The organism is Acinetobacter sp. YH12239 (genome assembly GCF_013417635.1).
GTDB lineage: Bacteria > Pseudomonadota > Gammaproteobacteria > Pseudomonadales > Moraxellaceae > Acinetobacter.
The window spans coordinates 1-49,461 of record NZ_VPDP01000018.1 but is presented as its reverse complement, the minus strand read 5'-3'; the positions used below and the strand labels follow the sequence as shown (position 1 = coordinate 49,461).

General features: G+C 37.8%; 48 protein-coding genes and 1 pseudogene. 27 read left to right on the top strand and 22 right to left on the bottom strand.

All coding sequences use genetic code 11. The features are described from left to right. Nucleotides 1-252 precede the first annotated feature (252 nt). The gene (locus tag FTV17_RS12985) at nucleotides 253-1,170 is read left to right on the top strand and encodes a matrixin family metalloprotease (protein ID WP_180000128.1); all 918 of its coding nucleotides are present in this window, start codon (nucleotides 253-255) and stop codon (nucleotides 1,168-1,170) included. 100 nt (nucleotides 1,171-1,270) lie between these two features. Continuing rightward, a complete protein-coding gene (locus FTV17_RS12980) occupies nucleotides 1,271-1,645 on the top strand; it encodes a hypothetical protein (protein ID WP_035270344.1) in 375 nt (124 codons plus the stop codon). Between the two features lie 58 nt (nucleotides 1,646-1,703). Here FTV17_RS12980 and FTV17_RS12975 read toward each other — a convergent pair whose 3' ends face one another. The 3 genes from FTV17_RS12975 to purE form a co-directional block, all read right to left on the bottom strand. Further along, nucleotides 1,704-2,984: a lytic murein transglycosylase gene (locus FTV17_RS12975; RefSeq protein ID WP_180000125.1), complete on the bottom strand. Its 1,281-nt coding sequence runs from the start codon at nucleotides 2,982-2,984 to the stop codon at nucleotides 1,704-1,706. Between the two features lie 654 nt (nucleotides 2,985-3,638). After that, a complete protein-coding gene (locus FTV17_RS12970) occupies nucleotides 3,639-4,760 on the bottom strand; it encodes a 5-(carboxyamino)imidazole ribonucleotide synthase (protein ID WP_180000123.1) in 1,122 nt (373 codons plus the stop codon). Nucleotides 4,761-4,775: 15 nt separating this feature from the next. Then, nucleotides 4,776-5,288, bottom strand: a complete 513-nt coding sequence (purE, locus tag FTV17_RS12965; protein WP_035270333.1) for a 5-(carboxyamino)imidazole ribonucleotide mutase — start codon at nucleotides 5,286-5,288, stop codon at nucleotides 4,776-4,778. A 318-nt stretch (nucleotides 5,289-5,606) separates the two neighbouring features. On the opposite strand from purE, the gene FTV17_RS12960 reads away from it, so the two are divergent. Then, nucleotides 5,607-6,755: a DUF2254 domain-containing protein gene (locus tag FTV17_RS12960; protein ID WP_257219950.1), complete on the top strand. Its 1,149-nt coding sequence runs from the start codon at nucleotides 5,607-5,609 to the stop codon at nucleotides 6,753-6,755. An 81-nt stretch (nucleotides 6,756-6,836) separates the two neighbouring features. Here the strand turns inward: FTV17_RS12960 and FTV17_RS12955 are convergent, their stop codons facing one another. Next, on the bottom strand, nucleotides 6,837-7,181 hold the full coding sequence (locus FTV17_RS12955; protein WP_180000120.1) for a DMT family protein: 345 nt from the start codon (nucleotides 7,179-7,181) through the stop codon (nucleotides 6,837-6,839). Between the two features lie 252 nt (nucleotides 7,182-7,433). Between FTV17_RS12955 and mpl the strand changes: the two genes are divergently transcribed. Further along, nucleotides 7,434-8,804, top strand: a complete 1,371-nt coding sequence (gene mpl / locus FTV17_RS12950; RefSeq protein WP_180000117.1) for a UDP-N-acetylmuramate:L-alanyl-gamma-D-glutamyl-meso-diaminopimelate ligase — start codon at nucleotides 7,434-7,436, stop codon at nucleotides 8,802-8,804. A 33-nt stretch (nucleotides 8,805-8,837) separates the two neighbouring features. Here the strand turns inward: mpl and FTV17_RS12945 are convergent, their stop codons facing one another. Together FTV17_RS12945 and FTV17_RS12940 are read right to left on the bottom strand one after the other, a co-directional pair. Next, a complete protein-coding gene (locus FTV17_RS12945; RefSeq protein WP_180000115.1) occupies nucleotides 8,838-9,125 on the bottom strand; it encodes a GNAT family N-acetyltransferase in 288 nt (95 codons plus the stop codon). A 21-nt stretch (nucleotides 9,126-9,146) separates the two neighbouring features. Further along, nucleotides 9,147-9,434, bottom strand: coding sequence for a GNAT family N-acetyltransferase (locus FTV17_RS12940; RefSeq protein WP_035268578.1), 288 nt, complete (start codon nucleotides 9,432-9,434; stop codon nucleotides 9,147-9,149). 631 nt (nucleotides 9,435-10,065) lie between these two features. Here FTV17_RS12940 and FTV17_RS12935 point away from each other — a divergent pair. Then, nucleotides 10,066-11,028, top strand: coding sequence for a TerC family protein (locus FTV17_RS12935; RefSeq protein ID WP_180000112.1), 963 nt, complete (start codon nucleotides 10,066-10,068; stop codon nucleotides 11,026-11,028). Between the two features lie 68 nt (nucleotides 11,029-11,096). Here the strand turns inward: FTV17_RS12935 and FTV17_RS12930 are convergent, their stop codons facing one another. Beyond that, nucleotides 11,097-11,660, bottom strand: a complete 564-nt coding sequence (locus FTV17_RS12930) for a nucleotidyltransferase family protein (protein WP_180000133.1) — start codon at nucleotides 11,658-11,660, stop codon at nucleotides 11,097-11,099. A gap of 164 nt (nucleotides 11,661-11,824) precedes the next feature. Here FTV17_RS12930 and FTV17_RS12925 point away from each other — a divergent pair, with 164 nt between their 5' ends. The 5 genes from FTV17_RS12925 (at nucleotide 11,825) to FTV17_RS12910 (ending at nucleotide 15,429) form a co-directional block, all read left to right on the top strand. Further along, the gene (locus FTV17_RS12925) at nucleotides 11,825-12,880 is read left to right on the top strand and encodes a Rieske 2Fe-2S domain-containing protein (RefSeq protein WP_180000110.1); all 1,056 of its coding nucleotides are present in this window, start codon (nucleotides 11,825-11,827) and stop codon (nucleotides 12,878-12,880) included. 52 nt (nucleotides 12,881-12,932) lie between these two features. Next, nucleotides 12,933-14,264 carry a guanine deaminase gene (gene guaD, locus FTV17_RS12920; protein WP_180000107.1) on the top strand — a complete coding sequence of 444 codons (1,332 nt, stop codon included), beginning with the start codon at nucleotides 12,933-12,935 and terminating at the stop codon, nucleotides 14,262-14,264. Further along, complete coding sequence (locus tag FTV17_RS15565) at nucleotides 14,230-14,361, top strand: hypothetical protein (RefSeq protein ID WP_257219949.1); 132 nt, start codon at nucleotides 14,230-14,232, stop codon at nucleotides 14,359-14,361. Before guaD ends, FTV17_RS15565 begins: the two co-directional genes overlap by 35 nt. A gap of 136 nt (nucleotides 14,362-14,497) precedes the next feature. Further along, complete coding sequence (gene hpt / locus FTV17_RS12915; RefSeq protein ID WP_035268589.1) at nucleotides 14,498-15,025, top strand: hypoxanthine phosphoribosyltransferase; 528 nt, start codon at nucleotides 14,498-14,500, stop codon at nucleotides 15,023-15,025. 152 nt (nucleotides 15,026-15,177) lie between these two features. Further along, the gene (locus FTV17_RS12910) at nucleotides 15,178-15,429 is read left to right on the top strand and encodes a GlsB/YeaQ/YmgE family stress response membrane protein (protein WP_035268591.1); all 252 of its coding nucleotides are present in this window, start codon (nucleotides 15,178-15,180) and stop codon (nucleotides 15,427-15,429) included. 52 nt (nucleotides 15,430-15,481) lie between these two features. Here FTV17_RS12910 and FTV17_RS12905 read toward each other — a convergent pair whose 3' ends face one another. Next, entirely contained in the window at nucleotides 15,482-16,183 is a 702-nt protein-coding gene (locus tag FTV17_RS12905) for a DsbC family protein (RefSeq protein WP_180000104.1), read from the bottom strand. 217 nt (nucleotides 16,184-16,400) lie between these two features. Between FTV17_RS12905 and FTV17_RS12900 the strand changes: the two genes are divergently transcribed. Then, nucleotides 16,401-17,591 (top strand): MFS transporter, encoded by a 1,191-nt coding sequence (locus FTV17_RS12900; RefSeq protein ID WP_180000102.1) that lies wholly within the window; start codon nucleotides 16,401-16,403, stop codon nucleotides 17,589-17,591. 152 nt (nucleotides 17,592-17,743) lie between these two features. On the opposite strand, the gene FTV17_RS12895 is transcribed toward FTV17_RS12900, so the two are convergent. Genes FTV17_RS12895 through FTV17_RS12885 form a run of 3 tightly spaced genes read right to left on the bottom strand, consistent with a single transcriptional unit; the run spans nucleotide 17,744 to nucleotide 19,736 of the window. Then, complete coding sequence (locus FTV17_RS12895) at nucleotides 17,744-18,391, bottom strand: PP2C family serine/threonine-protein phosphatase (RefSeq protein WP_180000100.1); 648 nt, start codon at nucleotides 18,389-18,391, stop codon at nucleotides 17,744-17,746. Then, the gene (locus FTV17_RS12890) at nucleotides 18,391-19,095 is read right to left on the bottom strand and encodes a hypothetical protein (RefSeq protein ID WP_180000099.1); all 705 of its coding nucleotides are present in this window, start codon (nucleotides 19,093-19,095) and stop codon (nucleotides 18,391-18,393) included. Before FTV17_RS12890 ends, FTV17_RS12895 begins: the two co-directional genes overlap by 1 nt. Next, on the bottom strand, nucleotides 19,095-19,736 hold the full coding sequence (locus FTV17_RS12885) for a hypothetical protein (protein WP_180000097.1): 642 nt from the start codon (nucleotides 19,734-19,736) through the stop codon (nucleotides 19,095-19,097). The genes FTV17_RS12890 and FTV17_RS12885 overlap by 1 nt, the downstream gene beginning before the upstream one ends. Nucleotides 19,737-19,968: 232 nt before the next feature. Between FTV17_RS12885 and FTV17_RS12880 the strand changes: the two genes are divergently transcribed. Next, the gene (locus tag FTV17_RS12880; protein ID WP_180000095.1) at nucleotides 19,969-20,169 is read left to right on the top strand and encodes a hypothetical protein; all 201 of its coding nucleotides are present in this window, start codon (nucleotides 19,969-19,971) and stop codon (nucleotides 20,167-20,169) included. Between the two features lie 152 nt (nucleotides 20,170-20,321). On the opposite strand, the gene mnmE is transcribed toward FTV17_RS12880, so the two are convergent. The 5 genes and pseudogenes from mnmE to rpmH form a co-directional block, all read right to left on the bottom strand. Beyond that, on the bottom strand, nucleotides 20,322-21,686 hold the full coding sequence (gene mnmE / locus FTV17_RS12875; RefSeq protein ID WP_180000093.1) for a tRNA uridine-5-carboxymethylaminomethyl(34) synthesis GTPase MnmE: 1,365 nt from the start codon (nucleotides 21,684-21,686) through the stop codon (nucleotides 20,322-20,324). An 80-nt stretch (nucleotides 21,687-21,766) separates the two neighbouring features. Continuing rightward, nucleotides 21,767-23,521 (bottom strand): membrane protein insertase YidC, encoded by a 1,755-nt coding sequence (gene yidC / locus FTV17_RS12870; protein WP_180000091.1) that lies wholly within the window; start codon nucleotides 23,519-23,521, stop codon nucleotides 21,767-21,769. Between the two features lie 5 nt (nucleotides 23,522-23,526). Continuing rightward, nucleotides 23,527-23,848, bottom strand: a pseudogene (yidD, locus tag FTV17_RS12865) (membrane protein insertion efficiency factor YidD). A gap of 9 nt (nucleotides 23,849-23,857) precedes the next feature. Next, entirely contained in the window at nucleotides 23,858-24,250 is a 393-nt protein-coding gene (gene rnpA, locus FTV17_RS12860; RefSeq protein WP_035268604.1) for a ribonuclease P protein component, read from the bottom strand. A gap of 32 nt (nucleotides 24,251-24,282) precedes the next feature. Next, nucleotides 24,283-24,417 (bottom strand): 50S ribosomal protein L34, encoded by a 135-nt coding sequence (rpmH, locus tag FTV17_RS12855; RefSeq protein ID WP_000831329.1) that lies wholly within the window; start codon nucleotides 24,415-24,417, stop codon nucleotides 24,283-24,285. Between the two features lie 643 nt (nucleotides 24,418-25,060). Here rpmH and dnaA point away from each other — a divergent pair. The 7 genes from dnaA to erpA all read left to right on the top strand — a co-directional run bounded on the left by dnaA (nucleotide 25,061) and on the right by erpA (nucleotide 34,421). After that, the gene (dnaA, locus tag FTV17_RS12850) at nucleotides 25,061-26,446 is read left to right on the top strand and encodes a chromosomal replication initiator protein DnaA (protein ID WP_092768712.1); all 1,386 of its coding nucleotides are present in this window, start codon (nucleotides 25,061-25,063) and stop codon (nucleotides 26,444-26,446) included. A gap of 104 nt (nucleotides 26,447-26,550) precedes the next feature. Beyond that, complete coding sequence (dnaN, locus tag FTV17_RS12845) at nucleotides 26,551-27,699, top strand: DNA polymerase III subunit beta (protein WP_092768709.1); 1,149 nt, start codon at nucleotides 26,551-26,553, stop codon at nucleotides 27,697-27,699. A gap of 29 nt (nucleotides 27,700-27,728) precedes the next feature. Further along, the gene (gene recF, locus FTV17_RS12840) at nucleotides 27,729-28,811 is read left to right on the top strand and encodes a DNA replication/repair protein RecF (protein ID WP_180000089.1); all 1,083 of its coding nucleotides are present in this window, start codon (nucleotides 27,729-27,731) and stop codon (nucleotides 28,809-28,811) included. Nucleotides 28,812-28,866: 55 nt separating this feature from the next. Further along, complete coding sequence (gene gyrB / locus FTV17_RS12835) at nucleotides 28,867-31,335, top strand: DNA topoisomerase (ATP-hydrolyzing) subunit B (RefSeq protein ID WP_035268615.1); 2,469 nt, start codon at nucleotides 28,867-28,869, stop codon at nucleotides 31,333-31,335. 307 nt (nucleotides 31,336-31,642) lie between these two features. After that, a complete protein-coding gene (locus FTV17_RS12830; protein ID WP_180000087.1) occupies nucleotides 31,643-32,650 on the top strand; it encodes a putative solute-binding protein in 1,008 nt (335 codons plus the stop codon). Nucleotides 32,651-32,937: 287 nt separating this feature from the next. After that, nucleotides 32,938-33,942, top strand: coding sequence for a putative solute-binding protein (locus tag FTV17_RS12825; protein WP_180000085.1), 1,005 nt, complete (start codon nucleotides 32,938-32,940; stop codon nucleotides 33,940-33,942). Nucleotides 33,943-34,085: 143 nt separating this feature from the next. Continuing rightward, entirely contained in the window at nucleotides 34,086-34,421 is a 336-nt protein-coding gene (erpA, locus tag FTV17_RS12820; protein ID WP_035268624.1) for an iron-sulfur cluster insertion protein ErpA, read from the top strand. A 37-nt stretch (nucleotides 34,422-34,458) separates the two neighbouring features. On the opposite strand, the gene FTV17_RS12815 is transcribed toward erpA, so the two are convergent. Continuing rightward, nucleotides 34,459-35,304, bottom strand: coding sequence for an alpha/beta fold hydrolase (locus FTV17_RS12815; RefSeq protein ID WP_180000083.1), 846 nt, complete (start codon nucleotides 35,302-35,304; stop codon nucleotides 34,459-34,461). A gap of 107 nt (nucleotides 35,305-35,411) precedes the next feature. Next, nucleotides 35,412-36,326: a LysR family transcriptional regulator gene (locus FTV17_RS12810; protein WP_180000081.1), complete on the bottom strand. Its 915-nt coding sequence runs from the start codon at nucleotides 36,324-36,326 to the stop codon at nucleotides 35,412-35,414. Nucleotides 36,327-36,443: 117 nt separating this feature from the next. On the opposite strand from FTV17_RS12810, the gene FTV17_RS12805 reads away from it, so the two are divergent. After that, nucleotides 36,444-37,178: a DsbA family protein gene (locus FTV17_RS12805; protein WP_180000079.1), complete on the top strand. Its 735-nt coding sequence runs from the start codon at nucleotides 36,444-36,446 to the stop codon at nucleotides 37,176-37,178. An 11-nt stretch (nucleotides 37,179-37,189) separates the two neighbouring features. Further along, complete coding sequence (locus FTV17_RS12800) at nucleotides 37,190-37,492, top strand: monooxygenase (protein ID WP_180000077.1); 303 nt, start codon at nucleotides 37,190-37,192, stop codon at nucleotides 37,490-37,492. Between the two features lie 47 nt (nucleotides 37,493-37,539). Here the strand turns inward: FTV17_RS12800 and FTV17_RS12795 are convergent, their stop codons facing one another. Beyond that, the gene (locus FTV17_RS12795) at nucleotides 37,540-38,667 is read right to left on the bottom strand and encodes an anhydro-N-acetylmuramic acid kinase (protein WP_180000075.1); all 1,128 of its coding nucleotides are present in this window, start codon (nucleotides 38,665-38,667) and stop codon (nucleotides 37,540-37,542) included. 63 nt (nucleotides 38,668-38,730) lie between these two features. Here FTV17_RS12795 and tyrS point away from each other — a divergent pair, with 63 nt between their 5' ends. The 3 genes from tyrS to FTV17_RS12780 all read left to right on the top strand — a co-directional run bounded on the left by tyrS (nucleotide 38,731) and on the right by FTV17_RS12780 (nucleotide 42,959). Further along, nucleotides 38,731-39,963, top strand: coding sequence for a tyrosine--tRNA ligase (gene tyrS / locus FTV17_RS12790; RefSeq protein ID WP_171076798.1), 1,233 nt, complete (start codon nucleotides 38,731-38,733; stop codon nucleotides 39,961-39,963). A gap of 151 nt (nucleotides 39,964-40,114) precedes the next feature. Then, nucleotides 40,115-42,052: an ATP-binding cassette domain-containing protein gene (locus FTV17_RS12785; RefSeq protein ID WP_163143654.1), complete on the top strand. Its 1,938-nt coding sequence runs from the start codon at nucleotides 40,115-40,117 to the stop codon at nucleotides 42,050-42,052. Nucleotides 42,053-42,236: 184 nt separating this feature from the next. Then, a complete protein-coding gene (locus tag FTV17_RS12780) occupies nucleotides 42,237-42,959 on the top strand; it encodes an SDR family oxidoreductase (RefSeq protein ID WP_228722301.1) in 723 nt (240 codons plus the stop codon). A gap of 72 nt (nucleotides 42,960-43,031) precedes the next feature. On the opposite strand, the gene dnaK is transcribed toward FTV17_RS12780, so the two are convergent. Then, nucleotides 43,032-44,978, bottom strand: coding sequence for a molecular chaperone DnaK (gene dnaK, locus FTV17_RS12775; protein ID WP_180000073.1), 1,947 nt, complete (start codon nucleotides 44,976-44,978; stop codon nucleotides 43,032-43,034). 118 nt (nucleotides 44,979-45,096) lie between these two features. Next, a complete protein-coding gene (gene grpE, locus FTV17_RS12770) occupies nucleotides 45,097-45,669 on the bottom strand; it encodes a nucleotide exchange factor GrpE (RefSeq protein WP_257219952.1) in 573 nt (190 codons plus the stop codon). 709 nt (nucleotides 45,670-46,378) lie between these two features. On the opposite strand from grpE, the gene FTV17_RS12765 reads away from it, so the two are divergent. Next, a complete protein-coding gene (locus tag FTV17_RS12765) occupies nucleotides 46,379-46,639 on the top strand; it encodes a molybdenum ABC transporter substrate-binding protein (protein WP_180000071.1) in 261 nt (86 codons plus the stop codon). Nucleotides 46,640-46,834: 195 nt separating this feature from the next. On the opposite strand, the gene FTV17_RS12760 is transcribed toward FTV17_RS12765, so the two are convergent. Further along, nucleotides 46,835-47,278, bottom strand: coding sequence for a hypothetical protein (locus tag FTV17_RS12760; RefSeq protein WP_257219947.1), 444 nt, complete (start codon nucleotides 47,276-47,278; stop codon nucleotides 46,835-46,837). 227 nt (nucleotides 47,279-47,505) lie between these two features. Between FTV17_RS12760 and FTV17_RS12755 the strand changes: the two genes are divergently transcribed. After that, the gene (locus FTV17_RS12755; protein WP_180000131.1) at nucleotides 47,506-48,570 is read left to right on the top strand and encodes an alpha/beta hydrolase; all 1,065 of its coding nucleotides are present in this window, start codon (nucleotides 47,506-47,508) and stop codon (nucleotides 48,568-48,570) included. 165 nt (nucleotides 48,571-48,735) lie between these two features. Beyond that, on the top strand, nucleotides 48,736-49,302 hold the full coding sequence (locus FTV17_RS12750) for a peptidylprolyl isomerase (RefSeq protein WP_180000067.1): 567 nt from the start codon (nucleotides 48,736-48,738) through the stop codon (nucleotides 49,300-49,302). The last annotated feature ends 159 nt before the right edge of the window (nucleotides 49,303-49,461 follow it).

Here is a 49,461-nt window from a genome sequence, read left to right as displayed (position 1 = left end):
TAGATTTTTTCTTCCCTTGCAACCCCTTATTTCACTTATTTTCAACGGGTGTTGCTTTTTTCGACTAAAAAGATGAAAAACATGAATTTTCACTCATTTTTTAATCATTATTCATATTTATTTTCATCATTCATTTAAATTTTACGAATAATTTTCATTTTTATACACACTGGAGCTCATATATTTTGATGTTTTATTTTCCAAAATGTTTTTTTACGCTACATTGAATAAAAATTAAGTTGAATTGCTCGCATGATGCGCTCCATTATTTTGATCTTTTCCTTTTTATGCATTGCATATTTTGCTGTACAACGTTTTATTCATCCTCAATTAAATCACAATTCAACTTTAGATCGGCTTCAACACCCCATTGATCAACGCCTAAGATATCGTATTGGGTTTATTGACCCAAGATTTCAACTTGATGCAGAGGCATTACGCCAAATAACTCAAGAGGCAGCGAATATCTGGGAAAATCAAACTCAACAAAAATATTTTGTTTACGACCCCAATGCTCGTCTTACAATTAATCTCATTTTTGATGAACGTCAAAATGAATCAAATTATAGAAAACATACGCTAAAGCAATTTGAAAATAGCAAATCATTAGCCGACCAAATGAGATTACAGCTAGAGCAAGAATCACAACAACTTGAATTTTTAAAACAGCAAATTGAACAGCAGCAACACAACTATAGTAATGATCTAGATCAACATAATAATTTCGTCCACCACATTAATGGCTTAAACACATCTATTACAGATTCACAACTTCAGCAGATCAATAACTCTAAGACACGACTCACACAGCAGAAGCTTAGGATTGAAAGCAATATTGAAAGATTTAACATCTTACGAACAGAACTCAACGATAAAGTTGAAAAATTCAATCAATCCCAACACCAACAACGTAAAGCCATTGATGAATTCAACCAAGTTTTTCAAGCCAAAATGTTCCATAAAGGCGAGTTTAATGGTCGTGAAATCAATATTTATGAATTTCAATCTATAGATGAGCTTCGAATCACATTGGCTCACGAATTAGGTCATGCATTAGGTCTCCAGCATACTAACGACCCCAATGCCTTAATGTATCCAATTCTAGAAAAGCAGAATTTCTCCAATTTTAAATTGACTGCTGCCGACCTCGAACTGCTAAAAAGTCGATAAAATCAGCACCACAGCTCAATCCCATAATTAAATTACGGATTTAATTGAATAGTTTTGAATTCGTGTTAAGGTATTTTGAAATTAATCAGAGGAGAGAGACGTGAGTTATTATCATATTATTCTTGAGGTAAATGATCATATCAGCACGATCGAGGAAACTCGCGATATTGAAATATTTGATATTGTCGAGCTTCAACCTTATCTCTACTCAATTTTACTGCCATATTTCAATAAACAACTCATCGAACTCGATGATGAGAACATTAAATTCGAAGACGTCTTACATATTCAAATTAAGCAAACACTATTACCTATTCAAGATTTAATTGAAGAGGAACAACGCCAACTTCCAAGCGATACAGATGTCACCATTACAGCTTATGAAATTTTTAATGATCGAGAATTAAGTCAAGATGTAACCTTAGTCATTTTTGACTTACTCGATGCTGTTAAAATCGATCGCTCCATTATTTAGAAACATCATCACAAAAAAAGGTCAACCTATGTTGACCTTTTTTAATCCGAGAACCTATTTATTGCATCATCAGCTGAGCCTGCTCATTTCTAAACGCACTCAATATCTGCTGTCCCGCTCGACCTGTAGGATTTAAGCCCAATCGGGTTTGCTCTTGACGAATTGCCTGTCGAGTTTTATCCCCAATTAGACCATCAATCGCACCAATATCGTAACCGCGCTGGATTAAATAGCGTTGAATTTCTCGGCGTTCTGCTCTTGATGTACCAGGATCATCAGTCGGCCAAGCGTTTGCAATTTTGGCTTTTCCTTGCAATCGATCTGATAAATGTGCGATTGCCAACGCATAACTTTCTGCTGCGTTATAACTATATATAGCATCAAAATTTTTAAATACTAGAAATACTGGCCCAGCACTGCCAGCAGGCGCAAGCAACCCAGCTTGAGAAGAGGCAGAAAGATTACCCTGAATTAAAGGGGAGCCATCCACTCTATTCAATCCTTGATTGACCCAATAAGACAATGCTTTCTTATTACGTCGCCCCTCACCTACAACTGACATTCCTGCAGGAATCTGCACTTCAAATCCCCAAGGTTGACCAGTTTGCCATCCTCTTTTCTTCAAAAAATTTGCTGTTGAAGCCAAAGCATCTGGAATACTCGAGACTAGATCACGTCGTCCATCACCATCAAAATCTACAGCAAGCTCATCATAGGTTGAAGGCATAAACTGAGTATGCCCAAAAGCCCCTGCCCACGATCCTCTCAATTGTTCTTCCCGAACATCACCACGCTGTAAAAGTTTCATGGTGGTAAAAAATTCACCTCTAAAATACGATTGACGGCGTCCCTCACAACTTAAAGTCCCCAAAGCTTGGAGCAATGGATAGCGTCCAGAAATATCACCATAGTTACTCTCAACTCCCCAAACTGCAACCACCGTTTCAGCTGGAATGCCATAAGCCACACTCACACGGTCAAGTGTTTCTCGATGCTGTTGAAGTTTCTGTTGCCCCAATTGAACACGTTCATCATCAACTAAACCTGACAAATAATCCCAAATTGGCGTCGAAAATTCAGGCTGATAATTTAAACGTTCAATCACAGAATAGTCAGGAGTTAAATTCTGCGTGTAACGATCATACGTCGCCGAGCTAACCCCTCTAGTGATCGCTTGTGATTTTAAATTCGAGATGCATTGCTGAAAATTAGGAGCGGATGACACAGTTGCCGTCATGGATGGCGAGGCTGTCACAGACTGACCATTAATAATCAACTCAGCATGAGTTTGAGACATCGCTAAAAAAAATGAACTTATCGTGAGTGCAAGCCGTTGCATAAGACCCTGTAATTCTAAAATGTTGGAATTATGTCTTTACCTTAACAGCTCACTCTAAAAATTAAAGCATCAAATCGTAAATTTAAATTCATACTTTCTACTTTTTTAAATTTATTTTGAAAATTTAAATTTAAAAACTTATCCACAACCTGGTTTTAAATTCATGTGTTATTGAATTTAAATTTAAACCACCACACAACATTTAAATTCAAAAAACTTATCCACAGTCATCCAATACCACAAATCAACCTAAACTATTGAAAATTATAAGTATTAAAATAATTTACTCAATAGATAAGAATTTAGATATAAATCTTTAAATACATTTTTGAATTCAAACCTCAATAGCAACTTTAAATTCAAAATATCCTGCAAGCCTATTATTTTAAATTTAAAAACTGCGTATGCATTTTATTTGAATTTAAACCCACTTTGAATTCAAAGTTAAGATGGCCACATAAGCCATAATCAAACTTATACACAGTTCAAAATATGTGTTCTAATCAGAACTAATAGTATAATTATTATGCAATTTTTTAAAATTTCATCCGACCAATGGCAAGTGATTTTTAAAGAGGCGCAATCATGCCTTAAACAAGATAAATAAAAAAGCGACCACTCGTGTGATCGCTTTTTTTATCAGCAACCTAAAGTTTAGATGGTCATATCTTCACTTAATGCTAACGGGTTTGGTAAAATTTTCGACAACTGACGACAGAGTGTAGTCAATTCTGAGCTATTGATTGGCATTAAGGTAATATGACCAATTTTACGACCTTCACGTTCTGACTTATTATAAAGGTGCAAATGAGCACCCTCTAAAGCCAATACATCTTCAGTCTTTGGATGCTCACCAATAATGTTCACCAATACCGTTGGACGAATCATCTCAGTTGAACCCAAAGGTAAGCCTGCAACAGCACGGATATGGTTTTCAAACTGAGAGCACACAGCACCTTCAATCGACCAATGACCTGAGTTGTGTACACGTGGTGCCATCTCATTGGCATACAAGCCTTTGTCCGTGACAAATAGCTCAAGCGTCAGCACACCGACATAGTTCAAATGGTTAAGCAAGCGAGTAATGTAATCTTGTGCTACAGGTTGTAGATCTACACTGTTCGGTGCAGGGACAATCGAGTGCGATAAGATACCATTGTGATGGTGGTTCTCAGCCAATGGCCATGTTTTCACATCACCATTCTGACCACGTACTGCAATGATTGACACTTCACGCGAGAAAGTCACAAAACTTTCAGCAATCAATTCACCCGCAGGACCAAGTTCTGCCCATGCTTGATCAATTTGATCCGCTGTGCGTAAGACAAACTGACCTTTACCATCATAACCACCACGTGAAGTTTTTAGTACGATTGGAAGACCAAGTTCAGCAACTGCGTTTTGTAAACTTTCAAGTGATGTCACCACTTTGTAAGGTGCTACTGGAATGTCCAACTCATCAAATAACGCTTTTTCAGACAAGCGATGCTGAGCAATCGCTAAAGCCTGACGCGGGGGATGCAGTTGCTTAGTTTCAGTTAATACATCTACATCTGACAATGGCGTATTTTCAAATTCTAAAGAAAAGACTTCTGCACTATTAATGAAATCCTGTAAGCCATTTTTAGCTTGAGTTGAGATCACTGGACCCAAAGCAGCAGAAGGGCAGTCTGTACTTGCTTCAAAAAAAGTACATTGAATATTTAATGGAAGTGCCGCCTGCGCCATCATTCGACCCAATTGACCGCCACCAAAAATACCGATGGTTTTATCCATAAGATTTCTCTCGAATTAAGCTTGACCAGGAATATTTTTACTCGCAACTTTCTCAGTTTGCGCTAAACGAAAATCGGCTACATTCTTTGCAATATCTGGGCGAGTTAAACCTAAAATTTGTGCCGCCATAATCGCAGCATTGGTCGCACCTGCAGGACCAATTGCCAATGTACCGACAGCAATACCTGCTGGCATTTGTACAATTGAAAGCAATGAATCAACACCATTCAAGATCGAAGATTTAACCGGCACACCTAGAACAGGAAGATCAGTCTTCGCTGCGCACATACCCGGTAAATGCGCTGCACCACCAGCACCCGCAATAATCACTTGGATACCACGATCACGAGCTTGCTCAGCATATTCAAACAAACGATCTGGCGTACGATGTGCTGACACAACTTCCGCTTCAAAAGGTACACCAAGCTGATTCAACATATTGGCAGTGTGTTCGAGTGTCGCCCAGTCTGACTGAGAGCCCATGATAATTCCAACGAGAGGAGTGTCTTGTGAAGCGGCCGCATTCATTGCAATGTTTCCAGAGATTAAAGTAAGAGAGATAAATCTCGACGAGAGCCAAGCTTTAATAAGAACTCACTATTATAGACTGAAAATGAATAGGTCTAAAGTTAAGCTGATAAAATAAGGATTAAAAATATATACTTGTTAATAGACATAAAAATAAATTTTATGATTGGTCATTGTTCGGCCTTAAACGTCTGGCTCATTTAAGACAAATTGAATTTACATAGAACTGAACTAAGCCATTCAAATTAAAAAATAAAAAGGAGAATATAGCATGTGGTTTAAACTGAAACTATGGTGGAATAACCCTGCAGAAAATTTATGGTTTACACCAGCACTTGGGGCTTTATTAGCGATTTTTTCTCTCTATTTGCAACCGCAAGTCGTTATTTTATTCCATCACACGCGGTTCCAAATATCAGTATTGAAACACTAAGTAGCCTACTGGATATCATTGCTTCGAGTATGCTGGCGGTCACTACATTTTCACTTTCGATTATGGTCGCCGCATTTGCTTCAACTTCATCGAGTGGTACGCCACGTGCTTATAAGTTGATGATGAATGATGATAATACTCGTCTCGCAATTACCAGTTTTATTTCCGCATTTATCTATGCCGTCATCGCAAAAATCGCTTTAGGTTTACAATATTACGGAGTCTCGGGTCGTTTTGTCTTATTCGTAAGTACCATTTTGGTTCTCATTTATTTGATTGTGACATTAATTCGCTGGGTACAAAGATTGTCTCAGCTTGGCACACTAACCAATGCTATTTCTAAAATTGAAACAGCAGCATCGCAAGCTTTAAGTACATTTCGTGCACATCCCAACTTTGGCGCTTCTGGACAAAAACCATTGGGCGAAAGTCAACTCAAAATACACCCAAAACAGACAGGTTATTTTACTCATTTTGTTATTGAGTCCTTAAATCTTCTTGCTCAAACTCACAATGCACATATTCATCTTGCATTTCTTCCTGGGAAATTCGTGTACCCATCACTGGTTCTGATTGAAGTCTTTGCAGAAAATCTAATAGATGATGAAGAATTAAAAAATTTAGAACAACAAATTCATGAATACGTAATTATCGAAACGAACCGTAGCTTTTTACAAGACCCGAGATTTGGTTTATTGGTCATGAGCGAGGTTGGACAAAAAGCGATGTCAGCTGCAATTAATGATGTGGGTTCAGCAATTAGTGCGATCAATGCCTTAACTCGGATTATTATTGATAGTCAGCCAGATCCAGAACAGAAAACTTTTAATTTCTCGAATATCAGTGTCGATATGTTTGATATTCGTGAGTTTATTAACAGTAGCTTTGCACCGATGGCACGGGACTGTCTAAGTAATATCGAATTAAATCAAAGAATAATTAAATGCTTATCCATGATTGAAAAAATGTATCTGAACCGGAACTACGGGAAGCTGCTCATGAAATGGCACATGAAATCTTGGCACGCTGCTTAAAGCATTTTGAATTTGAGCCTGATCGTCAAAGATTAGTTCGGGAATATGAAAATAACTTTAGTTAATCTTTATCCTTTTGAATCATGGTGTTCTAAATATAAAATACACACAACCACATAAGCAAAGTGCAGCCCATACATAATCCAATTTGAAAGGCTGTTTAAACATGAAAATCATGAAAGGAACAAATACCAATAGCGTAACGACTTCCTGAGTGATTTTCATTTGTCCCACAGCCCAGCCATTTTGAGCCAGCATCTTGGTTGCAGGAATCATCAAACTGTATTCGAATAATGCAATGATCCAACTAAATAGAATGGCTTGCCATAAAGGGGCATCATGCGGCAAAAATTTTAAATGACCATACCACGCCAAAGTCATAAAGCAATTTGCTAAAATCAGAAGCAATAAAGGTAAATAAATCATTTAAATCTCAAGTTAAATCGTCCGCGTTATTCTACGATTAAATCATTTCGTTTCATCATACTAGATTAAAAATATTCATATATTTTAGTTCATAAATTTAAAAATTTATTTCTGCAAAATTTTACGGAAGGCCTTCTAATAATCACTATCTTTTCACCAAGAGCCTTGTTATCGTTGACATCAAATCAAATAACACATGACAAAAGCACCAAAAAGATGTTTGTGTCGAAAAGAGTAGTGGAGTAAATCATCATGCATCTGCATATTTTGGGAATCTGTGGCACCTTTATGGGATCTTTAGCACTGTTAGCTCGAGATCTAGGGCACACAGTGACAGGCTCGGACCAAAATGTGTATCCACCTATGTCGACACAACTCGAAAATGCGGGTATTACCTTAATGCAAGGTTATGACCGTAGTCATTTGCAACCACACCCAGATTTAGTGATCGTTGGTAATGCCATGAAACGTGGAATTGATGCCGTTGAATACATGCTAAATCAGGGGTTACCCTATATCTCTGGACCACAGTTCCTTGCCGACCATGTGTTACAAGGTAAACATGTATTAGGGGTTGCTGGTACGCACGGAAAAACAACCACTACCACGATGTTAGCTTGGGTATTAGATCAAGCGGGCTTGGAACCGGGCTTTTTAATTGGTGGTGTACCACTTGGATTTAAAGAAAGTGCTCGTCTAGGCGGAGGTCAATATTTCTGTGTAGAAGCAGATGAATACGACTCTGCATTCTTTGATAAACGATCTAAATTTGTTCATTACCATCCAAAGACAGCCATTCTGAATAATCTTGAATTTGATCATGCAGATATCTTTGATGATCTCGCTGCCATTCAAAAACAATTTCATCATTTGGTTCGTACTATTCCAAGTGAAGGCCGTATCATCGCACCAATCACTGAAACGAATATTGATGAAGTTTTGGCACAAGGCTGTTGGACACCGATCGTCCGCACATCCCTCGAATCTCATGATCAAGCAACTATCTCTGCAAACCAACTTTCTGCAGATGGTACTCATTTCCAAGTCTTAAAAGACGGCGAAGTAAAAAGTACAGTCCAATGGTCGATGACAGGTCAACACTCCGTTGCAAATGCTTTAGCAACCATTGCAGCTGCAGAGCATGTAGGTGTTTCCATTGAAACTGCATGCGAAGCATTATCGAATTTTGGTGGTGTAAAACGCCGTATGGAGCTCCTCGATACCATTCGAGGCATTGAAGTTTTTGATGATTTTGCTCATCACCCAACAGCAATTGACACAACACTGGATGGTGCTCGTAAACGACTAGGCGAACGTAAACTATGGGCGATTATTGAGCCTCGCTCAAATACGATGCGAATGGGAAGCCACAAAGATGGTTTAGCATATTCTGCTCGATTGGCAGATGAAGTGATTTGGTATCAACCTGAGGGTTTAGATTGGGATCTACAACCTGTTGTTGAAGCTGCTCCGAATAAAGCTGTGGTAGCTCGTACTTTAGAAGAGATCATTCGAAATGTCGTGAATGAAGCAGGCGAGGGGGATGCCGTTGTGATCATGTCAAATGGTGGATTTGGTGGTTTGCATCAAAAACTCATTCAAGCACTCAAAGCAAAAGAATAAATAAAAAAGCCCGCTCTGCGGGCTTTTTTATATTTAAGCGATAACGTCATGATATTCATTATGAAAACGCTTAAACATGACAACCACATAAGAGCAAGTTGGAACAATTTTTAATTTTTCTGTACGAGCAAATTCTACAAGTCGATCTAACAATAACTTTGCAGTTCCTTGTCCACGTAAACGATCATCGACCCAAGTGTGATCCGCTATAATGATCTGTGGAGTTTGGTAACGATAGCTGATTTCTGCAATTCTTGATTGATCTGCGTCCGTGAAATAAAACTCACCGCCTTTCACACTATCGATATGTTCAAACTGCATACAACTGCTCACTATATGATTTTATTTAAACAGAACATCGTGGATTGCTTCATCTTTGTTGAAAACAGATTTAGCAAATGGACAAAGCGGTAAGATTTTAACATTCTTTTGACGAGCTAATTCCACCGCACGGTCAACAAGTTGACGTCCTACGTTTTGCCCTCTTAATGAATCATCAACCCAAGTATGATCAATAATAAATTTATCTTCACCTGCCCATGAATAAGTCATTTCAGCTAAATGATGGCCATCTTCACCAATAAAAAACTCACCTTTTGATCCATTTTCTTGATGTTTAATTTCTAACATTATCATTATCCTATCATTCGTTATTAAATATAGATTAGAACGACATATTTACATAACACTACGAAAAAATGGGACAAACTTGTCTATCAATTACAAATTCAAAACTTTAATTTATTTAAAAAAAAGAAATATTATAAAAAACAAAAATATATATTGTCAGTCATAATAGTTAAATGTTATTTTTTTACCATATAAATGTATTATTATTGTTAAAAAGTAAATGAGTATGGATATCTATTTAATATCAATTGCAGTATTGATCATCATTGCAATAATCTTATTAATTTCAATTTTTAAAGACAAATTTAATAACCCATTTAAATAATTTGCACACAACTTATAAGTGTGTCATCCTTTGTGCACTCGAAATCAAATAGAACGATTTCAACGTAATTTATTATCAAATTTGAACAAGGGGAGTAGCCTCCTCCAACAGTACTTAAATACTGTGTCAGAATATCGTCATTACACTTTGAAAAAAGTCGGTATCTGAGCATCATTTCGATTATCTAAAAAATGCTTAATCAAAATGGTGTAGGCAAGACCTTGATCATGTTGTTTCAGAATTATTATCTGGCAACTGGTCGAGGTTTTTTTATGCCAAAATCAATTGCCAGTATTGGAGATTACTATGGAAACCATAGGCAATATTTGGCTGTATGTCATTTTTTTTGGCATCGTCACGATTATGCTCTTAATTGACTTTCTAGGTTTTAAACAAAAAGAAGGTCAAGAAGTTAAAGTTAAAACTGCTGCTTATTGGAGTATTGCATGGGTCACTGTCGCAACACTTTTTGGTGGTGGACTATGGCTATATCTAGAAAATACCGCTGGTATAAACGTAGCCAATACGAAAGTTATGGAATATTTTGCCGGCTATTTACTGGAAAAGTCACTCGCAATTGATAACGTCTTTGTGTGGTTAATGATTTTTGCTGCATTCGCTATACCTCCTGCACTTCAACGTCAATTACTCCTTTATGGCGTATTGGGCGCTATTATTCTCAGAACAATTTTTATTTTTATCGGTGCGTGGTTCGTTCAGGAATTTTCTTGGATCCTCTATATCTTCGGTGCTTTCCTTGTATACACCGGATTTAAATTCCTTAAAGGACAAGAGGATGATCCAAATATTGAAGATATGGCCATTCTGAAATGGCTACGTAAACATATGAGAATTACTCCTCAATTGGAAGGAAATAAATTTTTCGTAAGACAAAATGGCGTTCTATGGGCAACACCATTATTTTTAGTGCTGATTTTAGTCGAGGCATCTGATGTTATTTTTGCAGTCGATTCTATTCCAGCGATTTTTGCGGTGACCACTGATCCTTTTATCGTCCTTACAGCCAACTTGATGGCTATCCTCGGTCTACGGGCTATGTTTTTCTTACTGTCTGGAGCCGCTTCAAAAATGCATTATTTGCCTTATGGACTTGGGGCTATTTTAATTTTTATCGGTTTCAAAATGCTTATGCTTGACGTATTCCATATGCCAATTTGGATTTCATTAAGTTTTATCGTGATTGTCCTTTCAATTACTGCATGGCTTTCAATCCGTTATAGTAAAAAACATCATCAAACGACCTTATAAGGTCAAACTTAGTTGAATTCAATAAAGCCTTCATCTGAAGGCTTTATTTATATCCTTAGATGAGCAATCTAATTCACAATGCTTAACTCAGGCCATCGTTCCAAAAAACACTTTGACTTAACCCTATGTTCAAAGACTCCACGTGAAACCAAACGATTATTCCACCTTAATTTTAAAGTAAATAAATCTTCAAGCCCCAAAGGTGCGAGGATTTCAATATGATTATTCTCCATTAATTTGATAGCGATTGCGGTTGCCGTTTCTGGCCAAAAACTCATAGCATGATGTACTGAAGTATATGGATCAATTTGAGTACCTTCATCAGTTCTGTACCAATGATGTACCAGAGCTTGATTTGTAATGTCCCAATGAATATTAGGATATCTATGTTGAAGTGCACCCTTTAAATAATTTCTTCTCTCATCCATTTTTTCTGAAGGGTCAAAATAGATGACATCAATTTCAGTTTCAAAAATTGAATAATTTTGATTATGTAAATAAGACCAGATCCAATTTCGAATCAAGCCCGCACTAAAATAGGCCGCACTATCAATCTGACGTAAACACTGTAAAAGTTCACAAATATCTGCATTAGATCGTATTAAATGGCTTAATTTCTCATATAAGTCCATGGGTAAATTCACTTTATATCTTTTGATTAGAATTTAACATTTCCACTTAGCTCTCCAATTTTAAATGTTAATAGGCGGTTGGCAAAGATCTTGCATCATCACCAAAGAAAAAGCTCAGTAAATTTAGCGCAGCTCTTCGGAGCTCTTTTTTTTAGGAAATGACGATGAATATGATTCCCGCATTAAATCCACTCAGTGCACCTTGCCAATGTAGTTTCGACTTACAAGATTGGGAAATTCTCGCGCAATATTGGTATCCAGTGGCTCGTATTCAAGATGTTTCAACCACACCACGTCAGGTCACTTTACTTGATGTAAAAATGGCGATTTACCAAACTGACAAGGGTGAAATTCGATTAGTGCGTGATATCTGCCCTCATCGAGGTGTACCTCTAAGTAAAGGATGGGTAGAGGGTGAAGAAATTATTTGCCGATATCACGGACTAAGATTCGACCTTGCAGGGAAGTGTACAAAAATTCCTGCTCAACCTGATTTAACTAAGATATCTGACCGTTTTAGTTTAACCCAATTTCCAGTAATTTTGAGATATGGACTGGTCTGGACCAGCTTGCATGGACGTGATTTTCAACACAATAATATTCCTCAACTCGATACTTGGGATCATCCTGATCATCAGTCTATTTTACCTCCGTACGTTGATATTGCAGGTTCAGCAGGTCGTCAACTCGAAGGATTCATTGATGTAGCTCACTTTGCATGGGTGCATCACGAAGCTTTTGCAGATCGAAACAACCCAGTTGTACCCAAATACCATACTGAGAGAACAGACTATGGCTTAAAAACAATTTATATTAGTGGTGTCAGTAATTACCCGCATGCTTTGAAACACCTAGAACCAGAAGGTTTTGAGTGGAAAAGAACTTTTGATATTTACCCACCATTTTCAGCAATATTAACTGTAGATTTTCCAGACAATGGTATTTTAAAAATCTTGAATGCGTGTTGTCCTGTATCTGTCAATCAAACCAGATTATTTGTTCCTTTGACGCGTAATTTTGATCAGACTGGAGATTTACAAGCAGTCTATGATTTTAATGCTCAAATTTTTGCCGAAGACCAAGATATCGTAGAATCGCAAAAACCTGAGGAATTACCGCTTGATTTAATGATGGAAGCTCATTTTGAAGCTGATCGATCTTCGACTACTTATCGTCGTATTCTCGCAGAGTGGGGGCTCAGCAAACGATATACAGTTTAATTAAGATAGATCAGTTACAATCAACCGAAAAAATTAAAAGTGTAGGTTTTAAATGTCTTCTGTAGTTGCATCGACGGCGATTCGCGGTCGCTTCCTAGATATTCAGAATACGGTTGCCCAAGCGCGTGAAATTCACGACCAAGTGCGTTACGTAGAAGATGGTTTATTGATTACTCAAGCGGGTAAAATTCAATGGTTTGGTCGTTGGGAAGATGGGCAACAACAGCTCCGTCAGCTTGAATCCTCTATTCAAGTTGAGCATTACCCAGATCAACTGATTGTTCCTGGTTTTATCGATACGCATATTCACTTTCCTCAAACTGAAATGGTAGGTGCGTATGGCGAACAATTACTCGAATGGCTGAATACTTATACCTTTCCTACAGAAATCCAATTTCAAGACAAAGCTTATGCAGACCAAATTGCACACTTTTTTGTCAATGAGCTGCTGAAAAATGGCACAACGACTGCATTGGTTTTTTGTACAGTTCACAAAGAATCTGTTGATGCACTATTTGAAGCGGCAGAACAATACCAGATGCGTTTGATTGCAGGCAAAGTATTAATGGATCGTCATGCACCTGAAGCACTGACAGACACCGCTGAAACTGCTTATACAGATAGCAAAGATTTAATTGAGAAATGGCATGGTAAAGGTCGAAACCTTTATGCCATTACGCCTCGCTTTGCGCCTACCTCTACACCAGAACAATTAAAAAGAGCAGGGCAGTTAAAAACTGAATATCCAGATGTATATATTCATACTCATCTGAGTGAAAACACCAATGAAATCGCTTGGTTGAAAGAGCTTTTTCCTGAGCAAAATGGCTATTTAGATGTGTATCACCATTATGGATTAACAGGCAATAAATCTGTTTTTGCTCACTGCGTTCATTTAGAAGAGCATGAATGGGATTGCATGCATCAAACAAATTCTGCAATCGCCTTCTGCCCGACTTCAAACCTCTTTCTAGGAAGTGGGTTGTTTCCCTTGAAAAAAACCTGGGATAAACAAGTCAAAGTCGGTCTTGGCACTGACATCGGTGCGGGGACTTCATTTAATCAGCTTCAAACGTTGAATGAAGCCTATAAAGTTCAACAACTCCAAGGCGACAAATTATCTGCATTTGAATCGCTTTATCATGCGACCCTAGGTGGAGCAAAAGCATTAGCGCTCGAGGATAAACTTGGTAACTTTAATATTGGAAAAGAAGCGGATTTTGTTGTATTAAATTTGAATGCCACTGCATTACAAACATTAAGACAACAACGCGCTAAAAATATTGAAGATGCACTTTTCGCATTGTTTACCATGGGTGATGATCGAAATATTGAGGCGACTTATATTTATGGACAAAAAGCATATCAACAATCAGCATCCTAATGCTCAGACTCAACCACAACACCCAATTAAAAAATATGTGTTAATTGGTGCTGTATTCTTAGTTTGTGCTGTCGTACTAAAACGCGATGCGCATTAATAAACCATTAGTTTACATTTCGTTTTTTTAAAAAGGGTGCAACATTCTGGGATATGTTTTAAAATCGAAGCATATTTCAGGTGTTGCAGGTCAACACCTTTTTTAATTTTAGAATTGTTGTTTTAGGTATCTACCCATGACCATTGACATGAAAGTGTTGATTTCCGCTGAAGAAATTCAAGCGAAAGTTAATGAACTTGGTAATCAAATTAATGCTCACTATGCAAATAGTGATCGAGAATTGGTTCTTGTAGGCTTACTTCGCGGTTCAGTGATTTTCATGGCAGACCTATGCCGCACCATTGAAAAACCACACGAACTCGACTTTATGACAGTTTCAAGTTACGGCAGTGGAACGACTTCTAGTCGTGATGTTAAAATTCTAAAAGACCTTGATGGTGAAATTCGTGGTAAAGATGTTCTTGTCGTAGAGGACATCATCGATTCAGGCAATACGCTGAGTAAAGTGGTAGAAATCCTTGAAACTCGTGAGCCAAACTCTATCAAACTTTGCACGCTGATCAGTAAGCCTTCTCGAAGAGAAATCGACTTGGAAGTAGAGTTTCTAGGATTTGAAGTTGAAGATAAATTTATCGTAGGTTATGGACTAGATTACGATCAAAAATACCGTCATATTCCATTCATTGGTGAAATCGGTCTGTAATGTTTTTTTTAAGAAAGTGGCATATGCCACTTTTTTTTATAAACAACAAAATAACAACAACATGTAGCGTGATTCTTCTTTTCAAACATCAATACATAATCAACTATATTTGAGCGACACAATAAAAATTCATGATAAAAAGGAGAACAAATATGTTTTCACTTATTGGAGCTATTCTTATCGGTTTTATAGCAGGTTTAATTGCTCGCGCAATTCATCCTGGTGACGATAAAGCAGGCTTCATCGTCACGACGTTATTAGGTATTGCTGGTTCATTACTTGCTACATATGGTGGACGCCTTCTTAATATTTATCCCGAAGGTTCATCGGCAGGTTTTATTGCTTCAGTCATAGGTGCAATTATCGTTCTGTTTATTTATAACCTCGTTACAAAAAAATCTTAATCAAAAAAAGCACCTTGTTAAGGTGCTTTTTTTCATTTCTATGAACTAGATTTTATAAGTTCAGCTCTTTCCAAATTTTTTCAATTTCTGAAGCTGGATAAGCGCCTGTTACCTTAAATCCATTTTCAAAAATAATTGCTGGCGTTCCTTGAACACCTAGACGACGTCCAAGTTCCAAATTTCGTTCAATAGGGTTTGAACAATCAGCTTGGGCTGTTGGTTGTTGATTCTTTTGTAAAAGGGCATTCCATGCAAACTCACGGTTTGCGGAGCACCAAACTTGTTTAGAGGGCTGGATCGATTGAGATTTAATTGGATACATAAACGTATAAATTGTCACATCTTTTAACTGGCTTAAATTATTTTCAAGCGTCTTACAATATGGGCAATTTGGGTCAGAAAAGATCGCGAGCTGACGCTTACCATTCCCCCTTACAGTCTTAATGGCATCTTGAAGTGGAAGTTGTTTAAAGTCGACTGAATTATGTTTCAGCACCAAATCACGTGTTAGATTTTTTTGATCTTCGATACGAATCATTGATCCAAAGAATAAATGCTTAGCTTCTTCATCAATATAAATAATCTGATTGTCTAAAGATCCGCTATAGAAACCTTTCATGTCAGTTTTTTGTAAATTTTGAATATTCAATTTTGGATGTTGCGTTTTAATTTTCTGCTGAAGCAATTCAATATTCGCAAAGCTAGAACTTGTAGACAGTGCAAGTAAAGCACTGATTAAAATTTTTTTATACATAGGTTGAGCATATGTTTGATGGATATTATTGTTTATTCTAATCTTCTACTTTCTACAAAGATCAGTTTTTATGTAATTTTAAACCTCATAAATTGTTTCACGTGAAACCAAATATGACTGTTGAATTTTAACTGATTGAAGATAATTGACTCATGCTTAACAGTCGACATAGACTAATGAATCATCGTATCAGCACTGCTGTTCTATAAGACAAATAATGAATGAAAACCAATCGTGGCGAGATTTTATTCTCGTAAGTATCGCACTCTGTATCGGCACCATTGGAACAGCGCTTGCTAGCCCACTTTATCCAATTTACCAAGAATTATGGGGGTTAAACCCGAGCGATATCACCTTTATTTTCGTTTCCTACATGCTAGGGTGCCTGACCACTTTACTGTTTTTGGGCAGAACCAGTAATACCATTGGTTATGTAAAAACTATGCAACTTGGGCTTATTTTTATCACCATTGGCTTGTTAATGTCTATCTTTGCTAGCGATGTCATGTCTCTCTCATGGGGAAGATTTATCATTGGTATTGCATCTGGATTGATGACGACATCTGCTCTTATTGGGCTTATTCAAACTGTTCCAACTTCCCACAAACAAATTGCACCACAATTAAGCTCAATCATTACTGCTGTTGGATTTGGTTTAGGTCCTTTATTTGGGGGATTCTTTGCTGAATTTTTTGCATATCCTTTGGTAATACCTTATGTACCCATTGTGATAGGTTCAATATTTTGCTTCTTTAGTCTATTTACACTCAAACCTATACCTTTTGATGTGCAAAAATTTAATTTTGCTCCCAAATTATTAACACCACAATCACATGATCGCACTCAATTTTTTATACTGAGCTTGACTGCATTTGCTGTTTTTGCAGGATTTAGTTTATACGCCTCACTATCTCCTTCATTTGTTAAAGACATTTTGCCTTGGCACGGTCCACTGATTAGTGGTTCTGCCATTACTGTCATTTTACTGATTTCAGCTGCGACACAATTTTTTTCAAGATCAATCAAACCGCAATCCAGCCTATTACTCGGTATCATGACTTGCTTCATGAGCGTGATCGCTTTATTCCTCTGTATGGAGTTTAAAATTAGCTGGTTATTCTTCCTAAGCGATGGTCTGTTTGGGATTGGACATGGCTTAGCTTTACTTGGGGCTTTCGGACTTATTCACCACATGACCACACCTCACAATCGAGCCGCCGTCATGTCTACTTATCTCTTTATCGGCTATCTCGGAACGATTCTACCCATCCTAGCAGTAGGATATTTAGCTGACCATTTTGGGCTTACAAATGCAGTGATTTGGTTCTGTATTGCAATTTCAATCTTACTGATTGTTTTATTCATAAAGCAGATGAGGGTTAAGCCAAGCAAGTTACCTTTAAATTAACAAAAAAGCCCATTACTGGGTTTTTTAAACCACAGATAAAAACTCGTTTACTTCCCGATACAGAATGTAATTAATATAAAATATTAATTACATTAAATAATTTATAAAAAAAATAAAATTAAGAGACTAACCTGTAACTAAATTTACTTTAATTAGAATTTTAAAAATGCAACATCATCTTCCAATAGCACTTCTTTCCCATTCAATAATTTAATCTGTTTTTCTGGTAATAGTTTCCAGAACCCATCTGTTGCAAGAATATATTCATAATCATTAGATGGAATTATGACGTATTCAGGTCTAGCAAATTTTTTGGTAATAAATTGCTTGTAGATAATATGATTAAATTCATTGATCCTCAGTTCTTCTTCTGTCATATCGGGATTTTCCTGAAGTATTGCAGAATGAGGTCTTGTAATCCAATGGATAGTATCATCATCTATAAATCGGCCTAAACGACAATCGCCTAAATAAAATATATGTAAGGTATTAGCTATTTTTATCACTAACACAAAACACATAGCTGCTATTGGAAACTTTCTTTTTATAGACTCTCGAAATGAATTTAACGATTCAATTATTACCGTACTGACATTTTCTATATTGATTTCATGTAATTTAATTTGATTTTTTAAAAAATCAGAAAAATTTTTAACTATTTCAGCACTACCCGCTCTTTGACTGTGGCCATCAGCTATACAATAGAGAGCAGTATTTGTAATAGGGCAAATAATATAATTTGCATCATCAGCCCCATAAGAACTATATAAATTATCTATTAAGCGTATTGGGATGTTCATTAATATGCCTTACCCCAACGATTGATGATTGCATTAATATTTTTTGCAACTCTCATAGATAAAGCACTAGAAACATTTCCCTGGAGCACATATTGCCAATCCGCATGGCTAATCAGTTTTGCGAATTGATTACCTAAATAGTCCTGCAGTTCAGGTTCAGCATCATAAATTTCTCCAATAATTGTTGATCGACCTGCAACGACATTAAGTATGTCCTCTATATCTTTACTAGACATAGGATCATTATTTCCTCTGCCTTGATAAGCTTCAAATTTAGTCGCAAGAAAATAGCATGCGTCTAATATTTTAATTTTCGTATTACTTGGAAGAATATATTCATTAGTATGCTTCATCGACTTTTCATACCAATAATTTGTAAAGCCTAAGATATCTTGATTGATAGGCATAAAATCAACAATGATGTCATTAAGCTTAAATCGACATAATATGTCATCATCTAGATCATTTCTGAATCCTAGTTCCCTTAAAGAATCTTCTAACTTATACCATGCTGTTCTAGTTGAAATATCAACAATTAAATCTACATCATATGTAGCTCTAATACCTTCTTCCGCATTTGGAATATCTAAAAATAAAGCTGTTGTGCATCCACCAATAAATGCCATTTCATCAAGATATTCTTGTGGTAATGCTTGAGCAATTTTATCAAGCATAGATATCAGAATATGACTTTGATTATTCATTAATCCCCCAATATTTTCTTTTCCAATAAATTTATGGCTATATCTTTTTCACGTGCTTTCCCTAATCTGTAAGCATCTATTAGGGAGAAACAATTATAAACAAATTCATCTTGGTATGATGCGAAAGCAATAGTCTTATACATTGGTTCTAAAACTTGTCCATAAGCCTCTCCATACTCAGATGACCAAATAATCTTTGAATTACCAGCAGAAGTTACCTCTTCAGATAATGCTGGACCAGAGAAGCCTGTAGGAATACCTATATCAAATCCTAATAATTTTGGTGGATAAAGATAAGGAACTGCATGTTTTATAAGATTGAATACAGCTTTTTTATTTACCTTCCAATTAAGATCAGCCAGGCTTATAACACCATGATTATTTATAAGAAATAAAAGATTACTTTCTGAACATCTTCTTAAACTTGCACTAACTTCTGTTTTACTAATACCTAAACTCGCCCCTAACCCCCTAACAGAAAACATTTCATAGAATCTCAGATCTATATCATCTTCCTGATATTTATCTTCTTCCTCAAAACGTCCTATTCTAGAATTAGGTGGGTAATGAATTCTTTTTAATAATTCTTTATGTAAACCAATAAGTTTTATCAAAACCAAGAAATCTTGACTTTTTAACATCGTTCACCTCTAAAGCGTCCTTAGTCCTAGGACTAAGGACAATGTATAAAAGAAAATTAAAAAAAAGAAAAGTATTTTTTGTATTTCATAGTCAAAAATAAAGAACCTTTGTAAAAATTTATGAACTAAAAGAGTATTTCTATCTGTTTCATATTTTTATTCATACTATTGATTAATTATTGATTTTAAAAAACAATCTCTATTAATTATACACAGTAGGATTATTTGAATTATGAAGTTTATCTATTTTTTACCTATACTCGCATCCAGTGTCGTTCAAGCTGAAAACTTACCAGTTATACCTGCTCTCCAAGGATGTGGAACATATGAGTTTGGGGTTATTGTGAAGAAGCTGATGCCTAAAGAACAGCATGTATGGTGGGATTACTTATCAAATGAAAAAAATAAATTTTTAAAGTCACACAGCCAATAAGTGACTAAAAAAACCATAGCACTAGATGAATCCATAGAACATATTGGAATAATAAAAAGAAATAAAAATAGAACTAAGTTATTAAAACTTAATGCTATTTAGTATAAATTAAATTTAATTAGAATTTCTTAGAATATAAATATAATCTGAAATTACTTCCCGATACAGAAAGAGCCAAAGATTTTTCCGAGTAAATCATCCGCACTAAAATCACCAGTAATTTCACCTAATGCATTCTGTGCGAGACGTAACGATTCTGCGACAAGCTCGCCTGCATGGTAAACAACAAGTTGTTCACGAGCTTCCGCAAGATAAGATTGAGTGCGCTTCATTGCGTCTAGGTGGCGTGTTCTTGCAATAAAGGTATCTTCTTCAGGCTGAAAGCCTGCATGTGCTGTAATCGCATCTACAAGCGATTGAACACCCATTTCTTGCTTGGCTGAGACCGTAATGTGTCTAAAGCCTTGGAGATCAGCAACTTTAGCTTCACGATCTACTAAATCACATTTGTTAGCGATTAAAATTAAGCGTTTAGGATCGATATAATTAGCAAAGTAGGTATCTGCCAAATGCATCGGATCTTCACCTTGACTCAAATCGTAAACCAAGAGTAGGAGATCAGCATTTTCTATTTCTTTAATCGCTCGACGAATACCTTCTTTCTCAACAATATCTCCCGTTTCACGCAGACCTGCGGTATCCGTCAGGGTAATTGGCAAACCATTTAGGCTTATTTTCTCGTGTAGTACATCACGCGTTGTACCTGCAATATCCGTTACAATCGCACGTTCAACACCAGCCAATGCATTTAATAAGCTCGATTTACCTGCATTGGGTTTCCCTGCAATCACCACTTGTAAGCCTTCACGCAGAAGTTGACCTTGGCGTGCTGATTGTTGTACTGCACCCACTGATGCTTGCACATCTTCCAATAACGCTAAAATTTTTCCATCTGCAAGAAAATCAATTTCCTCTTCCGGAAAATCAATCGCCGCCTCAACATGCAATCGTAAGTGAATGAGTTTTTCTAATACCGTATTTACTTTGGACGAAAATGCACCTTGTAATGATCGTACTGCAGAACGAGCAGCTGCTTGTGAAGTAGCATCGATTAAATCAGCAATTGCTTCGGCTTGGACTAAATCCATTTTTCCATTTTCAAAAGCGCGCATTGAAAACTCACCCGCTTTTGCTGCAATTGCGCCTAGCTCTAACAGTCGGCCCAATAATGTATTTTGAATCACTGGTCCACCATGACCTTGCAACTCAACTACATCTTCACCCGTAAAAGAATTCGGATTTGGAAAACAAATGACCAAACCCTCATCCATGACTTGCCCATTCGCATCAAGAAATTGACGAAATGCAGCATAACGAGCAGGACCGAGTGCCTTACCAGTTAAAGCCTCTGCTATGGCATATGCCTTAGGACCAGACAGTCGAATTACACCTACACCTCCACGACCTGGCGGTGTTGCAATCGCAGCAATAGTGGTTTGATGTTGTAGGTTCGTCATTGAAATGATCTCAAAGCAAGGCAAAAAAAATCCGCCTAAGGATATCACCTTAAGCGGATCGATTCAGCTACTAACAAAACTTAGTTCATAGATGCTGTATCTTCTTTTGCTAAGCGAGCTTTCTCAACACTCTTATTGATCAGACCTTGCTGAAGAATCGTGATCAAGTTGTTGACAATCCAGTAAAGCACAAGACCAGCAGGGAAGAACAATAAGAACACCGTGAAAATAATCGGCATAAACTTAAAGACTTTTGCTTGCATTGGATCTGTCGGCTGTGGGTTCAACATTTGTTGAACATACATCGTCACACCCATCAACAATGGTAGGATAAACCATGGGTCCATTGCAGATAAATCTTGAATCCAACCTAACCAAGGAGCGTGGCGTAACTCAACAGACTCCATGAGCACCCAATACAAAGCCAAGAAAATTGGCATTTGAAGAAGTAAAGGTAAACAACCAGATAATGGATTGACTTGTTCACGCTTATAAAGTGCCATCATTTCTTGTGAGAAACGCATACGGTCTTCACCAAACTCTTCTTTCATGCGTTGCATTTCTGGTGCAATCACACGCATTTTCGCCATAGAGCGATAGCTCTTAGATGAAAGAGGCCAAAGAATAAGTTTCACAAGAATTGTCAACAGAATAATTGACCAACCCCAGTTTCCAACAATGCCATGGAAGAATTGCAAACCTAAGAATAGCAATTTCGCAATTGGCCATAACCAACCATAATCAACCGTTTGATTTAAACCAGTTGCCAAGTCTTTTAATTCAGATTGAATTTTTGGACCTGAGTAGAATGTTGCATCAACAGTCATTGTTTTGCCAGCTGGCACATTAATGGTAGGCGAAGTAAAGCCAATGATATTCATACCATCAGCAGATTTACGTGACTCCATTTTTGCAGAATACGGTTGGTTACCGAAGTTACCAGGCACCCAAGCACTTACAAAGTAATGCTGAACCATTGCAACCCAACCACCTTGAGCCTCAACACTTAACTTTTCTTCATTAAAATTATCAAATTTTAATTTGTTATAGTGCTCATGAGGTGTACCCCAAGCACCACCTAAATAAGTGCCCAGTGTAAAGATTCCTTGATCAGTTTTACCTGGATCTTCAGAGTTATCACGTTTGATTTGACCAAACATTTGACCTTGCCAGTTTTGCTGACTACGGTTAATCACTTGGTAACTTACGTTAACTGGATATGCACCTTCTTGGAAAGTGAACGTTTTGATGATTTCAACACCATCAGCCGTTTTTAATACCATTGGTACTTTTAACACTTTCTCAGCTTCACCATCTTTATTGGTGGTTGCTTGAGCATCAGCTAAAGTATAAGTCGACTTTTCAAACTCAAATGTTGGACGTCCACTACGGCTACTGTCAGGTCCATTTAAACCAATTAAACCTGATTGAGCGACATAAGTACGTTTCTCATCATTTTCAAGCATAACGAACGGTTGTTCGCTATTTTTACTTTTATCATGATTGAGTAGTTCAACACGGACAATGTCACCACCTTTAGGGTTAATCCAAAGATGATATAAATCAGTTTGAACAGCAACTAATTGTTGATTTGCTGTTGCAGGTGTAGTTGTGTCTTGTTGTTCAGCTGCAATATTTGCTTGCGGAATATCAGTTAAACCCGCTGTCGTTTGGCTCGTTGGCAGATCAGCAGAAACATCTTGGGCAACGACGGCAGCAGGTGCTGTCGCAGCAGTTGTTTCAGTTTGACCATAGTCTTTTTGCCAAGCAAGAATAAGCAAATATGCGGTGACAAACATGGCCCCGAGAATTGCAAACCTGGCCCATTGTTGCATATCGATTACCCCAATTGGTTAGAGTGATTTTTGGTTCAATAAACGCTCACGCAAGGGTACAGTAACGTGAGTCATTTGAGAATCTATTTGCTGAAATGAAATAAAACGAATTGCTTTTTTGGGAACAGGATCATATCCACTTCCACCCCACGGATGGCAACGACAAATCCGTCGCGTTGCATACCAGACACCTTTAATCGGGCCATGTATATGAATAGCTTCTAACGAGTATTGAGAACAAGTTGGGAAATAACGGCAACGAGGTCCAAGGAGCGGACTAATCGCAATTTGATAGAAACGAATCAACCAATGCAATATACGGACCATTGGCCACCTCTAACTTTGAGGAGAGGGAACTGATATTTTATGATGTTTTTTTACAAGACGCTGTAGCTTCTGCCATGCAAATTGTAATTGCTTATGCAATTCAGCATTCGGAATTGACTCAATACCTACCTTAGGCATGACCACAATATCCAATAAATCTATATCTTGCTGATTTAAGCGAAAACTTTCGCGAGCAATACGTTTTATTCGATTTCTTTCATGTGCACGGCGCACTTTCTTTTTAGCAACAACAATACCTAAACGGCTTTTAGGCTGTTTAGTCGGTGTAGCTAAAAATAAGAAATGGGGTTGATGCACTTTAAAAAGCGCACCATCAAATACACCTTTGTAATCTGCAGCACAGCGGATTCTCACCTCTGGACTGAAACTATAAAGTGTCATAACACCCAAATCGTCGATAAACTAAACTGGTATTAAACAGTTAAGCTGTGACGACCTTTTGCACGACGACGAGCTAATACTTGACGGCCAGCTTTAGTCGCCATACGAGCACGGAAACCATGAACGCGTTTACGCTTTAATTCAGATGGTTGGAAAGTACGTTTCATATCGAAACTCCAAAGTTGGTGTTCTATAAAGGTTCGCGATTGTATTGTGCATTGTTTGTTCTGTCAATATTAAACAGTATTGTGTAACACTTTTGATGAAAGTTGCTTGACTCTGAGAAAGATACAAATTTGTTAAATAATCTATTTATACACAAAATAAATATATGTTTTTATTATAATATTTGAGTTAACCACAGAAATATCCATAAACTTATACACAAGATGAAATTTAATTATGGCTGGTTTTGAATTTGAATTTAAATTTAAACACAAGGAGTGATTATCCACAGAAAACAGAATCTTATTAAATAAATTCAAATTTATAAATTTAAATTTATTATTGTTAGGGTTGTAATTTTCTATGGATAAGGCATTATTTTTTTTAAAATATATATACTTAGGTTGTTGATAACTATGTTTCCATATTTTTTATAGATTGTGGATAAGTTATTGTTTTTATTTATCCACAGTTTGTGGAAAACCTTATCCACACCCTGTTTTAAATTTAAATTTAGACTTTTAAATTTGATTATTTGTGGTTAAAGTTCAAAATTACTCATGACATATGTGGATAACTTGGGTATGATTGCCTCCCCAATCTCATGGGGTTGTTTTTAAATTTAAATGGAATGAGGGGTTTCACATGCTGTGGACAGACTGCTTAAATCGCTTGCGACAAGAGCTCTCAGATAATGTCTTTGCAATGTGGATACGTCCATTGGTTGCCGAAGAGGTAGATGGTGTTTTAAAGCTTTATGCACCTAATCCTTACTGGACACGCTATATTCAAGAACATCATTTAGAATTAATTAGCATTCTTGCAGAACAAATGTCTGAAGGACGTGTTTGTAAAGTTGAAATTTTAGTCGACTCACGACCAGGCGCGATTTTATCTGCTTCAGAGCAACCAGCGACAACAACTGCAGCGCTTGAGTCTTCAGCAGCAGCACCTGTAGTCAGAGCAAAAAAAGAAAGCAATGAGCAGCAAAATGCAAAAACATCAAAAAAACGATTATTAAATCCTCTGTTTAATTTTGCATTGTTCGTCGAAGGGCGTTCAAATCAGATGGCGGCAGAAACCTGCCGTAAAGTGTTAACTCAGTTAGGCGAACCTCAACATAACCCGTTATTTTTATACGGTCCGACCGGTTTAGGTAAAACACATTTGATGCAAGCAGTGGGTAATGCTTTATTACAAGCTAAACCAAATGCTCGTGTGATGTACATGACTGCTGAAAGTTTTGTTCAGGATTTTGTGAGCTCACTTCAACAAGGTAAAGTCGAAGAATTTAAAAAGAATTGCCGTTCACTAGATCTACTTTTAGTTGATGATATCCATTTACTTGCAGGTAAAGAAGCCAGCTTGGTTGAGTTTTTTTACACGTTTAATGCCTTATTAGATGAATCTAAACAAATTATTTTAACCTCAGATCGCTATCCTAAAGAGTTGACCGAGTTAGATCCTCGTTTGGTATCTCGCTTTTCATGGGGATTATCGGTAGGGGTAGAACCGCCTGATATTGAAACTCGAATTGAGATTTTACTTAAAAAAGCTGAAAGTAATGGTATCGATTTGCCTCGTAACTGTGCGCTCTTTATTGCACAGCAGGTTGTGGCAAACGTACGTGAACTTGAAGGTGCATTAAATAAAGTCGTCGCGATTTCTCGTTTTAAAGGGACACCAATCGACTTAGATGTGGTGCGAGAATCACTGAAAGATGTTCTTGCGATTCGTGCTCGTACTATTAGCACCGAAAATATTCAGCGTGTAGTCAGTGAATATTTTCGTATCCCATTGAAAGAGCTGGTTGGACCTAAACGAACTCGTATTTATGCTCGACCACGTCAGTTAGCAATGGGGCTTGCGCGTGAATTAACGGGCGATAGTTTTCCTGAAATTGGCATGGCATTTGGTGGTCGTGATCACAGTACAGTCATGCATGCCTGTGAAAAAGTGCAGAGTTTGTGTGCTGAAGATCCTATCTTTAATGAAGATTACAAAAATTTAATGCGCTTATTACAAAGCTAAATCTGTTTAAATTCTATTCTTGCAATGCGGCATATTCTGCCGCATAGTACATGATTAAAGTGTTTTAGTCTGTCGTCGATATACTGTTTTAGAGGAAATCCATCGTGCGTTTGAAGATCGCGAAAGAAAGCTTACTCAATGTTTTGTCTCATGTTGTAGGTGCTGTAGAACGTCGCCATACGTTAAATATTCTTTCAAACGTCAAAGTTCAGGTTACTCAAGATGCACTGACGATTACAGGTTCCGATCTTGAAGTTGAACTTGTTGCGAGTACAACGCTTGTAGAGGGAGCATGTTTACAAGCAGGTCAAACCACAGTACCCGCACGTAAATTGATGGATATCTGTAAATCTTTGCCGACAGCAGCACTTATTGATTTACAAATCACAGAAGACCAGCGTTGTATTTTGAAATCTGGTAATAGCCGCTTTGTATTAGGAACATTATCTGCTGAGGATTACCCTTTATTAACGACTGAAAATAGCCAAGGGACTCAAGTTCAGGTGACTGAACGTGAACTAAAACGATTATTTGAAAAAACCTCTTTTGCGATGGCTGTTCAGGATGTCCGTTTTTATCTTACAGGCACTTTACTGGAAATTGATGAAAATCAGCTTCGTGCAGTGACGACAGATGGACATCGTCTTGCTCTTTGTGAAACATTGGCTAGTTCGAATGCTTCGCAGTTAGTGCAAGCAATTGTGCCTCGTAAAGCGGTCGGTGAATTACAGCGTCTATTGAGTATCGAAGATAATCAACTCTCGTTGTTAATTGGTCGTGAACTGCTGAATGTTACTTTGACAATTCCAAGCCGTGATAAAGAGCAGGGTGATATTACTGTTCGTATTACTACAAAATTAATTGATGGTAAATTCCCTGATTATCGACGTGTTATTCCTCGTGGCGGTGATAAAACAGTTACGATTGCACATGATATTTTCAAACAATCATTACAGCGAGTTGCTATTCTGAGTAACGAAAAATTACGTGGTGTATTTTTAAACTTCAATCCAGATTCACTGCAACTTCGTGCCAATAACCCTGAGCAAGATGAGGCAGTTGAAGATCTTGCGATTCAATACAATAATGCACCTATGGAAATGTCATTCAACGCACAGTACATTTTGGATGTATTGAATGTGTTGGATGGTGATGATGTATTAATGACAATGACTGAGGCAAACCAATCTGTATTGGTTCAAGATCCTGCTCATCAAGATCAAACTTATGTCGTCATGCCGATGCGTGTTTAATGTTGTTTTTGATTTAGTTTAATCTGGTCATGTTCATTACGCGTTTAAATATCCAGCGTGTGAGAAATTTAAAAGCGGTTGCACTCCAAGAGTTGCAACCGTTTAATGTTTTTTATGGACAAAATGGTTCAGGAAAAACGTCTATATTAGAAGCAATTCACTTATTGGCCACTGGTCGATCTTTTCGTACACATATTCCTAAACATTACATTCAAAATCAAATGCAGGATGCGATTGTATTTGCACAGTCTGCTACTGAAAAGATGGGTATGCAAAAGCTCATTACGGGTGAGCAAAATATTAAAGTGAATGGGGACAATATTGCTACGCAGGGACAGCTAGCCAAAATTTTACCATTACAGCTTATTGACCCTCTGAGTACAGATATTATTGATCATGGAGCTAAACCAAGACGACAATTGCTTGATTGGTTAATGTTTCACGTGGAACCAGATTTTTACTATACATGGCAATTTTATTCTAGAGCATTAAAACAACGAAACAGCTTATTAAAATCAAAACGTAATCTGACGCTGCAAGATTTAGAAGCATGGAACAAAATGCTTAGTGAGTACGGTGAAATATTACATTTACAACGTCAGTCCATTGTTGAACAGTGGCAGATATTTTTTCAGCAAGATCTTAAAACACTATTACCAGATATCGAGATCCATATGGAGTATGCAGCAGGCTTTCATGTGGAACATGGCTTGGCTGAAGACTTGATTTTGTATCATCAAAAAGACTGCGAAAGACGCTATACAGAATATGGTCCACACCGTGCAGATTTAAAGTTAAAAACCCCAACAGGAGATGCAGATGCCGTACTGTCACGGGGGCAAAAAAAATTATTAATCATGGCTTTAAAATTGTCACAGATCGCAATGTTGCATGCGTCTAATAAGGAAACTGTGGTATTATTAGATGATGTGACAGCAGAATTAGATATAACCGCACAACAACGTTTAATTGAGCGATTGAGCCAACTTGGTAGTCAAGTTTTCATTACCACTTTAGACCATGAATCTGTACAAAAGCATTTGCATGATTTGTCTATTTCTTATCAATTATTCAATGTTGAAAACGGTTCTGTTCAAGTTGTTGTGCAATAATTTTTTGAAGTTTTCTCCATCTTTGGATAGACCTTTTTTTCACTAGGGAGTAACCATGAGTTCAGAAGATCAAGCTGCTTCTCAAACAGAACAAACCATTGAAAAGGCTTATGATTCCTCTAGCATCAAGGTATTACGTGGTTTAGACGCAGTACGTAAGCGTCCAGGCATGTATATTGGTGATACGGATGATGGTACTGGTTTACACCATATGGTGTTTGAAGTGGTGGACAACTCGATTGATGAAGCCCTTGCTGGTCACTGTGATGAAATTCTGGTTACCATTCACGAAGACGAATCTGTTTCTGTCGCAGATAACGGTCGTGGTATTCCCACAGATATTCACCCTGAAGAAGGTGTATCTGCTGCTGAAGTGATCTTAACGATTCTTCATGCGGGTGGTAAGTTTGATGACAACAGCTATAAAGTTTCTGGTGGCTTACACGGTGTGGGTGTTTCAGTTGTAAACGCTTTGTCTAGTAAACTGGAACTCACAATTCATCGTGCTGGTAAAATTCATGAACAAGAATACCGCCATGGTGACCCTCAATACCCTTTAAAGGTGGTGGGCGATACAGATCGTTCAGGTACTCGTGTACGTTTTTATCCAAGTGCTGAAACATTCAGTCAGACCATTTTTAATGTCGATATTTTAGCTCGTCGTTTACGTGAACTGTCATTTTTAAATGCGGGCGTTCGAATTGTTCTACGTGACGAACGTGTTGGTTTAGAACATGTATTTGATTATGAGGGTGGTTTATCAGAATTCGTTAAATACATTAACGAAGGAAAAACGCATCTTAACGATATTTTTCACTTTACCACGCAAGCTGATAATGGCATTGGTGTTGAAGTTGCATTGCAATGGAATGATACGTACCAAGAAAACGTACGTTGCTTTACCAATAACATTCCTCAAAAAGATGGTGGTACTCACTTAGCTGGTTTCCGAGCTGCTTTAACTCGTGGCCTTAATAATTACATGGAAAACGAAAACTTACTCAAAAAAGAGAAGGTTGCGGTTTCTGGTGATGATGCACGTGAAGGTTTAACAGCAATTGTTTCAGTGAAAGTTCCTGATCCAAAATTCTCTTCTCAAACCAAAGAAAAATTGGTATCGAGTGAAGTAAAACCTGCTGTTGAACAAGCAATGAATAAAGCTTTTTCAGAGTATCTTCTTGAAAATCCAGCTGCGGCTAAATCGATTGCGGGTAAAATTATTGATGCAGCACGTGCTCGCGATGCGGCGCGTAAAGCACGTGAAATGACTCGCCGCAAGAGTGCGCTTGATATAGCAGGTCTTCCTGGTAAATTGGCAGACTGCCAAGAAAAAGATCCAGCTTTATCTGAACTATATCTTGTCGAGGGTGATTCAGCAGGTGGTTCAGCGAAACAAGGTCGTAACCGTAAAATGCAAGCGATTTTACCGTTAAAAGGTAAAATCCTAAATGTGGAACGTGCTCGTTTTGATAAGATGATTTCTTCTGCTGAGGTCGGAACACTGATTACAGCATTAGGTTGTGGTATCGGTCGTGAAGAATATAATCCAGACAAATTGCGTTACCACAAAATTATTATTATGACCGATGCGGACGTGGATGGTTCACATATTCGTACGCTGTTATTAACTTTCTTCTTCCGTCAAATGCCGGAATTAGTGGAACGTGGTCATATTTATATTGCTCAGCCACCACTTTATAAATTAAAGAAAGGTAAGCAAGAGCAGTATATTAAAGATAATGATGCGCTTGAAACATATTTAATTTCGAATGCAATTGATGAGTTGGCATTACATATCAGTGCTGACGCACCTGCGATTCGTGGTGAAGCGCTTGCAAAAGTCATTGCTGATTATCAGACATCACAAAAAAGCTTACAGCGATTGACGATTCGTTATCCTGCAACTTTGTTAGATGCTTTACTTGGTTTAGATGCTTTTAAATTAGATCAAAATCAAGATGAAGCTTATGTGACGTCTTGGGCAGAGCAATTGCGTCAAGCAATTGAAACACAACAGCCAAGCTTAAGACCTGAATTCACGCTCGAAGCATTCGAAAAAGAACTCGCAGATGGTTCACGTGAAACACATTATTGGCCACGTTTAACAGTGTATGTACACAACCTTCCTCATCACTATTTATTAGATGCTGGTTTATTGGGTTCAGGTGAATATAAACGTTTACTTCAAAACTCAAAGAGTTGGTTTACGTTACTTGAAGACGGGGCTTATTTGCAAAAAGGTGAGCGTAAAGTCAATGTTGCTAACTTCCATCAAGTATGGCAACAAGTATTGGCAGATTCACGCCGTGGCATGATGATCCAACGCTATAAAGGTTTGGGCGAGATGAATGCAGAGCAGCTTTGGGAAACCACGATGGATCCTGAAAATCGTAATATGCTTCAAGTGACGATTGATGATGCAATTGAAGCAGATCGCATGTTCTCTTGTCTCATGGGTGATGATGTTGAACCACGTCGTGCATTTATTGAAGAGAATGCATTGAATGCAGATATTGATGCTTAATGCTATAAGTTAAAAAAAGCACTCTTAGGAGTGCTTTTTTTGTATCAATCTAAAATCTTAAGTCATTTTTTGGGAATTAATTTGAATAAAATGATGTGCTTGAAGTCACATATTTTATTTATTATATGAAATATAAAGATAATTAAATAAGCATTTACGAAATTAATAAATAATTAAAACTATAAAATTCAATAATTTATAATTGAATAATAAAAAATAGAGCAATAGCTCTATTTTTTTAAATAGAGAGTGATTAAAATTTTTGTCATGGAAAAGAATCCATTTAAATGCTTAAAAGGACCTAAGAATGAAAAAAACAACTCTGGCTTTATTGGCGGCTTCAACCATGGGTATAGTTTCAACTGCTCAAGCAAAGGTTGATGTGTGTGTATTTGATTTACTCGGTAAGTCCGGTGAATCTTTCCAAATGGCTCAAGAATGGGCATTGGCAGCAAAGGGCTGGGGTGCAGATATCAATCTGATTCCACGTCAAGATGAGGCTGTAGCCGATAATGATTTTAAAGCAGGTAAGTGTGATGCTGTTTTCTTAACAGCGATGCGTTCTCGTCAATATAACAAGTTTGTGGGTTCGATTGACTCTTTAGGTGGCGCACCATCAAATGCAATTGCACAACGTGCGATTACTTTTGCTTTAGACAAACGTAATGCTGCAAAGATGGTCACAAATCTCGGCGGGAAAAAATATGAAGTTGCTGGTATTGCACCACTAGGCGCGGCATATATTTTCGTGCGTGATAAAAAAATTGATTCTATTGAAAAAGCCGCTGGTAAGAAATTCGCAGTATTAAGCTATGATCCAGCACAAAAAATTATGGTGCAACGTGTCGGTGCTCAAGCAGTCGGATCTGATGTTTCGAACTTTGTTGCGAAGTTCAATAATGGTCAAGTGGATATGGTGGGTGCACCAGCATATGCCTATAAGCCGCTTGAAATTTATAAAGGTTTAGGCAATACAGGGGCAATGTTTGATTTCCCTGTGGTACACATTACAGCAAACTTTGTGATGAAGCCTGAAAAATTCCCTGAAGGATTTGGTCAAAAATCACGTGATTGGTTTGTTAAAAACTTGCCGAAAAGCTACGCAATGATCAAGCGTTTAGAGGGTGAAATTCCTGCGAAGTACAAAATGCAATTCTCAGCTGAAGAAAAGCTGAAATATCAAAAACTACTTCGTGATGGTCGTATGGATCTCACTAAACAAGGTATTTATGACAAAGAGATGATGTCTGTTCTTAAGAAAGCACGTTGCTCTGTCGATAAATCCAACTTCGAATGTTCACTTGGTGGTGAATAATTCTGATTTCTAAAGAAAAAATCCTAGACCTGGTCTAGGATTTTTTTTATTCATTTTATGTCATTTTCGCCAATGCACATTTATAAGAAAAAAGTATGCTTTAATCACAATAAGTACTATTTAAATGATCTGTATCTAAAAACCATATACATACAGCATCTCAGGATCAGTATCTACACAATTGGATCGTGTAATCTCATTTTAGTTCAACACACTGACACTGAAGTTTAAGGTGTTTGATATGGGATATTCGAGACTATAAGAAAGAAGGAATAGGAAACAATAAAATGAATTTAACCAGAACATTATTGCTATCAGCAGGTTTAATGACTGCTGCAACGGCTTCACAAGCAAAGCAAGTCGTCTGCGTGTTTGATCTCGTCGGGAAAAACGGCGATGTCTATGCGTTAATGAAAGATTATCAACTTGCTGCTAAGCAGTGGGGAGCTGATATTGAGCTTAAAGTCGGACAAAATGAAGGCGTAATTGCTGAAGATTTCAAAGCAGGTAAATGTGACGGTGTAAGTATCACAGGGATGCGCGGTCGTCAGTTTAATAATTTCACTGGCTCTTTAGATGCCATTGGTGCGATTACTAATCTCAATTTAGCTGTCAAAGTTATGCAAGGTTTAGCAAGTCCAACCTTTGCAAAGCATATGAAAAATGGCAACTATGAAGTTGCAGGTGTGATTCCTGTTGGCGATGCTTATTTAATGGTGCGTGATCGTAGTATTAATACGGTTGCTAAAGCTGCGGGTAAAAAGATCGCCGTACTTGATTATGATCAGGCACAAAAAATTATGGTACAGCAAATTGGTGCGCAAGCAGTGAGTTCTGATGTCACTAATTTTGGTAGTAAATTCAATAATGGTCAAGTTGATATTATTGGTGCACCAGCAGCGGTATTCCGTCCTTTAGAACTTCATAAAGGGCTAGGAACGAAAGGCGCAATTGTCAATTATCCAATTCTTCAAGTGACCGGTAATATCATCATTCGTCATGATAAATTCCCTGAAGGTTTCGGACAGAAATCGCGTGATTGGGTGAAAACACAATTACCACGTGCGAATCAAATTTTAGGCAAAATGAAAGCGGATATTCCGGCTAAATATTGGATGAATGTGCCAGCTGGAGATAAACCTGGTTATCAAAAATTGATGCGTGAATCTCGTATTGCACTCACTAAACAAGGTGTTTACAACAAACAAATGATGAAACTACTTTGGCAGTTCCGTTGTAAGAATGAACCGACAAACTTTGAATGTAGCTTGCAGGATGAGAACTACAAATAAGTTCATAGGACGTTACATTTAAATCCGATAAATTTACTCTGAATAAACTTTAAAGTTCGAGTTATGACCATATATTGAGTATGTTATACTTGATATATGGTCTTTTAATTTCAAAGCCTATTTAATTTTTTGAGGAATCCATCATGACTGCCCAAGCACTTGAGCTGACTGACAATGCTGCGAATAAAGTTCGTCAACTTCGTGAGAGCGAAGGAAATCAAGATTTGATGTTACGTGTATATGTGACAGGTGGTGGTTGCTCTGGTTTTTCTTACGGATTCAATTTCGCTGAATCTCAAAATGAAGACGATGCTGAATTTGTGAATGGTGATGTGAAGATGCTTGTTGACTCACTGAGTTATCAATATCTCGTTGGTTCAGTTGTGGATTATGTCGAAGGTTTGGAAGGATCACGCTTTATCGTGCAAAATCCTAATGCGACAACGACATGTGGTTGTGGATCTTCATTCTCAATTTAATATGCAGCAAAAAAAAAGCCCGCTAAGCGGGCTTTTTTTATGATAATTTTTGCTGTTCTTTCAGAATTAAATCAGTCAGCTCATGATAATTTTGAACTGGAATCCAATGATTCGCCTCTAAATGAATTTCCGTATACGGACCTTCAACATAATTTTGATTGAACTGAACACCTTTAGCATCAATTGCAACGTCATCTTTGCCCCAAATAAATAAAGTGGGAACTTTGACTTTATTGAATAGCGTTTTATTAGAGCTAAAAGGTAAACCTCGATACCAATTGAGTGATGGGCTGAGCCGTTTTTCTATGATCATTACTTGTTTAAAGTCATTTAATTGTTCAACTGTCATCCCAGAATTTTTTAATAAAGCCTCGCCAATTTGAGGTGTTTTATTAAAGAGCAACTCAGGTATCCATGGAAGCTGAAATAGTCCCATATAATAGGATTTAAAAAGTTGTGTACTGCTGTAAAAAGCCCGCATAAATGCTGCTTTGTGAGGGACGGAGATCGCGGTCAAATGTTTAATTTTATTAGGATAACGTAGAGCAACTTCCCAAGCAACGACTGCGCCCCAGTCGTGTCCTACGATATAAGAAGGCTCTCCAATTAAGTCGAGTAAAACATTTACATCATCTGCTAAATGTTGAATGGCATAATCTGCACGTTTCTTCGGTTGAGCTCTTAAACTATATCCACGTTGGTTTAATACATAGGTGCGAAAACCATGTTGGTTTAGTATTTCGGCACTATACTGCCAAATTTTTGATGTTTCAGGAAAACCATGCAATAGCACAATTGGAGTGCCATCGATTGGACCGCTGTCTATTACATCAAAAATAAGATTACCTTTTTGAAACTCAGTGATTCGTTGTTGTTTTTCCATGATCTATATCCTCTTTCCTTTACATATCTTTATCAAATTTGCATGATAGAACTAGGGCTGAACGGGTCAGTTCTAGGTGAAAGAAGGTCGTTCATTGTCTGACAATATTATGGGTTGATTAAACGGTGTATTTGTACTGGGATATGTTTTTGTAAGAACGTTAAGCAAAGTCTCAAAGCTAAGGTCCGATAGCTTAAGCTCGGAGTAACCAAGTGGACATCTTCAGGGATTAGAGACCATTCAGGTAAAATATGAATTAACGTTGAGTTGACTAATTGATGGGCCACTTGGATTTCTGCAACGGCGGCAATACCTAAATGTGCTTCTACAGCAGCAAGTGCATGTTCGGATGGTGTCACCATCAGATGGGTATAAATTTTAAATTTTTTTAACGTACCGTTTTTGAAAAGTGTGATTTTGGACAGCTCGCGGTTATGTGAGATAAATTGATGATCACACAGTTGCTCTGGGTGTTGGGGAATGCCATAACGCATTTGATAGGTTGGACTGGCACATAAAATTCTTCGAACTTGTCCAACCTTTTGAGCATGGAGTGTAGAGTCTGCTAAATCACCAAGTCTGATGGCTAAGTCATATCCTCCCGAAATTAAATCAACTTTGCTGTCATTCAAATCAATTTCAATATCAATGTGTGGGTATTCAATTAAAAATTGAGAGATTAAAGGCAATACCACCAATTTTCCAAAAGTTCCCGAAGCAGCTATTCGAATTCGACCTTTGGGCTGTATTTCTAATTGTGTGAGATCATTCGTCAGCGATTCAATCTGATGAAATAGGGGGGAGATTTCTTGTAAGAAAATCTTCCCAGCATCAGTCAGTGAGCTTGAATTGGTATTTCGATTTAATAATCTAATATTTAAGGATTCTTCAAGTCTTGAAAGTCGATTGGATAACGTGGATTTAGCAATATCATAACGTCTTGCTGCCGCGGATAAACTTCCAGCATCTGCAATCAGTATGAACCAATATAGGTCATCGATTGAGTAGGGTAAGCTGTTCATAAAATCGAACACCACCTTTCATTTTTATTGTCTATTCACATCATTATAGAACCGCTAAGTTAAGTCAATCGATCAGATGTAGCAAATGATCTGATTTAGCAAATTGAGGACATAGCAATGACAATGAATTGTGATTTAGAAACCGGTACTTGTTCAGTAGCCGAATTGGAAAAAGGCCAAAATGCAGTGGTCAATGTAGCATCTGACCTCAGCCTGATTTATGTGGGTGACCCAATGTGCTCATGGTGTTGGGGAAGTTCAAATATCATTAAACAAGCGCGTGAATATGCAATTCAGCATGGTGTTGGCTTTCAAGTGATTAGCGGTGGTTTAAGACCTGGTGGAGGTGATGCTTGGACCGATACTTTCAAGAATTTTTTACGCACCGAATGGAAAAATATTCAGAGACTGACTCAACAACCTTTCACTGAAAAATTGTTAGAAAGAGAACATTTTAATTATGATACCGAGCCTTCAGCACGTGCTGTTTACGTTGCTCGACAACTTTGGCAAGACCATGATCATCATGATGAAAAACTTTTGGCATTTTTTTCAGCAATTCAATATAAATTTTATGTGGATGGTGAAGATCCGAACGAGCTTGAATATTATCGAAGTATATGTGAAACGTTTGAGCTGGATTTTGACGTATTCTCAAAATTGTTTGAATTACCTGAGACCCAAGCAGCGACCTATGAAGAGTTCAAGCTTAACCGAAGTTGGGGCATAAAAGGGTTCCCAAGTTTTGCGATACGTCATGGAGACAATGTCAAAATCATAGGCTCTGGTCATGTGGCATTGGAAAAATTAACACAAGCTATTGATGACTTAATCAAAGATGCGCGTATATAAGGAAAAGTTGAATGGCAATTATTCTACAAATTGATTTTCCCTATGATGGACCTTGGGGTCATGAAATGTTTGAAAGTTTCAAAACACTCGCGGATTCAATAGCAAATGAGAAAGGCTTGATTTGGAAAATTTGGACTGAAAATGAAGCTTCCAAAGAAGTAGGTGGAATTTACTTATTTGAAAGCCAAGCAGATGCAGAGGACTATCTAAATATGCATCTTCAGCGTTTGAGGGAAAATGGCTTTACTGAATGTAGACATCGGATCTTTGCTGTTAACTCGGCACTTTCAAAATTGAATTTTGCACCTGTTTAAGTTAATCGATGTATCAACTCAGGATAGTGGATACATCGATTCTTCATTTAAACCGCAGTGATCGTTCCTAAAACTCGATCTCCTTGAGCTCCTGTCACTTCAGGTAAATTACCAGCAAGCTGGTTTACAAATCGCATAGCCAACCACGCAAAAGCAGTCGCCTCCACCCAAGTCGGTGCTAATCCCAAATCTGCTGTGGTTTGCACACTCCACTCGTGTTTACGTAAACGCCAACGTAATTGTTCTAATAATTGTGAGTTATACGCACCACCTCCACAGACATAAACTTCACCTGTGTCCATAGGGGAGCGATAAATGGCTTTCTTAATGGCACGTGTCGTGAGTTTCATCAGCGTTGCTTGAATATTTTCAGGCGTATCTTCAAGTTCATCGTATTCAACATCGCTACGCCAATCCGCAATTTGTTCATCCAACCATTCCAAATTAAAGTCTTCACGACCAGTACTTTTTGGCGGTTCTTTCGAGAAAAAGTCATGTGATTGCAAACGATCAAGCAAAGCGCGAATAGGCGTACCATAAGCAGCCCAATTGCCATTTTCATCATAAGGCTGACCTGTGTAACGTTCACACCAAGCATCCATCAAAATATTGGCTGGTCCAGTATCGAAGCCATATACGCCTTTAGGATCACCCGCAGGTAACATACTGACATTGGCAATTCCACCGAGATTTAAGATCACACGGTGTATCGTCGGATGCTGAAATAAGGCTTGATGGAATGCTGGCACTAGAGGTGCACCTTGACCACCAGCAGCCATATCACGGCGTCTAAAATCTGATACCACAGGAATTTGAGTGATTTCAGTAATAATATTGGGATCACCAATTTGCAGGGTAAATCCATGTTCGGGACGATGACGAATCGTTTGACCATGAGATCCAATGGCTTTTATTTGAGTTCTATCGAGATTATTTTCTTGTATAAGTTGATTGATTCCATGACCGATCATCTGTGCTAAAGCGACATCAGCTTTACCCATGCGGTCAATTTCATTATCGTCTGGCAAAGTAAGTGCCATCAGTTCATCACGTAAATCTGGATCAAAGGCTAATGTCAGCGTTGCATGGATCTGTAATGGATCAAAAGAAGCGGCTACAAAATCGACGCCGTCCATACTCGTGCCAGTCATTACACCAATGTAGATTGTGGTCATGATTATTCTTAAGCCTGCATTGTACTGAAAAAGTGTTAGTATATCGCACAAATTGAACAACAGATGTATTTGGGTTTTGTGATGTCAAATTTCCTGCCTGCTGAAGAACAACTTGCCCTCATTCAACGAGGTACACATGAAATTATTTCAGAAGAAGATCTTCTGAAGAAATTAAAATTGAATCGTCCTTTGAAAATTAAGGCGGGTTTTGATCCTACAGCACCAGACTTACACTTAGGTCATACGGTATTAATTAACAAGCTTAAAGTGTTTCAAGACTTAGGTCATGAAGTATTCTTCTTGATTGGTGATTACACTGCGATGATTGGTGACCCAACAGGTAAAAGTGCAACTCGTCCACCATTGTCACGTGAGCAAGTCTTAGAAAACGCGAAAACCTATCAGGAACAAGTGTTCAAAATTCTTGATCCAAATAAAACTAAGGTGGTGTTTAACTCAGAATGGTTTGCTCAAAAAACTGCTGCTGACCTGATTCAATTGGCTTCACAGCAAACGGTTGCACGTATGCTTGAACGTGATGACTTTACTAAACGCTATAACAACCAACAGCCGATTGCGATTCACGAGTTTTTATATCCATTGGTGCAAGGCTATGACTCTATCGCGCTCGAGGCAGATGTTGAGTTAGGTGGTACTGATCAGACCTTTAACTTGCTGATGGGGCGTACTTTACAAGGTCGTTATAATCAAGAGCCACAAGTGTGTATCACTGTACCAATTCTTGAAGGTTTAGATGGCGTCAACAAAATGTCTAAATCTTTAGGTAACTACATTGGTGTATTTGATGCACCTGGTGCGATGTACCAAAAAGTACTTTCGATGCCAGACAGCTTAATTGAGCGATATTTCGAACTGCTGAGCTTCAAGTCAATGGAAGAGATCGAAGGCTTATTGAAAGAAATGGCTGAAGGTCGTAACCCTCAAGAAATTAAACGTATCTTAGCGCTCGAGTTAGTGGAACGTTTCCATGGAAGCGAAGCTGCTGCGAATGCACATAAAGGTGCAGGGAATATCATCACAGAAGGTGAGCTTCCTGAAGGAACGCCAGAAGTGACGATTTCACGTGGTGAATTCGGTGGTGAAATGTTTATTGCTTCTATTGTTCGTGCAGCGGGCTTAACCAAAAATGCAGCGCAAGCCAAAGATGCTGTTTCACGTGGAGCCGTTAAAGTCGATTGGGAGGTGGTGGATGCATCATTCTCAATTAACGAAAACAAAACAGTGATTGTTCAAGCAGGTAAAAAGGCCATTGCTAAAGTAACTTTTACTGACTAAATCATAAAGTTTTGAATGATTCAAAAGCCATCCTAAGTGATGGCTTTTTTATGTCAAGAATGAAATGAAGATGAAAGATGGATTAATTTTTGGTTGTTCTGGTTGAAATCCATTAAAATGCGCCATCCAATACTTATTTGTTTGAATATCTATGATTCAGTTAGACCAACTTACCATTCGCCGCGGCGGTCGCATTTTATTTGAAAAAGCGTCTATGCAACTTCACCCTGGTTGGAAGATTGGTTTAACAGGTGTCAATGGTGCAGGAAAATCGACGTTGTTTTCAGCATTACTTGGGGGCATGGAATCAGATGGTGGCTCATTGACACGACCATCGGTTTGGACAGTGGCGCATATGGCGCAAGAGATTAAAGCGCTGGATATGAAAGCGATTGATTTCGTTCTATCCGGTGATGAAGAGTATTGGGATATCCAACACAAACTTGAGCATCCTGACGGATTGTCTGATCAAGATTTGGCAAATTTATATGGTCGTTTTGATGAAATTAGTGGCTATTCAGCGCCGTCTAAAGCATCACAACTGATGGCTGGCCTAGGCTTCTTTGAACATCAGTCAGAACTTAGTGTAAAAAGTTTCTCTGGTGGATGGCGTATGCGTTTAAATCTTGCGCGTACTTTGATGAGTCGTTCAGATTTACTCTTACTTGATGAACCGACGAACCATTTAGATTTAGATGCTATTTTATGGTTAGAAGACTGGTTGAAAGCATATGAAGGCACATTGGTACTGATTTCGCATGACCGTGATTTCTTGGATGCCATTACCGACCATATTTTACATATCGAAAACCAAGAACTAACGCTTTATACCGGTAACTATTCAACCTTTGAACGTACCCGAAGTGAACGTTTAGCTCAGCAACAACAAGCCTATGAGAAACAGCTTGAGCTACGTGCACATCTGCAAAAATATATTGATCGTTTTAAAGCTAAGGCAACCAAAGCAAAACAGGCACAAAGCCGTATTAAACAGCTTGAACGAATGCAAGAGCTTTCTGCTGCGCATGTCGATACGCCATTTACCTTTAGCTTCCGTGAACCGACCAAAATGAGTTCTCCTTTGTTACAACTGGATAGTGCTGATATTGGTTATGGCGACAAACTGATTGTGACCAATGTGAAACTACAAATCACGCCAAACAGCCGTATCGGTCTGCTGGGTATGAATGGTGCAGGTAAGTCCACATTAATTAAATCATTGGTGGGTGATTTACCTTTAATCCAAGGTCAACGTAAAGCATCTGAACTACTTAATATTGGTTATTTTGCCCAACATCAAATGGATGCATTAGATGGTAATGCGAGTCCAATGTTGCAGTTATCTCGTATTGCAGATAAAAAGATTAGTGAAGCCACTTTACGCGCATTCTTAGGGAGTTTTGGCTTCTCTGGTGAGCGTATGGATACGCCGTGTGAAAGCTTCTCAGGGGGTGAGCGTGCACGTTTAGCATTGGCTTTGATTGTCTGGCAGCGTCCAAATGTTTTAATTCTAGATGAACCGACCAACCATTTAGACTTGGATATGCGTCATGCATTAACTATGGCACTACAAGACTTTGAAGGGGCAGTGGTACTGGTGTCACATGAACGTCAATTGATTGCAAGTGTCTGTGATGAATTACTCCTAGTGCATAACGGTAAATGTCGTGAGTTTGAAGGTGATCTGGTCACTTATGCAGACTGGTTACGTCAAGCACGTGCAGAGTTGATGAAGCAAGGGCAACAAGCACCTGAGCCAGTAAAATCTCAAGTGATCGATAAACCTGTAGTTTCTAAAGTAGATAAAGAAGCACAGCGTAAAGAAGCTGCGCGTCGCCGTGAAATGAGCCGACCAATTCGTAAAAATATTGAAAAACTGGAAGCTGAGATTGCAAAGATTCAACCACGTTTAGTTCAAATTGAGGATGCTTTAGGGGATGCATCACTTTATGATGCGTCTCGGAAAGATGATCTTTTAAAATTGATGAATGAACAAACGGAACTAAAAGGAAAATTAGCACAAGCAGAAGAAAAAATGCTTGAATTGATGATGGAACTTGAAGAGTTAGAAAGTTCGTTTGATGAGTAATTCGTGATAAAAAGCCCAATGTAGATTGGGCTTTTTTATTAAAATAGGCAGGTTATTTTGGTCATCGTCATAAAAACTGTCATTTTAATTTTTCTATTTTATTTGTGTTTTTAATTCAACTTGACCTCAAGCTAACTTGAGATTTGATCATAAGAAATCTAATAACAAAATTGGAAAAACGACAGTGCCATCATCAATCAATAAAACTTTTTTAATTCATGGTATCAGTTATGGTCTAGGAAAAGCGTTAGCTACTTTAGTTCCAAATGATGATGATTTAATCTATGGAATATCACGCTCAACCCCACAACTACCACGCCAGATTGAGTGGATTCAAACTGATTTAGCTTATCCTGTCCAAGCATGCAAGAAAATTAAAGACGTAATTGGAGATAAAGCATTAGATGTATTTATTTATAATGTAGGTGTTTGGGAGCAAGATGCTTTTACGCATGACTATGATTTTTCATCAATCTCAGCATTAGAAATTCAAACGATCATCAATACAAATATCACCAGTTGTATTTTATCTATACAATCCATTTTGGAAAATTTAAAGAAATCAGATCATGCCAAAGTGATCCTCATTGGTTCAACATGGGGTCTAGACAATCACAATGGAAAAGAAATAGTGTTTTCAGCTACCAAATTTGCATTACGTGGAATTTCTCATGCCTTAAGAGAGTTGATACGAAAGGATCGAATAGGGGTTACGGTGTTAAATCTTGGATATTTAGCATCTGATTTTGATCTACATACAACTACTGAATCTGTCCTAAAAGAAACAGACGAATCTTTAATTCCTATGTCTGATGTAGTTGCTGCCGTTCAGTTTGTGCTTAATACGTCTAGAGCATCTTGTGTGAAAGAAATTATAATGCCTGCAATGCAAGATACAAATATCTGATAATCATTTAAAAATTCAAAGAGGTCAATAAAAAACCGCGCTTTCGCGCGGTCTTTTATTTAAAGCGACAAATTATTTTTTGTCATCTTTAACTTCAGTGAACTCAGCATCTACAACACCGTCGTCCGCTTTTTGTTGTTGACCAGCAGCATCACCTTGGAATGCATTTGGATCAAAACCTTGCGCACCACCTTGAGCACCCTGCGCAGCTTCATAAGCACGTTGAGTGATTGGCATGATGATGTTTTGAAGTGCTTCAGTCTTCGCTTTGATCGCGTCAACATCATTTTCTTTGGTTGCAGCTTCAAGTTCTGAAACAGCAGTTTCAACCGCAGTTTTTTCATCAGCAGTTACTTGTTCGCCAAGGTCTTTTACTGCTTTTTGAGCAGAAGAAACTAATGCATCAGCTTCGTTACGCGCTTTTGCTAATTCTTCGAACTTACGGTCTTCTTCCGCATTCGCTTCAGCATCTTTGATCATCGCTTCAATTTCAGCATCGCTCAAACCTGAGTTTGCTTTAATTTGAATTGATTGCTCTTTACCAGTGCTCTTGTCTTTCGCAGATACTTTCAAGATACCATCAGCGTTGATGTCGAACGATACTTCAATTTGTGGCACACCACGTGGAGCAGGTGGGATATCGCCCAATTGGAAGTTACCCAACAATTTGTTTTGTTGAGCCATTTTACGTTCACCTTGGTAAACCGAAATGTCTACTGCAGGCTGGTTATCAGCAGCTGTAGAGAACACTTGTGATTTTTTCGCAGGGATTGTTGTGTTTTTCTCGATGATTGGAGTTAACACGCCACCCATTGTTTCAATACCAAGTGTCAACGGTGTTACGTCAAGTAAAAGAACGTCGTTCTTATCACCTGAAAGTACAGCACCTTGGATCGCAGCACCCATTGCCACAGCTTCGTCAGGGTTCACGTCTTTACGTGGCTCTTTACCGAAGAACTCTTGTACTTTTTGTTGTACAAGTGGCATACGAGACTGACCACCAACCAAGATCACGTCAGAGATATCAGAAGTTGATAAACCTGCATCTTTAAGCGCAATACGACAAGGCTCAATTGTACGCGCAACTAGGTCAGCAACTAAACCTTCTAATTTCGCACGTGTTACGTTGATCACTAAGTGTTTAGGACCAGTCGCATCAGCAGTGATGTACGGAAGGTTAATTTCAGTTGCATTCGAAGAAGAAAGCTCGATTTTTGCTTTTTCAGCAGCTTCTTTCAAACGTTGTAATGCAAGTGGATCTTGCTTCAAGTTAACACTTTGCTCTTTTTTGAATTCTTCAACCAAGTATTCAATTAAAGCGTTATCGAAGTCTTCACCACCAAGGAATGTATCACCGTTTGTAGACAATACTTCGATTTGTTGGTCGCCATCTAGGTCCGCAATTTCGATGATTGAAACGTCGAAAGTACCACCACCCAAGTCGTATACAGCAACTTTACGGTCGCCTTCTTTCTTGTCCATACCGAACGCAAGCGCTGCAGCTGTTGGTTCGTTGATGATACGTTTAACATCTAAACCAGCAATTTTACCAGCATCTTTCGTTGCTTGACGTTGAGCATCGTTGAAGTATGCAGGAACAGTGACTACCGCTTCAGTAACTGTTTCACCTAAGTAATCTTCCGCAGTTTTCTTCATTTTCTTAAGAACTTCTGCAGAGATTTGTTGTGGTGCAAGTTTTTTGTCGTTTACATCAACCCAAGCATCACCGTTGTCAGCTTTGATGATTTTGTAAGGTACAAGACCAATATCTTTTTGAACTGCTTGATCTTCGTAACGACGACCAATCAAACGTTTGATCGCGAATAATGTATTTTTCGGGTTTGTTACCGCTTGACGTTTAGCTGATTGACCAACAAGGATCTCACCATCTTTATACGCAATAATAGACGGAGTTGTACGAGCGCCTTCAGCGTTGTCGATTACTTTAACTTTATCGCCTTCAAGTACTGCAACACATGAGTTTGTAGTACCTAAGTCAATACCAATAATTTTAGCCATTGATGTGTTCCTCGAAAATTTTGTTGTGATCTTTCACTTGTTATCCGATATGAGAGCCATTCATTATTTTTCAAGTTAAAAACTTAAAAAATTTTTACAAACTCCCGTATTTCTTGACTTATTGGCCTACCATGACCATTGCAGGACGAAGTAAACGGCCAGAAAGGGTGTAACCTTTTTGAAGTACCGTACCAATCTCACCCGCTTTTGCATCTGGAGCAATACCCACTGCTTGATGCAAATCAGCATTAAAACCATTTTCAGTATCTACTGCCACAACACCAAATTTCTCTAATGTTGCTAACAATGACTTCAGTGTGAGTTCTACACCTTCTGATAAAGGAGTTTTTTCATCACCTGCAGCAGCAATTGCACGTTCAAGGTTGTCAACTGAATCCAATAATTCTTTTGCAAATTTCTCTAAAGCAAATTTTTTCGCAGTATCCGCTTCACGCTCTAAACGTTCTTTGGTTTTTTCTGCTTCATACTTCGCATTTGCAGCAACTGCTTTTTCATATTTTAAGTTTTCAGTCAGCGTTGCGATTTGCGCTTGAAGGTCTTCTACAGAAACTTCAACTTCAGCTTGTTGATTTTCAACTTGCTGTTCAGTTTGTTCCGTTTGAACGTCCTGAGTTTGTTCATTTTGCTCATTTGCCATGGAAGATCTCCGCTTAAATGGGTTTTTAAACATGTACAGTCCTTTGGCACCAGTGTTAACTGCGTTAATCTGAACTGCCATGCGTGTGTAATTCATCAATACAAAGGTAATGTGGGCGACTATAAATAATTCAAGCTTAAACGATGTTTATTTCTACTGAATTCATCTTTAGAACAAGGAATTAAAAATTTCTAATGATGTTAGAGAAATCAGAAGCCCCTAAAATAAAGAGGGAACAACTTGAAGAGTGATCATAAAAAAACTGATTTTGTATAGATTTTATATATAAAATCTATAGATTCAGATAAAACAAGTCTTTCCTTTTAAAGAATCGAATCTGTATTATCTTTAACCAGATACTAACGCTGTAGTTTCTATTTATTTTTGTTTTTGCTTTTTAATAGCTCATCCAACCTCCTTGGATGAGTTTTTTTTTGCTTATCGATATCTGAATAACAATGTTAAGCAACCGATATAACGTGTAGCCACACTGTGATTCAGTCACATTCAAAAATGACTCATATCGCGCCACATTTTCACTAAAAAATAAATTAAACAAATGGCTTAGGAGGTGTATTCAACTATTTAAGTTGAATTGCATTTTCTTTACATTTTTTTCATAAGTTCAACCTGAAGTCATCGAAACTTGAACCAAGAACTGACGCATGAAATAAAAAAGTCAGGAATGATAAGCCTTCAAAGTTAACTCTGACTTTGAATGTTTCAAGTAAGGAATTAAACAATGAAAAAATTAGGTCTCATTTCACTAGCATTTGCAGCTATTGGTTTTGCTACTGTCGGTTGTACTTCAAACCAATCTTCTGAAAATGCTCAAGCGACTCAACCGACTACACAAACAGATACGTCAATAGCGCAAGCGACAAATGGTGAAATAGATACTCAAAATGGTGTAGCTGTACAAGCTGATCCAAGTGTGGAGTCTGCTGAACCAATTCAAGCTGTTCCAGCTGAAGGTGCAGAAGCCCCTCAAGTGGTTGAGTAAAATGCTATAAATTTTAATTCATTTACACTGCTTATAATGGGTTAAAGTTTAAGGAAAATGCAGAGAATAGAGAGTAAATAGGATGCCTTTACTGTCTATTTTTAGAATCACAACACTTAAAAAAACCTAACATTCAAATGTGAATGTTAGGTTTGTGAGGAAACTTTAAATCAATTGTATTCAATACAAGGAAGCTTAACGATCTCGGCGATCATGATGACGTTCTTGTTCTCGCTTCTTGCGGTCCTGTTCTAAGCGCTTACGTTGTTCTTCAATCGCTTTTTTACGATTATCTTGATTCCAACGATTACGTTCAGCTTGACGCTGTTTTAAAATTTCTTTTCGGCGTTGTTCGATCTGTTTACGACGCTCATGCTCAGCACGTTCTTTATGACGTCGATCTGCTAATTCACGTTGTTGGCGTTGACGTTCATATTCACGTTTGCGCTTTTCTTGTTCAAGGCGCTGTTGATGTAAACGTTGTGCGCGTTCTCTCTCCCAACGTTGACGGTCATAGTTGCGATCATAATCCCGGTTATAATCACGATCATAACGATGGTCATAATTACCATTATAATAAGGGCCATCATCAGGGAAGGCCACACAACCGACTGCAAGAACTGCTGTGGCCAATGACATTATCATTACTTTTATTGCCATAGCTTTCACCTTTATATGTTGAATCAGGACAACCAAAAAATTCCTGATGTTGGATTAAATAGTCAATGACAAGACTGCTATAGTCAGATTAGCGTAAATGGGATTGAAGTTTGTATATTGATCAGTAGACTTAGTTAACAAAATAGTCATGAAATGGCTGATCGTGTAGAAAATATGAAGAATACGGATTTTTTAAAAGGACCGGAATCGTGAATCAAAAAATACAACAATTACTTGAAAATGGTCAGGGTTCTGCAGGACGTGCATTAGATCGACTCCCAAAGATCGTTCAAGAATCTCTAGTGAAGTTACTTGGCTATCCTTATGACTATCCTCAACTCGATAGTTTTACAAAATGCTTGATGGCTGCACAGTTGAAACAAGGAAAATCAGGCTTTATTGGCGCTGATATTGATAAATCAAGAAAAGAATTTGAAAATCAAATCCAATCCATCACGCATAAATCAACTCATGTTCAATATGTAGAAGACATTCGTCTTCCTTTACAAAGTGGTACTGTATTTGCCAGACATTACCATCCTGCTCCGAATAAAAAACTACCAATGATTGTGTTTTATCATGGTGGTGGGTTTGTTGTCGGAAGTGTGAATACACATGATGAAGCGTGCCGAATCATTGCGAATTATGCAAAAGCACAAGTGATCAGTATTGATTATCCTTTAGCGCCAGAAGTTTCTCCACAATCATTGATTCAATCATGTGAAGACGCCTTGGCATGGGTATATCAAAATCGCCGTCACTTTAAAATCTTAAAAAATCGTATTGCTGTAGCAGGAGATAGTGCTGGCGGTAATATTAGTGCTGTCGTTGCTCAACGTGCATTGAATGCCAGTTATGCGCCTCAGGCTCAATTTTTAATATATCCTGCGGTAGATTTCAAAAGTCGTCATCCATCATTCTTTGCGTATAAAGATGGTTTAGTATTAACCAACAGCGATATTGACTATGTGACAGAATACTACGCGACAAGACATAAAGTTGCTTTGGATAATCCACTAATATCCCCAACATACGGTAATCTAAAAAAATTGGCACCAGCTTATGTTGTTACAGCGGGACATGATGTATTGCATGATGAAGGCAAAATTTACGCCCACAAATTACGTCAAAATGGCACTAAAGTGTTGTATCAAGATTTTGAAGATCAAACACACGGATTTATTAATCTAACGCTAGTCTCAGGGCGTTCTAAAAAATTGTTGATTGAAATGAGTAAAGAGTTTAAAAGATTTTGGGATAAAAATAGTTAATAGATCCTTACTTTCAAATCCTGAGATTCAAACGAAACTCAGGATTTTTTCTTTATATAGAGTAATCGAATAAAAATACTTTGATGCTTAACAAAAAATTGAATCTTTTCTGGCGATTGATTCGTGAATAATAGATAAGATAAAACATCAATAAGAGGATAGCGTATGTTAAAAAAAATGATGTTAGGTGCTTCTGTTGCGGCGATGAGTACTTTGTCTTTGGCAGCAAATACGCATATGCAAATCAAAACATCAGCAGGAGATATCGAAATCGAGTTGTTTAATGATAAAGCTCCGATTTCAGCAAAGAACTTTGAAACTTATGCGAAAGCTAATTTTTATAACGGCACAATCTTCCATCGGGTTATTCCGGGGTTCATGATTCAAGGTGGGGGATTAGAAGTATCGATGAAAGAAAAAGCGAATCGACCTCCAATCAAGAATGAATCGTATAATGGCTTAAAGAATAACCGTGGCACTTTAGCCATGGCACGTACAAACCAACCTGATTCAGCAACGAGTCAATTTTTCATTAATGTTGCGGATAATGATTTTCTAAATAAAGCGCCAATGAATCCTGGTTATGCTGTGTTTGGTCAGGTAACTAAAGGCATGGATGTTGTCGATAAAATTGCAAAAGTGCCTACTGGTAGATTTGGTATGCATCAAGATGTGCCAAAAAATCCTATTAAAATTTTAAGTGTGAATATAAAACCTTTAAAAGCGAAATAGTGATTAAAAAAAGAAGCAGAAATATTAAATTAATATTTTTGCTTCAATATTATAGGGTTAAGTGTAAATGTGATTATTAATGAATCATAATGGTGCATAAAAATAGAACACTCAATAAAACATGGGGTTAAAAGCACTTGCAATGATTTCGAAATGCTC

What these genes read in the sequence shown, in the direction of transcription:
- FTV17_RS12930 (WP_180000133.1), bottom strand. Translation starts at nt 11,660, where the DNA reads ATGGACTTATATGAGAAATTAAGCCATTTAATACGATCTAATGCAGAT.
- rpmH (WP_000831329.1), bottom strand. Translation starts at nt 24,417, where the DNA reads ATGAAACGTACTTTCCAACCATCTGAATTAAAGCGTAAACGCGTTCAT.
- FTV17_RS12830 (WP_180000087.1), top strand. Translation starts at nt 31,643, where the DNA reads ATGAAAAAAACAACTCTGGCTTTATTGGCGGCTTCAACCATGGGTATA.
- FTV17_RS12805 (WP_180000079.1), top strand. Translation starts at nt 36,444, where the DNA reads ATGACAATGAATTGTGATTTAGAAACCGGTACTTGTTCAGTAGCCGAA.
- dnaA (WP_092768712.1), top strand. Translation starts at nt 25,061, where the DNA reads ATGCTGTGGACAGACTGCTTAAATCGCTTGCGACAAGAGCTCTCAGAT.
- mpl (WP_180000117.1), top strand. Translation starts at nt 7,434, where the DNA reads ATGCATCTGCATATTTTGGGAATCTGTGGCACCTTTATGGGATCTTTA.
- FTV17_RS12975 (WP_180000125.1), bottom strand. Translation starts at nt 2,984, where the DNA reads ATGCAACGGCTTGCACTCACGATAAGTTCATTTTTTTTAGCGATGTCT.
- FTV17_RS12925 (WP_180000110.1), top strand. Translation starts at nt 11,825, where the DNA reads ATGAATATGATTCCCGCATTAAATCCACTCAGTGCACCTTGCCAATGT.
- FTV17_RS12970 (WP_180000123.1), bottom strand. Translation starts at nt 4,760, where the DNA reads ATGGATAAAACCATCGGTATTTTTGGTGGCGGTCAATTGGGTCGAATG.
- FTV17_RS12895 (WP_180000100.1), bottom strand. Translation starts at nt 18,391, where the DNA reads ATGAACATCCCAATACGCTTAATAGATAATTTATATAGTTCTTATGGG.
- FTV17_RS12885 (WP_180000097.1), bottom strand. Translation starts at nt 19,736, where the DNA reads ATGTTAAAAAGTCAAGATTTCTTGGTTTTGATAAAACTTATTGGTTTA.
- FTV17_RS12825 (WP_180000085.1), top strand. Translation starts at nt 32,938, where the DNA reads ATGAATTTAACCAGAACATTATTGCTATCAGCAGGTTTAATGACTGCT.
- FTV17_RS12765 (WP_180000071.1), top strand. Translation starts at nt 46,379, where the DNA reads ATGAAAAAATTAGGTCTCATTTCACTAGCATTTGCAGCTATTGGTTTT.
- FTV17_RS12985 (WP_180000128.1), top strand. Translation starts at nt 253, where the DNA reads ATGATGCGCTCCATTATTTTGATCTTTTCCTTTTTATGCATTGCATAT.
- FTV17_RS12910 (WP_035268591.1), top strand. Translation starts at nt 15,178, where the DNA reads ATGTTTTCACTTATTGGAGCTATTCTTATCGGTTTTATAGCAGGTTTA.
- FTV17_RS12955 (WP_180000120.1), bottom strand. Translation starts at nt 7,181, where the DNA reads ATGATTTATTTACCTTTATTGCTTCTGATTTTAGCAAATTGCTTTATG.
- FTV17_RS12785 (WP_163143654.1), top strand. Translation starts at nt 40,115, where the DNA reads ATGATTCAGTTAGACCAACTTACCATTCGCCGCGGCGGTCGCATTTTA.
- FTV17_RS12890 (WP_180000099.1), bottom strand. Translation starts at nt 19,095, where the DNA reads ATGAATAATCAAAGTCATATTCTGATATCTATGCTTGATAAAATTGCT.
- FTV17_RS12880 (WP_180000095.1), top strand. Translation starts at nt 19,969, where the DNA reads ATGAAGTTTATCTATTTTTTACCTATACTCGCATCCAGTGTCGTTCAA.
- FTV17_RS12810 (WP_180000081.1), bottom strand. Translation starts at nt 36,326, where the DNA reads ATGAACAGCTTACCCTACTCAATCGATGACCTATATTGGTTCATACTG.
- FTV17_RS12905 (WP_180000104.1), bottom strand. Translation starts at nt 16,183, where the DNA reads ATGTATAAAAAAATTTTAATCAGTGCTTTACTTGCACTGTCTACAAGT.
- erpA (WP_035268624.1), top strand. Translation starts at nt 34,086, where the DNA reads ATGACTGCCCAAGCACTTGAGCTGACTGACAATGCTGCGAATAAAGTT.
- tyrS (WP_171076798.1), top strand. Translation starts at nt 38,731, where the DNA reads ATGTATTTGGGTTTTGTGATGTCAAATTTCCTGCCTGCTGAAGAACAA.
- purE (WP_035270333.1), bottom strand. Translation starts at nt 5,288, where the DNA reads ATGAATGCGGCCGCTTCACAAGACACTCCTCTCGTTGGAATTATCATG.
- FTV17_RS12750 (WP_180000067.1), top strand. Translation starts at nt 48,736, where the DNA reads ATGTTAAAAAAAATGATGTTAGGTGCTTCTGTTGCGGCGATGAGTACT.
- FTV17_RS15565 (WP_257219949.1), top strand. Translation starts at nt 14,230, where the DNA reads ATGGACAAAAAGCATATCAACAATCAGCATCCTAATGCTCAGACTCAA.
- FTV17_RS12945 (WP_180000115.1), bottom strand. Translation starts at nt 9,125, where the DNA reads ATGCAGTTTGAACATATCGATAGTGTGAAAGGCGGTGAGTTTTATTTC.
- yidC (WP_180000091.1), bottom strand. Translation starts at nt 23,521, where the DNA reads ATGCAACAATGGGCCAGGTTTGCAATTCTCGGGGCCATGTTTGTCACC.
- FTV17_RS12795 (WP_180000075.1), bottom strand. Translation starts at nt 38,667, where the DNA reads ATGACCACAATCTACATTGGTGTAATGACTGGCACGAGTATGGACGGC.
- FTV17_RS12815 (WP_180000083.1), bottom strand. Translation starts at nt 35,304, where the DNA reads ATGGAAAAACAACAACGAATCACTGAGTTTCAAAAAGGTAATCTTATT.
- hpt (WP_035268589.1), top strand. Translation starts at nt 14,498, where the DNA reads ATGACCATTGACATGAAAGTGTTGATTTCCGCTGAAGAAATTCAAGCG.
- FTV17_RS12760 (WP_257219947.1), bottom strand. Translation starts at nt 47,278, where the DNA reads ATGTCATTGGCCACAGCAGTTCTTGCAGTCGGTTGTGTGGCCTTCCCT.
- FTV17_RS12960 (WP_257219950.1), top strand. Translation starts at nt 5,607, where the DNA reads ATGGTTTACACCAGCACTTGGGGCTTTATTAGCGATTTTTTCTCTCTA.
- FTV17_RS12800 (WP_180000077.1), top strand. Translation starts at nt 37,190, where the DNA reads ATGGCAATTATTCTACAAATTGATTTTCCCTATGATGGACCTTGGGGT.
- grpE (WP_257219952.1), bottom strand. Translation starts at nt 45,669, where the DNA reads ATGTTTAAAAACCCATTTAAGCGGAGATCTTCCATGGCAAATGAGCAA.
- dnaK (WP_180000073.1), bottom strand. Translation starts at nt 44,978, where the DNA reads ATGGCTAAAATTATTGGTATTGACTTAGGTACTACAAACTCATGTGTT.
- mnmE (WP_180000093.1), bottom strand. Translation starts at nt 21,686, where the DNA reads ATGACGAACCTACAACATCAAACCACTATTGCTGCGATTGCAACACCG.
- FTV17_RS12940 (WP_035268578.1), bottom strand. Translation starts at nt 9,434, where the DNA reads ATGTTAGAAATTAAACATCAAGAAAATGGATCAAAAGGTGAGTTTTTT.
- FTV17_RS12935 (WP_180000112.1), top strand. Translation starts at nt 10,066, where the DNA reads ATGGAAACCATAGGCAATATTTGGCTGTATGTCATTTTTTTTGGCATC.
- guaD (WP_180000107.1), top strand. Translation starts at nt 12,933, where the DNA reads ATGTCTTCTGTAGTTGCATCGACGGCGATTCGCGGTCGCTTCCTAGAT.
- gyrB (WP_035268615.1), top strand. Translation starts at nt 28,867, where the DNA reads ATGAGTTCAGAAGATCAAGCTGCTTCTCAAACAGAACAAACCATTGAA.
- recF (WP_180000089.1), top strand. Translation starts at nt 27,729, where the DNA reads ATGTTCATTACGCGTTTAAATATCCAGCGTGTGAGAAATTTAAAAGCG.
- FTV17_RS12900 (WP_180000102.1), top strand. Translation starts at nt 16,401, where the DNA reads ATGAATGAAAACCAATCGTGGCGAGATTTTATTCTCGTAAGTATCGCA.
- rnpA (WP_035268604.1), bottom strand. Translation starts at nt 24,250, where the DNA reads ATGACACTTTATAGTTTCAGTCCAGAGGTGAGAATCCGCTGTGCTGCA.